This is a genomic window from Methylobacterium fujisawaense (assembly GCF_014138435.1).
GTDB classification, from domain to species: domain Bacteria; phylum Pseudomonadota; class Alphaproteobacteria; order Rhizobiales; family Beijerinckiaceae; genus Methylobacterium; species Methylobacterium fujisawaense.
In genome coordinates this window covers 55,324-111,145 of sequence record NZ_JACJIM010000009.1, presented here as the reverse complement: position 1 = coordinate 111,145, position 55,822 = coordinate 55,324, and the positions used below count along the sequence as shown (strand labels likewise).

General features: G+C 70.9%; 50 protein-coding genes and 1 pseudogene (2 of these 51 running past the window's edge). 24 read left to right on the top strand and 27 right to left on the bottom strand.

The window, feature by feature from the left end:
* Positions 1-57, bottom strand: partial view of a LacI family DNA-binding transcriptional regulator gene (locus tag GGQ91_RS24640; RefSeq protein ID WP_043347788.1) — the beginning only. Its footprint begins 951 nt before the window's first position; 57 of the gene's 1,008 nt are visible here — the first part of the coding sequence; its start codon is at positions 55-57; its stop codon lies off the left edge, out of view.
* Between the two features lie 354 nt (positions 58-411).
* Here GGQ91_RS24640 and GGQ91_RS24635 point away from each other — a divergent pair, with 354 nt between their 5' ends.
* From GGQ91_RS24635 to denD, 5 genes are all read left to right on the top strand, one after another.
* Entirely contained in the window at positions 412-1,734 is a 1,323-nt protein-coding gene (locus GGQ91_RS24635) for an MFS transporter (protein ID WP_043389484.1), read from the top strand.
* A gap of 270 nt (positions 1,735-2,004) precedes the next feature.
* Complete coding sequence (ltnD, locus tag GGQ91_RS24630; RefSeq protein ID WP_043383555.1) at positions 2,005-2,913, top strand: L-threonate dehydrogenase; 909 nt, start codon at positions 2,005-2,007, stop codon at positions 2,911-2,913.
* A gap of 167 nt (positions 2,914-3,080) precedes the next feature.
* The gene (gene otnI / locus GGQ91_RS24625) at positions 3,081-3,863 is read left to right on the top strand and encodes a 2-oxo-tetronate isomerase (protein WP_043756211.1); all 783 of its coding nucleotides are present in this window, start codon (positions 3,081-3,083) and stop codon (positions 3,861-3,863) included.
* Positions 3,860-5,134 carry a 3-oxo-tetronate kinase gene (gene otnK / locus GGQ91_RS24620; protein ID WP_182593051.1) on the top strand — a complete coding sequence of 425 codons (1,275 nt, stop codon included), beginning with the start codon at positions 3,860-3,862 and terminating at the stop codon, positions 5,132-5,134. The genes otnI and otnK overlap by 4 nt, the downstream gene beginning before the upstream one ends.
* A gap of 28 nt (positions 5,135-5,162) precedes the next feature.
* Entirely contained in the window at positions 5,163-6,140 is a 978-nt protein-coding gene (gene denD / locus GGQ91_RS24615; RefSeq protein ID WP_043383522.1) for a D-erythronate dehydrogenase, read from the top strand.
* A 4-nt stretch (positions 6,141-6,144) separates the two neighbouring features.
* On the opposite strand, the gene GGQ91_RS24610 is transcribed toward denD, so the two are convergent.
* Both GGQ91_RS24610 and GGQ91_RS24605 read right to left on the bottom strand, forming a co-directional pair.
* On the bottom strand, positions 6,145-6,546 hold the full coding sequence (locus GGQ91_RS24610; protein WP_182593050.1) for a type II toxin-antitoxin system VapC family toxin: 402 nt from the start codon (positions 6,544-6,546) through the stop codon (positions 6,145-6,147).
* On the bottom strand, positions 6,546-6,785 hold the full coding sequence (locus GGQ91_RS24605; protein WP_182593049.1) for a type II toxin-antitoxin system VapB family antitoxin: 240 nt from the start codon (positions 6,783-6,785) through the stop codon (positions 6,546-6,548). Before GGQ91_RS24605 ends, GGQ91_RS24610 begins: the two co-directional genes overlap by 1 nt.
* An 83-nt stretch (positions 6,786-6,868) precedes the next feature.
* Between GGQ91_RS24605 and recQ the strand changes: the two genes are divergently transcribed.
* The 5 genes from recQ (at position 6,869) to grxD (ending at position 12,266) form a co-directional block, all read left to right on the top strand.
* The gene (gene recQ, locus GGQ91_RS24600; protein ID WP_043347801.1) at positions 6,869-8,710 is read left to right on the top strand and encodes a DNA helicase RecQ; all 1,842 of its coding nucleotides are present in this window, start codon (positions 6,869-6,871) and stop codon (positions 8,708-8,710) included.
* A gap of 155 nt (positions 8,711-8,865) precedes the next feature.
* Positions 8,866-11,091 carry a phosphoribosylformylglycinamidine synthase subunit PurL gene (purL, locus tag GGQ91_RS24595; protein ID WP_182593048.1) on the top strand — a complete coding sequence of 742 codons (2,226 nt, stop codon included), beginning with the start codon at positions 8,866-8,868 and terminating at the stop codon, positions 11,089-11,091.
* A 26-nt stretch (positions 11,092-11,117) separates the two neighbouring features.
* Positions 11,118-11,354: a BolA family protein gene (locus GGQ91_RS24590; RefSeq protein ID WP_007568343.1), complete on the top strand. Its 237-nt coding sequence runs from the start codon at positions 11,118-11,120 to the stop codon at positions 11,352-11,354.
* 23 nt (positions 11,355-11,377) lie between these two features.
* Positions 11,378-11,881, top strand: a complete 504-nt coding sequence (locus tag GGQ91_RS24585; RefSeq protein WP_075379831.1) for a DUF29 domain-containing protein — start codon at positions 11,378-11,380, stop codon at positions 11,879-11,881.
* Positions 11,882-11,927: 46 nt separating this feature from the next.
* Positions 11,928-12,266, top strand: a complete 339-nt coding sequence (grxD, locus tag GGQ91_RS24580) for a Grx4 family monothiol glutaredoxin (protein ID WP_043347809.1) — start codon at positions 11,928-11,930, stop codon at positions 12,264-12,266.
* Positions 12,267-12,338: 72 nt separating this feature from the next.
* On the opposite strand, the gene GGQ91_RS24575 is transcribed toward grxD, so the two are convergent.
* Positions 12,339-12,995, bottom strand: a complete 657-nt coding sequence (locus GGQ91_RS24575) for a class I SAM-dependent methyltransferase (protein WP_043383510.1) — start codon at positions 12,993-12,995, stop codon at positions 12,339-12,341.
* Positions 12,996-13,094: 99 nt separating this feature from the next.
* On the opposite strand from GGQ91_RS24575, the gene rlmN reads away from it, so the two are divergent.
* A complete protein-coding gene (rlmN, locus tag GGQ91_RS24570; protein WP_043347814.1) occupies positions 13,095-14,369 on the top strand; it encodes a dual-specificity RNA methyltransferase RlmN in 1,275 nt (424 codons plus the stop codon).
* Between the two features lie 181 nt (positions 14,370-14,550).
* Here the strand turns inward: rlmN and GGQ91_RS24565 are convergent, their stop codons facing one another.
* The 4 genes and pseudogenes from GGQ91_RS24565 to GGQ91_RS24550 all read right to left on the bottom strand — a co-directional run.
* Positions 14,551-15,675, bottom strand: a complete 1,125-nt coding sequence (locus GGQ91_RS24565; protein WP_075379830.1) for a mechanosensitive ion channel family protein — start codon at positions 15,673-15,675, stop codon at positions 14,551-14,553.
* A 279-nt stretch (positions 15,676-15,954) separates the two neighbouring features.
* On the bottom strand, positions 15,955-21,243 hold the full coding sequence (locus GGQ91_RS24560) for an alpha-2-macroglobulin family protein (protein WP_182593047.1): 5,289 nt from the start codon (positions 21,241-21,243) through the stop codon (positions 15,955-15,957).
* Positions 21,244-21,389: 146 nt separating this feature from the next.
* Positions 21,390-21,689, bottom strand: coding sequence for an antibiotic biosynthesis monooxygenase family protein (locus GGQ91_RS24555; protein WP_043347845.1), 300 nt, complete (start codon positions 21,687-21,689; stop codon positions 21,390-21,392).
* A gap of 17 nt (positions 21,690-21,706) precedes the next feature.
* A pseudogene (locus GGQ91_RS24550) lies at positions 21,707-22,108 on the bottom strand (Kdo hydroxylase family protein); the annotation flags it as partial.
* Positions 22,109-22,385: 277 nt separating this feature from the next.
* Here GGQ91_RS24550 and GGQ91_RS24545 point away from each other — a divergent pair.
* Complete coding sequence (locus tag GGQ91_RS24545) at positions 22,386-22,835, top strand: DNA-directed RNA polymerase sigma-70 factor (RefSeq protein WP_043347847.1); 450 nt, start codon at positions 22,386-22,388, stop codon at positions 22,833-22,835.
* A 188-nt stretch (positions 22,836-23,023) separates the two neighbouring features.
* On the opposite strand, the gene GGQ91_RS24540 is transcribed toward GGQ91_RS24545, so the two are convergent.
* Positions 23,024-24,022, bottom strand: coding sequence for a l-ornithine N(alpha)-acyltransferase (locus GGQ91_RS24540; protein WP_043347850.1), 999 nt, complete (start codon positions 24,020-24,022; stop codon positions 23,024-23,026).
* Between the two features lie 150 nt (positions 24,023-24,172).
* Complete coding sequence (locus tag GGQ91_RS24535) at positions 24,173-24,655, bottom strand: Hsp20 family protein (RefSeq protein ID WP_043347852.1); 483 nt, start codon at positions 24,653-24,655, stop codon at positions 24,173-24,175.
* 205 nt (positions 24,656-24,860) lie between these two features.
* On the opposite strand from GGQ91_RS24535, the gene GGQ91_RS24530 reads away from it, so the two are divergent.
* Positions 24,861-25,895: an alpha/beta fold hydrolase gene (locus GGQ91_RS24530; RefSeq protein ID WP_182593046.1), complete on the top strand. Its 1,035-nt coding sequence runs from the start codon at positions 24,861-24,863 to the stop codon at positions 25,893-25,895.
* Between the two features lie 4 nt (positions 25,896-25,899).
* On the opposite strand, the gene GGQ91_RS24525 is transcribed toward GGQ91_RS24530, so the two are convergent.
* Positions 25,900-26,424, bottom strand: a complete 525-nt coding sequence (locus tag GGQ91_RS24525; protein WP_075379828.1) for a SixA phosphatase family protein — start codon at positions 26,422-26,424, stop codon at positions 25,900-25,902.
* 222 nt (positions 26,425-26,646) lie between these two features.
* Between GGQ91_RS24525 and GGQ91_RS24520 the strand changes: the two genes are divergently transcribed.
* Positions 26,647-27,570, top strand: a complete 924-nt coding sequence (locus tag GGQ91_RS24520; RefSeq protein WP_182593045.1) for a class I fructose-bisphosphate aldolase — start codon at positions 26,647-26,649, stop codon at positions 27,568-27,570.
* Between the two features lie 15 nt (positions 27,571-27,585).
* Here GGQ91_RS24520 and GGQ91_RS24515 read toward each other — a convergent pair whose 3' ends face one another.
* From GGQ91_RS24515 to GGQ91_RS24500, 4 genes are all read right to left on the bottom strand, one after another.
* Complete coding sequence (locus GGQ91_RS24515) at positions 27,586-28,521, bottom strand: NAD-dependent epimerase/dehydratase family protein (RefSeq protein WP_043347858.1); 936 nt, start codon at positions 28,519-28,521, stop codon at positions 27,586-27,588.
* Complete coding sequence (locus tag GGQ91_RS24510; protein ID WP_111474093.1) at positions 28,518-29,555, bottom strand: MraY family glycosyltransferase; 1,038 nt, start codon at positions 29,553-29,555, stop codon at positions 28,518-28,520. The genes GGQ91_RS24515 and GGQ91_RS24510 overlap by 4 nt, the downstream gene beginning before the upstream one ends.
* Positions 29,556-29,625: 70 nt before the next feature.
* Positions 29,626-31,311 carry a methyl-accepting chemotaxis protein gene (locus GGQ91_RS24505; RefSeq protein WP_182593044.1) on the bottom strand — a complete coding sequence of 562 codons (1,686 nt, stop codon included), beginning with the start codon at positions 31,309-31,311 and terminating at the stop codon, positions 29,626-29,628.
* A 109-nt stretch (positions 31,312-31,420) separates the two neighbouring features.
* The gene (locus GGQ91_RS24500; protein WP_043383488.1) at positions 31,421-33,463 is read right to left on the bottom strand and encodes a protein meaA; all 2,043 of its coding nucleotides are present in this window, start codon (positions 33,461-33,463) and stop codon (positions 31,421-31,423) included.
* Between the two features lie 612 nt (positions 33,464-34,075).
* Here GGQ91_RS24500 and ccrA point away from each other — a divergent pair.
* Positions 34,076-35,362 carry a crotonyl-CoA carboxylase/reductase gene (gene ccrA / locus GGQ91_RS24495; protein ID WP_043347875.1) on the top strand — a complete coding sequence of 429 codons (1,287 nt, stop codon included), beginning with the start codon at positions 34,076-34,078 and terminating at the stop codon, positions 35,360-35,362.
* A gap of 171 nt (positions 35,363-35,533) precedes the next feature.
* Entirely contained in the window at positions 35,534-35,830 is a 297-nt protein-coding gene (locus GGQ91_RS24490) for an alkylphosphonate utilization protein (protein ID WP_043347877.1), read from the top strand.
* Positions 35,831-35,957: 127 nt separating this feature from the next.
* Here the strand turns inward: GGQ91_RS24490 and GGQ91_RS24485 are convergent, their stop codons facing one another.
* Positions 35,958-36,134: a hypothetical protein gene (locus GGQ91_RS24485; protein ID WP_167380409.1), complete on the bottom strand. Its 177-nt coding sequence runs from the start codon at positions 36,132-36,134 to the stop codon at positions 35,958-35,960.
* Positions 36,135-36,328: 194 nt separating this feature from the next.
* Between GGQ91_RS24485 and GGQ91_RS24480 the strand changes: the two genes are divergently transcribed.
* Positions 36,329-37,810: a S1 family peptidase gene (locus GGQ91_RS24480; RefSeq protein ID WP_182593043.1), complete on the top strand. Its 1,482-nt coding sequence runs from the start codon at positions 36,329-36,331 to the stop codon at positions 37,808-37,810.
* 117 nt (positions 37,811-37,927) lie between these two features.
* Here the strand turns inward: GGQ91_RS24480 and GGQ91_RS24475 are convergent, their stop codons facing one another.
* From GGQ91_RS24475 to GGQ91_RS24445, 7 genes are all read right to left on the bottom strand, one after another.
* Positions 37,928-38,083, bottom strand: coding sequence for a DUF3309 domain-containing protein (locus tag GGQ91_RS24475; protein WP_085987623.1), 156 nt, complete (start codon positions 38,081-38,083; stop codon positions 37,928-37,930).
* Between the two features lie 122 nt (positions 38,084-38,205).
* Positions 38,206-39,255, bottom strand: coding sequence for a cysteine synthase A (locus GGQ91_RS24470; protein ID WP_182593042.1), 1,050 nt, complete (start codon positions 39,253-39,255; stop codon positions 38,206-38,208).
* A gap of 39 nt (positions 39,256-39,294) precedes the next feature.
* Complete coding sequence (locus GGQ91_RS24465) at positions 39,295-40,278, bottom strand: sulfate/molybdate ABC transporter ATP-binding protein (protein ID WP_043347886.1); 984 nt, start codon at positions 40,276-40,278, stop codon at positions 39,295-39,297.
* 58 nt (positions 40,279-40,336) lie between these two features.
* Positions 40,337-41,218: a sulfate ABC transporter permease subunit CysW gene (cysW, locus tag GGQ91_RS24460; RefSeq protein WP_179698404.1), complete on the bottom strand. Its 882-nt coding sequence runs from the start codon at positions 41,216-41,218 to the stop codon at positions 40,337-40,339.
* A complete protein-coding gene (cysT, locus tag GGQ91_RS24455; protein ID WP_182593041.1) occupies positions 41,211-42,065 on the bottom strand; it encodes a sulfate ABC transporter permease subunit CysT in 855 nt (284 codons plus the stop codon). Before cysT ends, cysW begins: the two co-directional genes overlap by 8 nt.
* Positions 42,066-42,075: 10 nt before the next feature.
* The gene (locus GGQ91_RS24450; protein WP_043347916.1) at positions 42,076-43,113 is read right to left on the bottom strand and encodes a sulfate ABC transporter substrate-binding protein; all 1,038 of its coding nucleotides are present in this window, start codon (positions 43,111-43,113) and stop codon (positions 42,076-42,078) included.
* Between the two features lie 383 nt (positions 43,114-43,496).
* Positions 43,497-43,682, bottom strand: a complete 186-nt coding sequence (locus GGQ91_RS24445; RefSeq protein WP_043347894.1) for a NepR family anti-sigma factor — start codon at positions 43,680-43,682, stop codon at positions 43,497-43,499.
* Between the two features lie 191 nt (positions 43,683-43,873).
* Between GGQ91_RS24445 and GGQ91_RS24440 the strand changes: the two genes are divergently transcribed.
* The 5 genes from GGQ91_RS24440 (at position 43,874) to fdhE (ending at position 50,438) form a co-directional block, all read left to right on the top strand.
* Entirely contained in the window at positions 43,874-44,215 is a 342-nt protein-coding gene (locus GGQ91_RS24440) for a hypothetical protein (protein ID WP_043347895.1), read from the top strand.
* Positions 44,216-44,371: 156 nt separating this feature from the next.
* Entirely contained in the window at positions 44,372-47,452 is a 3,081-nt protein-coding gene (fdnG, locus tag GGQ91_RS24435; protein WP_078947084.1) for a formate dehydrogenase-N subunit alpha, read from the top strand.
* Positions 47,453-47,465: 13 nt separating this feature from the next.
* Complete coding sequence (fdxH, locus tag GGQ91_RS24430; protein WP_043756175.1) at positions 47,466-48,401, top strand: formate dehydrogenase subunit beta; 936 nt, start codon at positions 47,466-47,468, stop codon at positions 48,399-48,401.
* A 315-nt stretch (positions 48,402-48,716) separates the two neighbouring features.
* Positions 48,717-49,439: a formate dehydrogenase subunit gamma gene (locus GGQ91_RS24425; RefSeq protein ID WP_075379820.1), complete on the top strand. Its 723-nt coding sequence runs from the start codon at positions 48,717-48,719 to the stop codon at positions 49,437-49,439.
* A 3-nt stretch (positions 49,440-49,442) separates the two neighbouring features.
* Entirely contained in the window at positions 49,443-50,438 is a 996-nt protein-coding gene (fdhE, locus tag GGQ91_RS24420) for a formate dehydrogenase accessory protein FdhE (protein WP_053609176.1), read from the top strand.
* 258 nt (positions 50,439-50,696) lie between these two features.
* Here the strand turns inward: fdhE and GGQ91_RS24415 are convergent, their stop codons facing one another.
* The 4 genes from GGQ91_RS24415 to GGQ91_RS24400 all read right to left on the bottom strand — a co-directional run bounded on the left by GGQ91_RS24415 (position 50,697) and on the right by GGQ91_RS24400 (position 53,606).
* Positions 50,697-51,041, bottom strand: a complete 345-nt coding sequence (locus GGQ91_RS24415; protein WP_081948680.1) for a hypothetical protein — start codon at positions 51,039-51,041, stop codon at positions 50,697-50,699.
* Between the two features lie 197 nt (positions 51,042-51,238).
* Positions 51,239-51,724 (bottom strand): SRPBCC family protein, encoded by a 486-nt coding sequence (locus tag GGQ91_RS24410; RefSeq protein WP_043347923.1) that lies wholly within the window; start codon positions 51,722-51,724, stop codon positions 51,239-51,241.
* Positions 51,725-51,876: 152 nt separating this feature from the next.
* A complete protein-coding gene (locus GGQ91_RS24405) occupies positions 51,877-52,512 on the bottom strand; it encodes a L,D-transpeptidase (protein WP_043383475.1) in 636 nt (211 codons plus the stop codon).
* Positions 52,513-52,622: 110 nt separating this feature from the next.
* Positions 52,623-53,606: an NAD(P)H-dependent flavin oxidoreductase gene (locus GGQ91_RS24400; protein WP_075379819.1), complete on the bottom strand. Its 984-nt coding sequence runs from the start codon at positions 53,604-53,606 to the stop codon at positions 52,623-52,625.
* A 136-nt stretch (positions 53,607-53,742) separates the two neighbouring features.
* Between GGQ91_RS24400 and GGQ91_RS24395 the strand changes: the two genes are divergently transcribed.
* Positions 53,743-54,627, top strand: coding sequence for a LysR family transcriptional regulator (locus tag GGQ91_RS24395; RefSeq protein ID WP_182593040.1), 885 nt, complete (start codon positions 53,743-53,745; stop codon positions 54,625-54,627).
* Between the two features lie 86 nt (positions 54,628-54,713).
* On the top strand, positions 54,714-55,822 hold the 5' portion of the coding sequence (locus GGQ91_RS24390) for an ArgE/DapE family deacylase (protein ID WP_182593039.1). 184 nt of this gene lie beyond the right edge of the window; only the first 1,109 of its 1,293 coding nucleotides appear in the window; it begins with the start codon at positions 54,714-54,716; its stop codon lies beyond the right edge, outside the window.

Here is a 55,822-nt window from a genome sequence, read left to right as displayed (position 1 = left end):
CTCACGGGCCACGTCGGTGAGCGTCACGAGCCGCCCCGGCGGCTGGAATTCGTCCATGGCCCCGCTTCTCCCGGCGCGGTCTCTGATGACGTCCGTCGCATCGCCCATCCGCACCCTCATCGCGCGATGCCCGCGCGACCGGGCCCCGAAGGAGAAGGTCCTTAGAGGGCGCGGCGCTCCCTGGAGGGCTCCTTCGAGGCCTCCGCTGCGCTGCGCCACCGCGGGATGAGGGTGCAATTGGGAAGACCGTCCTCAGCGATCCGGCCCCTGACATAGCGGCCTGCATTATGTCGCACAACCGGATTGGCAGCGCTGCCAAAAGGCGATATGGCACCGCCCCAGCGCCGCCCGACGAGCGGTGAAGACCATGATCCGCCCATCCGCGCGAGCGTATGGGCGAGGGAGAACGCCATGCCGGTCCAAGCCGCTCCGCTGGGGGGCGCCACCGCGCCCGCGGACGAAAAGTCCTTCGCCGACCGCACCTACGCGAAGGTGTTCTGGCGCCTCGTGCCGTTCCTGATGCTCTGCTACGTGGTGGCGTATCTCGACCGGGTGAATGTCGGCTTCGCCAAGCTCCAGATGTCCCAGGAGCTGAAGTTCTCCGAGACGGTCTATGGCCTCGGTGCCGGGATCTTCTTCCTCGGCTACTTCCTGTTCGAGGTGCCCTCGAACGTGATCCTGCACCGGGTCGGCGCGCGGGTGTGGATCGCCCGGATCATGATCACCTGGGGAATCATCTCCGGCGCGTTCCTGTTCGTGAACTCCGAGTGGAGCTTCTACGGGATGCGCTTCCTGCTCGGGCTGGCCGAGGCCGGCTTCTATCCGGGCGTGATCCTCTACACGACGTCGTGGTTCCCGGCCCATCGCCGCGCCAAGGTGATCGCGGTGTTCATGGCGGCGATCCCGATCTCGGGGATCTTCGGCAACCCGCTCTCCGGCTGGATCATGGACGCGTTCAACGGCGCCCAGGGCCTGTCCGGCTGGCAGTGGATGTTCCTGATCGAGGCGGTGCCGGCGGTGCTCATCGGACTCGCCGTGTTCTTCTACCTCGACAACCGCCCGGCCGAGGCGAAGTGGCTGAGCGACGCCGAGAAGGAGCTCCTGGAGCGCGACATCGCCGCCGACAACCGGGGCAAGGAATCGAGCCCGCACTCCATCGCCACCGTGTTCCGCAACGGCCGCGTGTGGTTCATGAGCCTCATCTACTTCGCCTTCGTGACCGGGCAGTACGGCCTCACCTTCTGGATGCCCACGATCGTCAAGGCGTCGGGCGTGCAGGGCAATCTCAACATCGGCCTGATCAGCGCGATCCCGTTCCTGTGCGCGGCCATCGTGATGGTCCTGTTCGGGCTCAGCGCCGACCGGATGCGCGAGCGCCGCTGGCACCTGATCGTCCCGGCCCTGCTCGGCGCCGTCGGCTTCGTGGTCTCGGCGAGCGCGGGCTCGACCACCATCGCGGTGGCGGCCCTCTCGGTGGCGGCGGCCGGCGTGCTGACCTGCTCGCCCCTGTTCTGGTCGTTGCCCACGGCGTTCCTCAGCGGCGCCGGCGCGGCGGCCGGCATCGCCCTGATCAACTCGGTGGGCAATCTTGCCGGCTTCGTCAGCCCCTACGTGATCGGGGCGCTGCGCGACGCCACCGGCAGCACCGCCGCCGGCATGTACGCGCTCGCCGCGATGCTGGTGGTCGGCTCGGTCTGCGTGTTCGTCACGCCGGCCCGGATGGTCAACCGCTGAGGCTTCGAGCCGAGCGCGCCGGTCTCCCTCCCCCCTCTGCGGGGGAGGGTGGCCCCTGCGTCAGCAGGGGTCGGGAGAGGGGAACCCGGTTTCAGGAAAGGGTGCGACCTTCACGGAGGCTGACGCTCCCTTCTGCACCGTCGCTCCCCTCTCCCGACCCCCTTCGGGGGCCACCCTCCCCCGCAGAGGGGGGAGGGAGACGCGCGGCTCCGGATGCACCCTACGCGACGTAACGAACCCCCTTCCCAGTCCATGCAGGAGCCGCCCCCGATGACCAAAGCAACACACCGCGCCGCGGTGATCGGCCTGGGCTCCATGGGCTCCGGCATGGCCGGCTCGCTCCTGCGGGCGGGCTTCTCGGTTGCCGCTTGCGACGTGAACCCGGAGGCGGTGGCGCGCTTCGCGGCGGCCGGCGGCCGGGGCGCCGCGAATCCCGCGGAGGCGGCCCGGGATGCCGACGTGGTGGTGAGCGTGGTGGTCAACGCCGCCCAGACCGAGGCGGTGCTGTTCGGCGAGAACGGGGCTGCCGCCGCGATGCCGGAGGGCGCGGTGTTCGTCTCCTCCGCCACCATGGATCCGGCCGTCGCGCGCGCGCTCGCCGCCCGGCTGGAGGCCACCGGCCGCCACTATCTCGACGCCCCGATGAGCGGCGGCGCCGCCCGCGCGGCCGAGGGCGGCCTGACCTTCCTGGCCTCGGGCTCGGCGGCGGCCTTCGCCAAGGCGCGGCCCGCCCTCGATGCCATGGCGGGCACGCTCTACGAGCTCGGCGACGCGGCCGGCCAGGGCGCGGCCTTCAAGATGATCAACCAGCTGCTGGCCGGGGTGCATATCGCCGCCGCCTGCGAGGCGATGGCCTTCGCGGCCAAGCAGGGGCTCGATCTCCGGCGCGTCTACGAGGTGATCACCAAGTCGGCCGGCAATTCCTGGATGTTCGAGAACCGGGTGCCCCACATCCTAGACGCGGATTACAGCCCGAAGAGCGCGGTCGACATCTTCGTCAAGGATCTCGGCATCGTGCAGGACATGGCCCGGGCGGAGAAGTATCCGGTCCCGGTGGCGGCCGCAGCGCTCCAAATGTTCCTGATGGCGTCCGGCGCCGGCATGGGCCGCGACGACGACGCCTCCGTGGCGCGGCTCTACGCGCAGGTCTCGGGGGCGAAGCTGCCGGGGACGGCCTGAGGAGGCCTGATCCCACCCGCTTCCTCATCCTGAGGTGCCCGCGCCAGCGGGCCGCCTTCGCGGCCTCCGCTGCGCTCCGGCACCTCAGGATGCGGGGATTGGGTTGGATCGTGGTCCGCTGAGCGGATCGTCGCGTTTCTAAGGATCGGGCAGGGAGTCCCAAAAGAATGCCGCGCTTTGCCGCCAACCTCAGCCTGATGTTCAACGAGGTGCCGTTCCTCGACCGGTTCGAGGCTGCGGCCCGCGCCGGGTTCGACGCCGTGGAGTTCCTGTTCCCCTACGAGCATCCGCCCGAGGCCATCGGCGCGCGGCTCCGGGCGAACGGCCTGACCCAGGCGCTGTTCAACCTGCCGCCGGGCGACTTCGCCGGGGGCGAGCGCGGGATCGCCGCCTTCCCCGAGCGGTTCGACGAGCTGAAGGCGGGTGTCGACACGGCGCTCCGCTACGCCGAGGCGACCGGCGTGGGCCGGCTTCACCTCATGGCGGGCCTCGCCCCCTGGGACGATCCCAAGGCCGCCGAATCCTACCGTCGGGCCGTGACCTGGACGGCCGAGCGGCTCGCCCACGCCGGCCTCGACCTCGTCCTGGAGCCGATCAACGGCCGGAACATGCCGGGCTACTTCCTCAACGATTTCGGCCGCGCCGCGGACCTGATCCGTGAGCTGGCTTTGCCGAACCTGAAGCTGCAGTTCGACCTCTACCATTGCCAGATCCTGCACGGCGACGTGACCATGCGGCTGCGCGCCCTGATGCCGATCATCGGCCACGTCCAGACGGCGAGCGTGCCCGAGCGCCACGAGCCCGGAACCGGCGAGATGAACGACTTCTTCCTGTTCGACGAGCTGGACCGGCTCGGCTACCGCGGCTTCGTCGGCTGCGAGTACATCCCGGCCGCCGACACCGTCGCGGGCCTCGGCTGGCTCGCCGCCTACAAGGGGAGCGCCCGATGAGCCTCGCGCTGGGATGCGTCGCCGACGACTATACGGGCGCCTCGGACCTCGCCAACACCCTGACCAAGGCGGGCCTGCGCACGATCCAGACCATCGGGGTGCCTGAGGAGGGCCGCGCCCTGCCGGAGGCCGACGCGGTGGTGGTGGCGCTGAAAAGCCGCTCGATCCCGGCCGGCCAGGCCGTGGCCCGCTCCCGCGAGGCGGAAGCCTGGCTGCGGGCCCGGGGCGCGGCCCACGTGATGTTCAAGGTCTGCTCGACCTTCGATTCGACGGATGCGGGCAATATCGGCCCGGTGATGGACGCCCTGCGGGCCGAGGCCGGCGCGGCCATCGCGCTCGTGACCCCGGCGTTCCCGGAGACCGGGCGCAGCGTCTACCAGGGCAACCTGTTCGTCGGATCCGTGCCGCTGAACGAGAGTCCTCTGAAGGACCATCCGCTCAACCCCATGCGCGACGCCAACCTCGTGCGCGTGCTGGGGCGCCAGAGCGCCAGCCCGGTCGGATTGATCGACACCGCCACGGTGGCCCGGGGTGCGGAGGCCGTGGCGGCCCGCCTCCAGGCCCTGGCGGCCGAGGGCAAGGGCGCCGCCATCGCGGACGCGATCTTCGACAGCGACCTCGAAACCCTCGGGCGGGCGATCATCGCCGAGAAATTCTCCGTGGGGGCGTCCGGCCTCGGGCTCGGGCTCGCCCGGGCGCTGGTGGCCGACGGGCGCGGCACGCAGGATGCCGCCGGGGCCGCCGTGGGCGAGCCGGTGGGCGGGGCCGCTGCCTGCCTCGCCGGCAGCTGCTCGCAGGCGACCCTCCAGCAGGTCGCCGCAGCGGAGAAGATCATGCCGGTGATGCGCCTCGACCCGGCCCGGCTGCTCGCCGGCGCCGACGTGGTGGCCGAGGCCCTGGCCTTCGCGGCGGAACGGCTCGCCGCAGGCCCGGTGCTGATCGCGTCCTCGGCGCCCCCCGAGGCGGTGCGCGCCCTCCAGGCCGAACACGGGGTCGACGCGGCCGGCCACGCCATCGAGGCGGCGCTGGCCGCCATCGCCGAGGGCCTCGTCGCCCGCGGCGTGCGCCGGCTCGTGGTCGCCGGCGGCGAAACCTCGGGGTCGGTGGTCGACCGGCTGGGCCTCACCGCCTTCCTGCTCGGGCCGGAGATCGCCGCGGGCGTGCCGGTGCTGCGGACCGCAGGGCGACCGGAGCCGATGCTGCTCGCCCTCAAATCCGGCAATTTCGGCGGCCCGGACTTCTTCGGCCGCGCCCTCGACATGATGGCCTGAGGCCGCATACTCCGACGAGAGGTTTCCCATGCACGCCCTGATTCTCGGTGCCGCCGGCATGATCGGCCGCCGCCTCGTGGACGCCCTGGTGAAGGACGGCCAGGTCGGCGGGCAGACGCTCAGCGCCCTCACCCTGCTCGACGTGGTTCCGCCCGCGGCGCCGGAAGGCTTCTCCGGCCCGGTGCGGGCCGAGGCCGCCGACCTGACGGCCCCGGGTGCCGCCGAGGCCGCCATCGCCGGGCGGCCGGGGGTGATCTTCCACCTCGCCGCGGTGGTCTCCGGCGAGGCCGAGGCCAACCTGGAACTCGGCTATCGGGTCAATCTCGACGGCACCCGCCTGCTCCTCGACGCGATCCGGGCGGCCAACGCGGCGGACGGCTACCGTCCGAAGCTCGTCTTCACCTCCTCCCTCGCGGTGTTCGGGCCGCCCTTCCCCAAGGTGATCCCGGACGACCACATCCTGCGCCCAGCCTCCTCGTACGGGGTGCAGAAGGCCATGGGCGAGCTGATGCTCGCCGACTACGCGCGCCGCGGCTTCCTCGACGGGATCGGTCTGCGCCTGCCGACCATCTGCGTGCGGCCGGGCAAGCCCAACAAGGCTGCCTCGGGCTTCTTCTCCGGCATCATCCGCGAGCCGCTGGCCGGCCAGGAGGCGATCCTGCCGGTGCCCGACACGGTGCGGCACTGGTTCGCCAGCCCCGCCGCGGCGGTCGGCTTCCTCGTCCACGCCGCCGGGCTCGACCTCGCGGCGATCGGGCCCCGGATCAGCCTGACCATGCCGGGCGTCTCCGCCACGGTCGCCGAGGAGATCGAGGCCCTGCGCCGCGCGGCGGGCGACAAGGCCGTGGCGCTGATCCGGCGCGCGCCGGACGCGACCATCGCGCGGATCGTCGGCTCCTGGCCGGAGGCCTTCGAGCCGGAGGCGGCCCTGGCTCTGGGCTTCCGGGCGGATGAATCCTTCGACGCGATCGTGGCCCAGCACGTGGCCGAGTTCCACGGCGGCTGAGGCGTCAGGCCAGGGCGGAGCGGATGTCGGTCTGCGGAAAGGCGTCGCCGACGTAGAGCAGCGGCACGCCGTGCATCCGCGCGCAGGCACAGGCGAAGCAGTCGCCGAGATTCAGGCGCGCCGGGTGGCGGCCCTTGCCGTGGCGGGCGTGGGCCGCGAGGGCGAGGCGCGTCTCCGCTTCGGCGATCGGGACCCGCGTGACGCCTGTGGCGGCCAGAAAATCGTCCACGATCTCTTCGGCGACTTCGGGCGGGACGGCCTGGAGCCGGGTGATGGCGAGCACCGCCTCATACACGGCAACGCCGCTCGTGAGCCGCACGGGACTGTCGCGCAACCGATCCATCAGCGCAGAATGTCCCGGCTCGCCGGCGACGATCGCCATGCTGGCGGACGCGTCGACGAACATCACGCGTCGTTCAGGCTGTCGTAGAAGGCCTCATCCGCCTTGAGGCCCGTCGACGGGTTGGATGCCAACCTGTCCTGGATCGGCTTGACCGGCTCCAGGAAAGTCTCGCGCTCCGCGTTCTGCCGCGCCAGTCCGTTCTTGAGCGCGGGTCGCACCGCCTCGGTCTTGCTCACGCCCGTCCGCGATGCCAGCTTCTCGGCGCGCTGATTCACCTCTTCGCTGCGGATGTTGAGCGGCATGGCAGCCCCCGTGTAGACGCACGGAGGCCAGTGTCTACACACCCCTGCCGCAAGGGCGGCCAGAACCCCGATCAAGGATCCCGATGACCCGCCTCGACGAGGCCCGCGCCGCGCTCAAGAAGACCTTCGGCTACGAGGATTTCCGGCCCGGGCAGGACGAGGTGATCGGCGCGGTGCTGGACGGCGCCGACGTGTTCGCCGTGATGCCCACCGGCTCCGGCAAGTCGATGACCTACCAGCTCCCCGCCCTGGTCGAGCCCGGTCTGACCGTCGTGGTCTCGCCGCTGATCGCGCTGATGCACGATCAGGTGCAGCAGATGAAGAGCGTCGGCATCGAGGCCGCCACCCTCAACTCGACGGTGGCGGAGACGGAGTCCCGCGAGACCTGGCGGTCCCTGCGCTCGGGCGACCTCCGTCTCCTGTTCGTGTCCCCCGAGCGCCTGCTGATGGAGGGCTGCATCGAAGCCCTGCGCGGGGCCGGGGTCCGGCGGCTCGCGGTGGACGAGGCGCATTGCGTCTCGCAATGGGGCCACGATTTCCGGCCCGAGTACCGGGAGATCGCCCGGGCCCGGGTGGCGCTGGGCAACATCCAGACCCTGGCGCTCACCGCCACCGCCGATGCCGCGACCCGCGCGGAGATCGCCGAGCGGCTGTTCCCGCAGGACCGGCCCCCGAAGATCTTCGTCCACTCCTTCGACCGGCCGAACATCCGGCTGACCTTCCAGCCCAAGGACAACCCGGCCCGGCAGATCGAGCGGTTCCTGAAGCACCGGCGGGCGGAGAGCGGGATCATCTACTGCTCCTCGCGCAAGCGCGTCGAGCAACTGGCCGAGACCCTCAAGAAGGACGGGTTCGACGCCCTGCCCTACCATGCCGGCCTCGACCAGGGCACGCGCATGCGCAACCAGGACCGGTTCCTGCAGGAGGACGGGGTGGTGATGACCGCCACCATCGCCTTCGGCATGGGCATCAACAAGCCCGACGTGCGCTTCGTCTGCCACGCCGACATGCCCAACAACGTCGAGGGCTACTACCAGGAGATCGGCCGCGCCGGCCGCGACGGGCTGCCCGCCGACACGCTGACCCTCTACGGCCTCGACGACATGGCGCTGCGCCGCCGCCAGATCGACGAGAAGGAGATCTCCGACGAGCGCCGCCGGGTCGAGCGGCGCAAGCTCGAGGCGATGATCACCCTGTGCGAGGGCGCCACCTGCCGCCGCCAGTCGCTGCTCGCCTATTTCGGCGAGGCGAGCGGCCCTTGCGGCCGCTGCGACCTGTGCCGCGGCGGCGTCACCCTCGTGGACGGGACGGTCTCGGCGCAGAAGATCCTCTCGGCCGTCGTGCGCACCGGCCAGCGCTTCGGCGCGGCCTATATCTGCGACGTGGTCCACGGGAAGGAGAGCGAGCAGATCCGCCGCAACGGCCACGCGAGCCTCAAGACCTTCGGGGTCGGCGCCGACAAGCCGGTGGCCGCGTGGCGGGCGATCTTGCGCCAGCTCTTCGCGGCCGGAGCGATCGCCGAGAACGCCGACGGCTTCGGCGGCCTGTCCATGACCGAGAAGGGCGAGGCGATCCTGTTCGGCCGGGAGCCGGTCCAGCTCCGCCCGGATCCGGAGCCGAAGGCCGAATCCCGCGAGCGACGCCGGCCTGCATCCCGCGAGGACGGCGAGATCGCCCTCTCGGAGGCCGACGAGGCGCTGTTCCAGCACCTGCGCGGCCTGCGCGCCACGCTGGCCCGGGCCGAGGGCATCGCGGCCTTCATGGTCTTCCCCGATCGAACGCTGATCGAGATGGCCCGCCAGAAGCCCGTCGACCTCTGGGCTCTGCGCACGGTCCACGGGGTCGGCGAGCGCAAGCGCGAGGCCTACGGCGACAAGTTCGTGGCGGCGATCGCCGATTTCCTGGCCCATCCGCCGGCCGCGTGACCGGGCTTCATCCACGGTGGCGTCAGACGGCGTATTGCAACGCGGTGGGAGAACGCACTAATCCGTCACCGTCGCCGCACGCTGCCCGGTTCGGGTCGCTTATCGGGTCGGGGGTCCTGTCGGGGTTCCCGGACCGCCCTCGTCGAGGCTGCCCCATGTTCCGCAACGACGTTCCGATCACCCCCGAGCTCGTGGCCCAGCACGGCCTGACGCCGGACGAGTACGAGCGCTTTCGCGGCCTGATCGGGCGCGACCCGACGCTGACCGAACTCGGCATCGTCTCGGCCATGTGGAACGAGCACTGTTCCTACAAGTCCTCCCGCAAGCACCTGCGCGGGCTGCCGACCTCGGCGCCGTGGGTGATCCAGGGACCGGGCGAGAACGCCGGCGTGATCGACATCGGCGACGGGCTCGCCTGTGTTTTCAAGATGGAGAGCCACAACCACCCGAGCTACATCGAGCCCTATCAGGGCGCGGCGACCGGTGTCGGCGGCATCCTGCGCGACGTGTTCACCATGGGCGCTCGGCCGATCGCGGCGCTCAACGCCCTGCGCTTCGGCTCCCCCGACCATCCGCGCACCCGCAGCCTCGTCTCCGGCGTGGTCGCGGGCGTGGGCGGCTACGGCAACTCCTTCGGCGTGCCCACCGTCGGCGGTCTGACCGGTTTCCACAAGCGCTACGACGGCAACATCCTGGTCAACGCCATGGCGGTGGGCCTCGCCCGCACCGACGGGATCTTCTACGCGGCCGCCGCCGGAATCGGGAACCCGATCGTCTATCTCGGCTCCAAGACTGGCCGCGACGGCATCCACGGCGCCACCATGGCCTCGGCCGAGTTCGACGAGGCCTCCGAGTCGAAGCGTCCGACCGTGCAGGTTGGCGATCCCTTCGCCGAGAAGCTGCTGCTCGAAGCCTGCCTGGAGCTGATGGCCTCGGGGGCGGTGATCGCCATCCAGGACATGGGCGCCGCCGGCCTCACCTGCTCGGCCGTTGAGATGGGCGCCAAGGGCGACCTCGGCGTCGAACTCGACATCGACAAGGTGCCGGCCCGCGAAGAGGGTATGACCCCCTACGAGATGATGCTCTCCGAGAGCCAGGAGCGCATGCTCATGGTGCTCAAGCCCGGCATGGAGGCGGAGGCGGAAGCCATCTTCGTGAAGTGGGGGCTCGACTTCGCGGTGATCGGCCGGACCACCGACACGCTGCGCTTCGTGATCAAGTGGCACGGGGAGACCGTGGCCGACCTGCCGATCAAGGAGCTCGGCGACGAGGCGCCGCTCTACGACCGGCCGCACCTCGCCAACACGCACCTGCCGGTGCTCGCGGCCTCCGAGGTTCCGGCCCCGGCCTCGCTCACCGACGCGCTCAAGCGCCTCGTCGGCTCCCCGGACCTCTCGTCCAAGCGGTGGGTCTTCGAGCAGTACGACCACTTCATCCTGGGCAACACCGTCCAGAAGCCCGGCGGCGACGCCGCCATCGTGCGGGTCGAGGACGGGCCGAAGGGGCTGGCGCTCACCTGCGACGTCACCCCGCGCTATTGCGAGGCCGACCCGGTCGAGGGCGGCCGGCAGGCCGTGGCCGAGGCGTGGCGCAACATCACGGCGGTCGGGGCCAAGCCGCTCGCCATCACCGACAACCTGAACTTCGGCAATCCCGAGAAGCCCGAGGTGATGGGCCAGCTCGTCGGCTGCCTGCAGGGCATCGGCGAGGCCTGCCGGGCGCTGGACTTCCCGGTCGTGTCCGGCAACGTCTCGCTCTACAACGAGACCAACGGCGTCGGCATCCTGCCGACCCCGACCATCGGCGGCGTCGGCGTGCTCGACGACGTGGCGCGCCACGCCACCATCGCCCTCAAGCGCGAGGGCGACGTGCTGGTGCTGATCGGCTCCGGCGAGGGCTGGCTTGGCCAATCCGCCTACCTGTCGGTGATCGAGGGCCGCGAGGAGGGCGCGCCGCCGCCGGTGGATCTCGCCCTGGAGCGCCGCAACGGCGACTTCGTCCGCACCCTGATCCAGTCGGGCGCCGTCGACACGGTCCACGACCTTTCCGACGGTGGCCTCGCGGTCGCCCTCGCCGAGATGGCGATGGCCGGCGGCATCGGCGCTGCTCTGCCCGAGGTGCCGGTGGATCTCGCCCCCCACGCCTACCTGTTCGGCGAGGACCAGGGCCGCTACCTGCTGGCGATCGATCCGGAAGCTGCCAGCGACCTCCTCTACAGCGCCTCGGCGCAGGGGATCGACGCGGCGGTGGTCGGCGTCACCGGCTCCGACCGTTTGACCCTGCCGGGCGGCGAGACCATATCGCTGGCCGACCTGTCCACGGCGCACGAGGGCTGGCTGCCCGCCTACATGGCGAGCCAGCCGGCCGCTCCCGCCGCCTGAACCCCCTTACGCCCAGGAGTTTGCCGATGCCGATGGATGCGGGCGAGATCGAGCGCATGATCCGCGAAGCGTTGCCGGACGCGCAGGTGGAGATCCGCGACCTCGCGGGCGATGGCGACCACTACGCCGCCACCGTCCTGTCGGCGGCCTTCAAGGGCAAGACACGGGTGGCGCAGCACCAGATGGTCTACGGCGCCCTTCAGGGCCGGATGGGCGGCGTCCTCCACGCCCTTGCGCTGACCACGGGTGTCCCGCAGGATTAGGCGTTCTCGCGGTAGCTCTCCCGATGGATCGACCGAGTCTCTACGATGACGACATCGTGACCTGGGCCGAGGAGCAGGTTGCGGCTCTGCGCGCGCTCGGAGCCCGCAGCGACCTGTCGAATGCGGTCGACTGGGAGAATGTCGCCGAGGAGATCGAGAGCGTAGGACGGTCTCAACTTCGAGCCGTTGAGGGTTTGCTGGTCCAGGCTCTCGCCCATATGCTGAAGCGCCTATCGGCGCCGGATCTGCCCGTCACCCGCCCCTGGCGTGAGGAGACGCTGACGTTCCAAATCGCCGCGCGCAACAGGTTCGAGCGATCGATGCGGCAGCGTTTGGATTGGGACCGGATCTGGAAATCCGCACGCGAAACCGCCAACTTGGGTCTTACGCCATACGGTGATGGCCTTCTGCCCAACCTGCCGGATAGCTGTCCGGTTGATCCGGACGAGCTTCTTTCGGCACGCTTTGATATGGACGCGATACTGCTGCAAATCGCGGAATCAAGGAAGCATACGCCAAGCTTATAAGCTTGCTGCACGATAAACCGTCACAGGACGAACAAGGACTAACTCGATGACCGACGCCAACACGACCATCCAGAACGAGATCGCCTCCCAGGACGTGGTGGTGTTCATGAAGGGCACGCCGCAGATGCCGCAATGCGGCTTCTCGGGACAGGTGGTGCAGATCCTCAACTACCTCGGCGTGCCGTTCAAGGGCGTGAACGTGCTGGCCGATCAGGGCATCCGCGAGGGCATCAAGGCCTTCTCGAACTGGCCGACCATCCCGCAGATCTACGTGAAGGGCGAGTTCGTCGGCGGCTGCGACATCACCCGCGAGATGTTCCAGTCGGGCGAGCTGCAGACCTTCCTGGCCGAGAAGGGTGTGCCGGTGAAGACCGCAGCCGCCTGATTTTTTGGGACTGGCCGAACGGATCAGGGCGCCTGCGGGCGCCCTTTTTCGTGTGCGCGGACCGTGGCCGGGTCAGCGGGGCTCCCGCGCCACGAACAGGGCGACGCAGCCGACGACCGTGATCTCCACCGACCGGAACCGCTGATCGAGGGCCGCGCGCAGGGCCGGCAGCGTGTCGGCGCCGTTCGAGAACACCCCTTTTCGGTTGTAGACTCGCATCAGCGCGCGCGCCGCAGCCGTGGTCGGGACGCCCCCCGACAGGATCGTGGCGCCGAACACCACCCCGTCGTCCCGCAGGCACGGCCGCACCGTGTCGAAGGCCTTCGCCTTGGCGGCGATGTCGCCCGGCAGGCAGTGGAGCAGGTAGGTCATCCCGATCGAGTCGAACGGCGCGATGCCGGTGGCCGGGGCGCCGAGCACGTCGACCCGGTAGGTCTCGGGCCGGTAGCGCGCGATCCGGTCGGCCGCGAAGGCGAGGCTGTCGGCGTTGAGGTCCATCAGGCCGATGCGCGGCGCAGGTGCTGGGAAGCGGCACCGGTCGAGATACCAGCCGGTCCCGACCCCGACGTCGCAATGCGCCAAGCCCGCGTGCCGGTCGTAGAGATCCAGGATCCGCGCCGTGGGGCAGCGCCAGATCAGCGGGTTCGACAGGCGCAGCACGACGAGGTCGTAGATCTGCAGCGTCCGCGGATTGTAGATCGCCTGCCCGGCCTGCGTGTCGGTCGTCATGGCTCTCCGTGGGGTCAGCCGTCGCCAGCGCGCATTCGCATTCGCCGGCGCGATCGCCTATATCAGACCCTTTCCAATCGTATGGATTGTTTGAACGCCATGGCGACGCCGTCGCTCGACAGCGCCCGCGCGGCCGATGCCGCGATCGAGAAGGCGCCCGATCTCCTCCCCGAGGCGCTGCCCGGCCGCCGCCCATCGCTGGTCGGCCTGACCCGCGACGCCCTCAAGGCGCAGCTCGTCGGCATGGGCGTGCCCGAGCGCGAGAGCCGGATGCGCGCCGGCCAGGTCTGGCACTGGGTCAATTTCCGCGGAGCGTCCGACTTCGCCGAGATGACCAATGTCGGCAAGGCCTTGAAGGCGCAGCTCGCCGAGCACTTCACCCTGGAGCGGCCCGAGGTGGCCAGCCGGCAGGTCTCCCGGGACGGCACCCGCAAATGGCTGCTCCGCATGGCGCCGACCAACCGGCAGGAGCACAATCGCGGCGCCGAGATCGAGTGCGTCTACATTCCCGGCCCGGACCGGGGCACGCTCTGCGTGTCCTCCCAGGTCGGCTGCACCCTGACCTGCTCGTTCTGCCACACCGGCACGCAGCGCCTCGTGCGCAACCTCTCGGCCGCCGAGATCGTGCAGCAGCTCGTCACCGCCCGGGACGAGCTCGGCGACTGGCCCGGCCAGATGCCGAGCCGCGACGCCGGCGGCTCCGGCGAGGTCGGCCGGCTCGTGACCAACATCGTGTTCATGGGCATGGGCGAGCCCCTCTACAATCTCGACGCCGTGGTGGACGCGGTGGGGGTGATGTCGGACCAGGAGGGGCTCGGCCTGTCCCGGCGGCGCATCACGGTCTCGACCTCGGGGGTCGTGCCGCAGATCCCGCGCCTCGGCGAGCAGGCCAACGCCATGCTGGCGATCTCGCTCCACGCCGTGCGCGACGACCTGCGCGACGAGCTGGTGCCGCTCAACCGGAAATACCCGATCGCCGAGCTGCTCGCCGCCTGCCGGGCCTATCCGGGCCTGAGCAACGCCCGCCGGATCACCTTCGAGTACGTGATGCTGAAGGGCGTCAACGATTCGGACGCGGACGCGCGGGAGCTGGTCCGCCTGCTCAAGGGCATCCCGGCCAAGATCAACCTGATCCCGTTCAATCCCTGGCCGGGCAGCCGCTACGAATGCTCCGACTGGGACCGGATCGAGCGCTTCTCCGAGATCGTGTTCAACGCCGGCTACGCCTCGCCGGTGCGCACGCCCCGGGGCCGGGACATCCTGGCGGCCTGCGGCCAGCTCAAGAGCGAGACCGAGAAGCTGCGCGCCCGCGCCCGGCTGATGCAGGAGGAGGGCATCGGCGTGGAGAGTTTTTACGCCGGCGCCGACGACTGAGCGACGGTCCATCGGAAGACATCCGACCCGCGCCCTCATCCTGAGGTGCGGCGAAGCCGCCTCGAAGGAGCCCTCCAGAAGCCGCTGCGATTCCTGGAGCCCTCCTTCGAGGCCTCCGTTGCGCTTCGGCACCTCAGGATGAGGGCGTGGCTGGGAATCCCGCAACACTGAACGCTGTGCCTCACGCCGCGAACCGCCGCGCCTCCGCCCGGCGCAGGGCCGGCTCCTCGGCGCCGACCCATTCCGTCCGGTGCCGCGGCAGGGCCTCCGGGTGCTCGGCCTGGAGCCACGTGATCATCGCCTCGCGGACCACGCAGCGCAGGTCCCAGGCCTGGGGCGCGTTGCGGGCGCTCACCAGCATCCGGATCTCGATCGTCGATTCCTTCGCGTCCGAGACCTGGAGGTTCACGACCTTGCCGTCCCACAGGGGCGTGGCCCTGGCGATCTCGGCGAGCTTCTCGCGCATCGCCGCGACGGGCGCCCGGTGGTCGACGTAGACGAACACGCTGCCGATCAGCGAGGCGCCGTCGCGGGTCCAGTTCTGAAACGGCTTCTGGATGAAGTAGGTCAGCGGCAGGACCAGCCGGCGCCAGTCCCAGAGGCGGACCACCACGTAGGTGGCGGTGATCTCCTCCACCCAGCCCCACTCGTTCTCGACGATGATCGCGTCCTCGATCCGGATCGGCTGGGTGATGGCGATCTGGATGCCGGCCACGAGGTTCGACAGGACCGGCTGCATGGCCAGCCCGAGGACGAGGCCCGCCGCGCCCGCCGAGGCCAGCAGGCTGACCCCGTACTGGCGCACCGGCTCGAAGGTCATCAGCGCCACCGAGAGGGTGATCAGCGCCACCAGCGTCACGCCGGCCCGCTCCAGAATGCGCATCTGGGTGAAGTGCTTGCGCGCCAGCAGGTTGTCCTCGGCGTCGAGCTTGAACCGTCGGAGGTAGATGACAGTGGCGATGTGGAGCGCGGTGGCGCAGCACCAGCCGGTCAGCGTCACGAAGGCCACCAGCAGGATCTGGTTGAGGGCGATCCGCACCTCCCAGGACAGATGCACCGTGGTCGAGGCGAGGCTGATCGCCACCACGATCAGGCCGAGGCGGCTCGGCCCACGGGTGCGCGAGACCAGCGAGCGCCAGAACAGGCTCTTGCCCGCGACCGCCCGCTTCATCGCCCGGTAGACGACACCGTGCAGGGGCATCACCACGGCGCAGCAGGCGACGATGAGGATCAGGCTCTCGGCCCACCACGGCAGGTAGGCCAGCGCGCGGGCTGCGGAGCCGGCGAGCGCGTCGAGGTCCGGCATCGGGCATCGCTCCACGGGTTCCGAACGGGACCTGTGAGAATGGACGGGCGATTACGGGGGTTCCGCGACGCACCATGTGCCCGCCGCAACGCAGCGGCCCGGCCCGGCGGGTTGCGCCGTCGCGTCCGAGGCGGGTCCGGACGAGGGCTTCAGCACCGACGTCCTTGCGAGCGCAGCGAAGCCATCCAGGGCAGCGCCACGCGCACCGATGGCGCGCTGCCCCGGGTCGCTTCGCTGCGCTCGCGATGACCGCAGCGCAGTGCTCGAACGCCGCTCGCCCTACTTCGCCGTCCCGACCGTCACGCTGCCCGAGGCGGTCCGGCCGAACCGGGCGGGCCGGTACATGTCCTCCACGGTGGCGCCCGGATGGACGTAGGTCCCGGGGGAGACCGCCCGCACCGTGTAGGCCACGGTGAAGAAGGCCGACTGGCTCGGGTCGCGGTCGTAGGCGGCCACGAACCGGTCGTCTCGGAACTCGGTGTGGACCGGCTGCACGTCCGACTTGGCGAAGGCGAGCCCCTGGAGCGCGTCGGCGTCCAGCAGCTTCGGATTGTCGATCTCCAGCCCCGCCGGCAGCGGATCGACCAGCAGGAGCCGCGCCGCCTCCGCCTTGGCCTCCGTGACCTTGAGCACCACCACGAGCCGGTCGTTCTGGCGCAGGCCGCTCGCCGGATCGATGGTGCTGCCGTCGAGGCGGCGGAAGCTGCGCTCGATCGTGTAGCCCTGCTGCGCCGCCGGCTCCGGCACCAGGGGGCTGCCGTTGACGGTCACGGCCACCTGCACAGGCGCGCGGCCGGTATTGGTGAGCTGAACGCCCCGGTCGGCCAGGGCCGCCTCCCGGTAGACCCGGGCCAGCATTCCGGTCTGCGGGGCGCCGTCCACGGTGAACGACAGGGCGCCCGCCTCGTTCGACAGGCTCTCGGCGGCGAGCACCATCCAGGCATTCTCCTGCGTGCTCGTCGACCGCTCGGCCTGCTGCTCCTCGCCGAGCACGGAAGCGGCGGGGCCCAACGCCCCCTGCGCCAGCCCGCTCTCGGCGGCGAGCGTGATCAGCCCGGCCCCGTCGCGCAGGCGGGAGCCGTAATCGGCGCGATAGACTCCCTTGTCGCGGTCGGCGCGCAGTAGGGTGAGCGCCGAGTCCATCGTCTTGGCGGCCCGTCCGCGGTCGCCCAGCAGAGCCAGGGCGGCGGCGAGTTGCGCCCGCCCGAGGGCGGAGGAGAAGTCGCCGATCTTGGTGTCGGCGAGGTAGCGCAGGTCGCCCATCACCGGTCGGCCGTTCCGGGCGAGCACGTAGGCCGCGTAGGCGAGGTCGGCGCCGCCGTTGCGCACCTCGGTGGCATTGGCCACGGCGTTGCGCAGGTAGTCCAGCGCCTGGGCGAAGGCCTTCTGCGGCACCGCGAAGCCGCGCTCCCGGGCGCGGGTGAGGAAGTCGGTCACGTAGGCGTCGAGCCAGAGGTCGCTCGATCCCTGCGCCGACCAGAGGCCGAAATCGCCGCTCGAATCCTGGCGGGCGAGCAGGCGCTCGATCGATTCGCGCACCCGATCGTCGGCGCCGTTGTCGAGGGCGAGCTTCTCCAGGGCCGCGAGCTTGTTGACGTAGAGCAGCGGCATCGCCCGGCTCACCACCTGCTCGGAGCAGCCGTAGGGGTAGCGGTCGAGCGCCCGGAGCAGGGCCGCCACATCGACCCCCGGCAGGGGTGTGGCCGAGAGCGAGACGCTGCCGGTCCCCGGCTGCAGGTCGGCGAGGAGATCCGACGTCAGCGTCAGGTTCGCCCCGGGGGCGAGGCTGCGCACCGAGCGGCGCAGCAGCGCGCCGGTTCCCGGCGAGATCCCCAGGGCGAAGCTTTGGTTCAGGGTGGACGGGAGCCCGGGCCCCGACAAGGCGAGGTCGAGGCGAGCCGTGCCCGGTCCGGCGGCGGTGAGCGGGATCGCGAACTGGCCCTTGGCGCCGGCCTCCAGCCGCAGCGTCTGGCGCAGCGCACTGGCGCCGATCACCACCGGGCCGGTCGGGCTCAGGTCGACCGTGTACTCGCCCCCCTGCCCCTCGACATTGTCGAGGGCCACGAACAGGCGCGAGCGGTCGCCGGTGTCGAGGAAGCGCGGCAGCGTGGCGCTGAGCACGACCGGGTCGCGGATGATCACGTCGGCCTGGGCCTGCCCGACCCGGTCGCCGCTCCAGGCGGTGACCATGACGCGGCCGGTGCCGTTGAAGGCCGGGATCGGGAAGGTGACGCTGGCCGCGCCGTCCGGCCCCACGGTCACGACGCCGGAATAGAGCGCCAGCGGCGCCTGGGTCGGCGGGGAATCGGCGAGCTCGCCGCCGCCCGCGTCGCCGCCGGAGCGGATCGCCCCGGCCGAGCCCTGCATGCCGTCGATCAAGTAGCCGTAGAGGTCCCGGACCTCCGGCCCGAGCGCCTTCTGGCCGAGGAAGTACTGGGTCGGGTCCGGCGCCGCGTAGCGGGTCAGGTTGAGGATGCCGACATCGACGAGGGCCACGGTGATCCGCGCCGGCGCGCCGGATTTCAGGCCCGTGAGCTGGACCGGCAGGGTCAGGTCCTGGCGCGGGCGCGCCCGCTCCGGCGCCTTCAGGGCGACCCCGAGGCTGCGCCGCTCCCGGTCCACCGAGAACCACGCCAGACCCAGCGCCCGGCCCGGAAGGCGCTTGGCCGCCTGGTCGAGGGGCCGGTAGGCGGTGGCCACCAGGTAGGCGCCGGCGCCCCACTCGGCCTTCACCGGGATGCTGACCGTGGTGCCGCCCTCCGGCACGCTGACCTCCAGGGTCTGGTGCACGCGGTCGCTGACGACCATCAGGCTGGCCTGACCCTTGAACGTCGGGCTGAGCTTGGCCCGCAGCGTGTCGCCGGCCGCGTAGGCGGCCTTGTCGAGGGTCAGGTCGAGGAGGTCGGGCGCCTCCGCGGTCTCGGAGCCGCCCCAGCCCACCTCGAAGCCGAGGCTCGCGGTCGCCTCCGGGGCACCCGCGGTCGAGACCTCCAGCCGATAGCGGCCGAGGCCGACCGGCGCCTCGATCCGGCTCGGGCCGGCGGCCGTGAGATCGACGGTGCCGCTGGCGACGCGCCGGGCGGACTTGACCGCCTCGAACGACCAGCGCCCGTCCGCCCGGTACCACTGGTAGGAGGAATCGATCCGCGACAGGGTCCAGCTCACGCCCGGCCGGGAGAGGAGCGCCCCGTCGGGCCGCGCGAACACCACGTCGAAGCCCGCGACCCCGCCCTCCTTCAGGTCGGTGAAGCCCTTGCGCAGGGCGAGGACCGGGCCGGCCGGGAGGATCGGCAGGGTCAGGCTGCGCGACAGGGCCCGGCCGCCGGGCTCGCCGACCGCCAGCGTGATCTTCGCCTCCAGAGCCCGTGGCGCCGCGACCTGGGGCACCGGCACCGTGACGGTGGCGCCGCCCTGCGCGTTCGTGGTGGCGTGGTCCTGCAGTTCCTGCGTCGCCGGCTCCACGGCCTCGTCGTCGAGACCGATGGCGTAGGCCTCGAGCCCCTTGATGCCGCTGGTGGCGGCCGCCTGCACGGTCACGCTGCCCGACACGTCGAGGTCCGCCCCCGGGGCGCCGTAGAGGTAGCGGGCGGCGACGTCGACCTGCGCGGCCTCGCCCCGGTTCAGGGCCGCCTGCCGGGCCTTGAGGGTCACCTCCAGCCGCTCGGGGACGTAATCCTCCACGAGGAAGCTGGTCTCGCCGATCGCGGGCGCCTTCGGGTCCGTGTAAGCCGAAACCCGCCACGTCCCGTGCATCGCCCCCGACAGGAGCGGCAGCGGCAGGGCGCGGCCGCCGAGCCCCTGGTCGGGCACCGAGACGCGCCGGTACTCGACGCCGTCCGGCCGCTTGACCACCAGGGTCAGCGGCAGGTCCGGCACGGCGGCGCCGCGGGGATCGCGCAGCAGGGCGGTGAGCTGGACGGTCTCGCCCGTGCGGTAGACCCCGCGCTCCGGGAACAGGTAGGCGTCGAGGCCGCCGGTCTCGGGCCGCCCCTTCACACCGCGGTCGGTAAGGTCGAAGGCACCGAGGTTGAGGTCGAGGAAGCCGTAATCGCCGCCCGCCTGGGCGACCACGAGGCTCGGTGCCAGGCCGCCCTCCCCGCGGGCGAGACCCGGATCGAAGGCGACATGCCCCTGCGAATCCGTGGTCCGTGTGCCCAGCACCTCGTTGTTGCGGGCGATCAGCCGGATCTCGGCGCCCGCCATCACCTGCGCGGAGGCCAGCGAGCGCAGGACCACGGTGACCCCGTCCCGGCCCTTGGTGGCGGTGAGTCCCAGGTCGGAGACCACGAACCATTGCGTGGCCTGGGTGTCGTATTCCTCGTCGGAAGCGGCCGTGCCCGAGGGGCGGGCCAGCATCACGTAGAGGCCGGGCTCCAGCTTGCCCACGGCCTGCAGCACCGGGAAGGCGGTGACGGCCTCCTGATTGATCTCGGCCTTGGCGGTGTCGAGGGTGCCCTTCCAGACGCGCTGGCCCTTCTCGGAGGCGATCGTCCGGGCGGTCGAGCCGCTGAGCTGGCCCAGGAAGTCCTCCGACCGCAGGGTCGGCAGCAGGCTGCGGTCGCCGATGCGCAGCACCTCGACGTCGAGCTTCGGCGCGTTCACCGAGACCAGGGGCACGCCCGCCTGCCCCGTGCGCGGCAGGACGTAGTTGCGCCCGGTGAAGCGCACCTGCGGGGCGCGGTCGCGGACGTAGATCTCGTAATCGGCGGCCTTGAGCAGGCTCTCGCCGACGGCCGACGGCAGGCCGGGGCGGACCACGATGGCGTAGCGGCCGCCGTGCTTGAGCCCGTCGACGCAGACCTGGGAGCCCTCCCCGGTCACCGCGGCCGCGCTGCTACCCGAGACGGCGACGAAGGGGGCGTAGTCGGTCTTGGGCTTGATCGCCTCCGAGAAGGTGAAGCAGGCCCGCGGGGCGGCCGCGTCGGAATCGACCTTGTAGTCGAGGATGCGGAAGCCGTGCTGCGCCCGCAGGGTCTCGTAGGTCTCCCGGACCGAACCGGTCTCGGCCAGGGCGAGGCTCGCCGCGTAGGCGTCCAGCGCCGGGCGCCAGGATTCCTGCTCGGCCTCTGCCGCCCCCAGGGCCGCCAGCGACGCCGCGGCGTCGGCGGCCGTGCCGGCGCGCTCGTAGGCGCGGTAGGCGGCGGCCGTCACCCGACCGCGCAGGCGCGACCGGCCCTGATAGTCGTTGTCCTCGAGCGCGCCCAGGGCCGCCGCGGCCCCGCGGGCATAGGCCTGCCAGTTGCGCGCGTCGGCCGGGTCGGCCGCCACCGCGGCGGCGAGCGGCGCCACCGCCTCGTCCGGCTTGTCGGCGGTGAGCAGGGCCAGCCCGGCGGCGCGGGACTGGCCGGCCGGCCGCAGCGGTCCGCCGGCTTCCGCCTTCAGCGCGGTCTCCAGGCGGACCGCCGCGCTGGCGAGGTCGGCCCGGACGAAGCTCTTCGCGAACGACGCCGATGCGGCCGACACCGGCCGTGCGGTCGTGCGGGCCGCCGGCGCGGTCTGGGCAAGGGCCGGCCCCGCGATCCATCCGAGGAGCGCCAGGGCACCCGCGAGCTGTCCGAGCCGCGCCATCAGCCTGTTCCCCAGCCTGGTTCCCGCCTGCCGCGCCCCCGATGATTCGCTTCGGGTTCGCTCATGCGGGAGCCTAGCACCGGAGGCGCGCGCCGCAACGCGTCGCCCCTCTGGCGGGCGCCGTCCGGGGCGCAGCGCGGCGGCGCTCAGAACGCCTTCAGAACCTGCTCGGTATGCTCGACGGCCACCGGTCCGGCGAAGCAGTGGGAGACCAGGGCGCGATACTCCTGCCAGGGCTGCGAGCCGGTGAAGTCCTTGGTGTGGGCCTCCAGCGTGTCCCAGTGGATCAGCAGCCGGTAGCGCTGCGGATGCTCGACGGAGCGCCGCACCTCGAAGGCCCGGCAGCCCTTGGCCGCCTTGAAGATCGCCGAGGCTTCGGTGATGCCTGCCTCGAACTCGGCCTCCATGCCGGGCTTGATCTCGATCTGCGCGATCTCGAGGATCATGGTCTGATGTCCTTGTCTCAGGTGCGGAGGACGCGGCCGAGCTTGGCCGCCAGGAAGCGATGCGGGCTTGAAGAGGGGTCGGCCTGCGCCGAGACCGGCAGATAGACGGTCTGCTCCAGCATGGAACGGCCGCCCATGGCCCCGTGCATCACGAGGTCCGAGAAAGTGCCCCAGGTCTCGCCGGGTTGGAAGTCCACGTCGGCCTGGGGCGACTCGGCCTGAGAGGTCTCGTCCCGCTTCAGTGCGTCGTGCAGGTGCCGCATTAGGTGGTCGTATTCCGAGCGCTTGGCCTTGGTGGCGCGCAGGGCCGCGAGCAGCCGCGCCTTGAGCGGCGCGTAGCCCGGCAGCCGCGGCATAAGCCCCTCCGCCAGCGACCTGAAATCCTCGCCGATCCGCCAGCGCCGCGGCTCGCCCGTCGCCCCGCCTCCAGCGCCCGGACGAGGAAGCCGGGCGCCTCGCCGGAGGCGATCCTGAGGATCGGGGTGATCATCGTCGGCGGACTGACGGCCGTCCTGACCCCCGGCCCCTGGCGCCGAGCCGCCGGGGGAGGCCAGGGCCGCGCATTTCCGGTGGATGACACCCGCCGTCCACCGACACGGTGCGGCCCCCCTCGCCCCTCGGCTTGCGCAACCGCTTCGTTCCCGGCACGTTCCCCCGCGAGTAACCGGCCCGAGAGCCCGGCGGAGGTTGGCGCCGATGGCGACGTTGAAGGAATTCGAAGAGGCCCTGCGCGAGCACGGCATGAACATGGCGTTGGCGCTTCTGGAGCGCCTGCGCGAGCGCGACCGCGCGACCCGGACGGTGAAGCCCGCCCGGCGCCTGACGGGTCAGAAGATGACCCCGGAGCTCGCCCGGGCGATCCTCGACCTGCACGCCACGACCGGCATGACCCAGCAGGAGATCGCCTTCAAGGTCGGGGTCAACCAGGGCCGCGTGAACGAGGTGATCAAGCGCGGCAAGTGGCTGACCGACGATCCCACGGCCCCGGAGGCCGTGGCCCGCGACAAGGCGGTCGCCCGGATGCGCGGCGACCCGAAGCCCAAGAAGCCGCCCGTTGCCCGCGCCGCCTCCGCACGGGCCAAGGAGCGTAAGGCCGCGCCGCCGAAGGCACGCAACCAGGGTCAGCTGGCGCTGGGGGATCTGTAGGGACGGGGCCGAAGGGTTCGTTGCTCCCGACAGGTCCTCTGATCCTGACGTGACTGCGAAGCGGGCCCGAAGGCGGGCTCCAGGGATCGCGCGGCTGGCTGGACGTCTCCTTCGAGGCGGCCGCTGCGCGCCCGCACCTCAGGATGAGGAGGGATGGCTGGATGACGGCCTCGGGCCGCGCCGGCCCCTCACCCGGCCGGCGCGAAATGGCCCCGGTAGCGCGCGCCGATCACCTCCACCGGCAGCGTCACGAACACGTCCGTCGTGCCGAACTGGTGGTCGATCACCGCGCCGTCGCCGAAGGTCGCGCCGAGGCGCAGGTAGCCCTTGATCAGCGGCGGCAGGGCGTGAAGCGCGGCCTTCGTGTCCACGGCCTCCTTCGGCATCCGGTCCATCGCCACGGCACGCTTCGGCAGTGCCCGGGCCCGCCAGCCCTCCGGTGCGCGGGCATGGTGGTGCAGGAAGGCGAGCGGCAGGGCCAGCCGGTCCGGATCGGTGCCCTCCAGGCTGGCGCAGCCGATCAGCGCGTCGATCTTATGGTGCAGGACGTAGGCGTAGATCCCCTGCCAGAGCAGCTCGACGGTGCGCTTGCTCCGGTACGGCTTGAGCACGCAGGAACGGCCGAGTTCCAGGAGCCGCCGATGCCCCTGGGCGGCCAGCAGCGGCGCGAGGTCGTACTCGCTCTCGGAATAGAAGCCGGTATGCCGCTCGGCCACCGCGCCGCGCAGCAACCGGTAGGTGCCGACGACCTTCGGACGCGGCTCGACGAAGGGCTTCTTCCGCTTCGGGGCGGCATGGTCGAGGACGAGGAGGTGATCGCAGACCGCGTCGTAGCTGTCGACGTCGCGCCGGGACAGGGCGGCGAGCCCGGAGGGCACCGCCGACATCTCCTCGTAGAAGACCTTGTAGCGCAGCCGCTGCGCCCGCCGGATCTCGGATTTCCGCGTCGCCAGCCGCACCTCCAGGCTGCCGATGCGGCCGAGGCTGCGCCCCTCGAACGGCTCCGGCAGGCGGATAGCCCGCTCGGCCGAGAGGAGATCGGCGATTCCGTTCGCCCCCTCGACGCCCGGGAGCGGCATCGACCGGCGGCGCAGCTTCGCGATCGGCGCGCCGACTCCCCATTGCACGCCCTTGTGCCAGCCGGCTCCGAGCGCGCTGTAGGCTCCGCGGGCGAGATTGGCGACCATGGTCGGGTTCACTCCGGGTGCGCGTCCGTGCACCGTCGAATCCGACACAGAGCACGAAGGGCACACGCCATTATGACAGCCCGCGCAAGAAAGCGCCCCGGCCGGGGCCGGGGCGCTCCATCAACCTGACGGTTCCGCGCGGGCGCGGGATCAGGCGGCCTGCGGGACCGCGTCCTTGCGGACATCGCCCTCGATCACCGGGGCGCTGGGGCGCGCCGCCGTGGCGATCTCGATGCGGCGGGGCTTCTTCGCCTCCGGAACCTCGCGGACGAGGTCGATGTGGAGGAGGCCGTTCTCGAGCGCCGCACCTGTCACCTGGACGTGGTCAGCGAGCTGGAACCGGCGCTCGAAGGCGCGGGCCGCGATGCCCTGGTGCAGGAACTCCGCCTTACCTTCGGCCTTGCGCTCGCCCTTCAGCGTGAGGGCGTTCTCCCGCACCTCGATCGACAGGTCGGACTCGGTGAAGCCGGCGACCGCGACGGTGATGCGGTAGGCGTTCTCGCCGGTCCGCTCGATGTTGTAGGGCGGATAGGTCGGGGCCGCCTCGGCGCTCGCGAACTGGTCGAGGGCGGAGAACAGGCGGTCGAAGCCGACGGTGGAACGGTACAGGGGAGCGAGATCGAACTGACGCATGACATATCCTCGTGTGAGCAACATGCAATTCCGGTCCGCCCGATGGGCCGGACCCGTCTTTCGTGCCGCCTGACGGCCGGCACAGACGAGATATCGGAGGGGGAAAATCGCCCTTCAAGACCCCGGGCGATGGCAGGAATCGCAATTTTTTCGCTACGGTCCGCGGGTGCAGCGGGCGGTGCACGGACGCGCTGAGGTGAGGCCAGTGAGACGCTTCGACGGTGGTACCGGGCGCGAGCCGCCGCTCCTGACCCTGCGCAGCACGCCCGACAATCCGGTCCCGCCGGGCGGCACGCTGATCGCGGTCGGCACGCGCGACGATTGCACCCTGCGGGCGGCCTACTGGCAGACGACGGCGCGCACCTGCCGGGGTACGGTTTGCCTGCTCCAGGGCCGGGCCGAGTTCATCGAGAAGTACTACGAGACGATCCACGAGCTGCGGGCGCGGGGCTTCGCGGTCGTCGCCTTCGACTGGCGCGGCCAGGGCGAATCGGACCGGCGGGTGGACAATCCCCACAAGGGCCACGTCGCCCGGTTCGACGATTACCGCCTCGACCTGCGGGCCGTGGCCGAGACCGTCCTGGTGCCCCTGATGCCCGAGCCCCATGTCGGCCTCGCGCATTCCATGGGCGGATGCGTCGCTCTCCTGGGCGCCCTGGACGGCTGGCTGCCGTTCCGGCGGCTGGTGACCGTGGCCCCGATGCTGTCAATCCGGATGATCCCCTGGCCGGCCGGCGCCGCGCTGCTGTCGCAGGGCCTGCACCGTCTGGGCCTCGGGAGCCGGTACATCCCGCTCGGCAAGCCGGTCTCGATCGCCACCAACCCCTTCGCCGGCAACAGGCTGTCGCGGGATCCGGTCCGCTACGCCCGCAATGCCGCGGCGGCCCGGGAGGTCGGCGCCGGCGCGGTCGGCGATCCGACGATCGCGTGGCTCGCCGAGGCGTTCCGCGCGATGGCGCGCCTGCGCGACCCGCGGGCGGCGCCGCGGATCACGCTGCCGACCCTGATCGTCGCGGCGGGGGCCGACCCGGTTTGCGGCACGCCGGACACCGAGCGCTTCGCGGCCCGTTTGAAGGCCGGCCATATCCTGGTCCTGCCGGATTCCCGGCACGAGATCCTCACCGAGCGGGACGCGATCCGGCAGGATTTCTGGGCGGCCTTCGAGGCCTTCGTGCCGGGCTCGCCCCTGCCGAGCCACGCCGAGGTCGAGGCGCACGCCGTCGCGGTGCCGGTCGCCTGAGGCGTCAGCCGGCCAGATCCGGGTCGATGTCCCGCGGGCGCACGAACCGCTCCAGGCGTCCCCGGCCCGGCGCGACCTCGGCCCAGAGGTCGCCCGCGAAGTCGATCACCGCGTAGGCCGCGGTCGGGAATTCCAGGGCGAGGCGGTCCCGCGCCGCCCGCGGCCCCGCCCCCGCCAGCCCCGCCGCGAGGTCGCCGAGTCCCGGATTGTGGCCGACGACGATCACCGTGCCGGCGGTGTCGGGCGCCTCCCGGATCACCGCGAGGATCCGCTGCGCCGGCGCCTCGTAGATCTCGGGCCGCCAGCGCGTCTCGGGATTGCCGAGCGTGGCCGCCATCGTCTCCCAGGTCTCGCGCGTCCGTGCAGCGGTCGAGACCAGGGCGAGATCCGGGCAGAGGCCTTCCCGCGCGAGGTGGGCGCCCACCGCCGGGGCCGCCCGCCGGCCGCGGGCATTGAGCGGGCGCTCGTGGTCCGCCACGCCCGGCGGACGGTCGGACTTCGCGTGCCGCAACAGGATCAGCCTGCGCATGAGCGAACCTCTGATGCGAATCTCTGGGCCGATCCCGGGGCTTTGAGCCACCGGATTCCTGGCGCCCATCTCCCCATCCGGTTAGCCGAAAGCGCCGCGTGCGGGAACCTCGGTTTTCCCCGCCCCGTTCCGAAGGCGGGCCGTCCGCGCACGGCACGGCATGGCACGGCATGCGGCGCGACGGTCTCCGACCAGGAGTCTGCCCGACCAGGAGTCTGCCCGATGGACCGATCCCACCGCGTCACCGAGATCCTGTCGTGGTACGGGGCCGACAGCCCCGGGACGCTCGCCAACCTCGCCCGGATGCTGGAGCACGGAAAGCTCGGCGGCACCGGCAAGATGCTGATCCTGCCGGTGGACCAGGGTTTCGAGCACGGCCCCGCCCGGAGCTTCGGCCCGAATCCGCCGGCCTACGACCCGCTGTACCATTTCGAGCTGGCCCTGGCGGCGGGGTGCAACGCCTACGCGGCGCCGCTCGGCTTCCTGGAGGCAGGGGCGCGGGACTATGCGGGGCGCATCCCCTTGATCCTCAAGCTCAACGACCACGACCTCCTGGCCGACGAGGACGATCCCGAGCAGGCGATCACCGGCTCGGTGGCGGACGCCCTGCGGCTCGGCGCCTGCGCCGTCGGCTTCACGATCTATCCGGGCTCCGCCCACCGCAACGCCATGTACGGCCAGATTCGGGCGATCGCCGAAGAGGCCAAGAGCGTCGGGCTCGCCGTGGTGATCTGGTCCTACGCCCGCGGCTCGGCCCTGTCGAAGGCGGGCGAGACCGCCATCGACGTCATCGGCTACGCGGCGCAGATCGCCGCGCAGCTCGGCGCGCACATCATCAAGGTGAAGCTGCCCACCGCCCATATCGAGCAACCGGCGGCCAAACAGGTCTACGAAGCCACCGGCATCCCGATCGGCACCGCGGCCGAGCGCGTCCGCCACGTGGTGCAATGCGCCTTCAACGGCCGGCGGATCGTGATCTTCTCCGGCGGTGCCCACGCCGAGGAGGCCCCCTTCCTCGACGAGATCCGCGCCATCCAGGCGGGCGGCGGCTTCGGCTCGATCGTGGGCCGCAACGCCTTCCAGCGCTCGAAGGCGGACGCCTTGTCGCTGCTCGGCACGATCACCGACATCTACGCGGGCGGCTGAGCTTGGCCCGCGCCGTCAGCCGCCGTCGCGGGCCAGCCGGGCGAGTCCGTCGCGGGTCGGCCCGGCCGGCCTCCAGCCGAGGGCCGCGAGGCCGTCGGCGCGGGCGACGAGCCCCTCGGCGACGCGGGCGAACTGCGCGTCCCGGCCGGTCAGCCGGCAGGCCAGCTTGATGAGCCCGGCCGGCACCGGGACGAGGCCCGGGCCGCGGCCGAGGCCCTGGCGGAGGGACGCGATCATCTCGGGCAGGCTGAGCGGATCCGGGTCGGCGGCGATGAGGGCGCGATTCAGCGGGCCGGGCGCCGCCAGCGCCGCGTCCACGGCGCCCGACAGGCTCTCCAGGGAGATCAGCGAGCGCCGCGCCGCGAGGCCGCCCAGCGGGAGCGGATAGGGGCTGCGCGCCAGCCGCAGCAGGGCGGCCATGTTGCCCTTCACGCCCGCCCCGTAGACGAGGACCGGGCGCAGGGCGACCCAGTCCAGCCCGGTCTCGGCGAGCGCCCGCTCGGCCTCCAGCTTGGAGCGGCCGTAGGCGTCGGTGGGCCGGGGCGGATCGCCCTCCCCGACCACGCCCGGTGCGCTCGCCCCGACCTGGGCGCGGATCGAGGACAGGAACACGAAGCGGCGCACCTTCGCGCGCGCCGCCGCCTCCGCGAGCTTGCGCGTCGCCTCGGTGTTGAGCGTCCGGTAATCGTCCTCCGGGGCGCCCGACGGCGTCGGGCCGAGGTTGGCGTGGGCGAGGCCCGCCGAGTGCACCACCGCGTCGACGCCGCTGAGGGCCGCCGCCATGTTGATCGGGCGCGTCAGGTCGCCGACCACCGCGCTCGCGGCGCCCTCCGGCACGCTCGTCGGCCGGCGCAGCAGCACGCGGACCCGGTAGCCGCGCGCGGTGAGGTCGGCGAGCAGATGCCGGCCGATGAAGCCGGTCGCCCCGGTGAGCGCGATGAGTCCGGTCACGGCTGAGCGGCACCTTCGGCTGGGGCCGGCGCCGGGGCGCGGGCGAAGCGGCGGAGCAGGGCGGCGACCAGGGCGAGCCCGGCTGCCAGGGCGGCGAGCGTGACCGGCCAGGACGGCCAAAGCAAGGTCGCGGCGGCGAGCGCCGCCAGGGCGAGATTGGCCGCAAACACACGGCCCACCACGCCGGGGACGCTGAGCCCGTTGACGGTGGCCCGCTGGTAATGGTGACCGCGATGGGCTTCCCAGACCCGCTCGCCCCGCGCCGCCCGGGCGCTGAGGGTCAGGCTGGCATCGGCGAGATAGACGAGCGGCAGCAGCAGGGCCGCGGCGAGGCCGCCCGCCAGGGCCAGCTGGCACAGCAGCCAGGCGGTGACGAGCCCGATCGGCAGCGAGCCGACATCCCCGAGGAAGAGCTTTGCGACCGGCCGGTTGAACGGCGCGAAGCCGAGCACCGCCCCCAGGAGGCTCGCCGCAACCAGCGTCGGCAGCGGCGGCAGGCGCCCGGCGAGGCCGAACAGTAGGAGCGCGCCCGCCACCGGGACGATCTCCGCCACCGTCATCCAGTCGAGCCCGTCCATGAAATTCGTCAGATTGACGAACCACAGGCCCGCCAGCAGCGCGAGGCCGCGCTCCAGCCAGAGCGGCAGACCGGGCAGCAAGCGCCCGTCCACGTGCCAGACCAGCAGGCCGACCACCAGAGCCTGCACGGCGAGCCGCAGCGCGGCCGGCAGCGGCCGGATGTCGTCCACCGCACCGAGGAGCGCCAGGGCCAGGGCGCAGCCGGAAAGCCAGATCCAGTCCGGACGGCCTCCGATCTCCGGCGCCGCGATCAGCAGGCCCGAGATCGTGACGAACGCCGTGACCACGGCGATTCCGCCCCCCTGCGGGGTCGGCACGGTGTGGCTCGAGCGGGCATTCGGCCGGGCCAGGGCGTAGCGCTGCAGCAGCGGGCGCAGGCGCAGGATCAGGCCCGCCGAGAGGGCAGCGGCGAGGGGCACCGCCAGCAGCAGGATCGTGGGCAGGGCGGACGGCATCGCGGACGGTATCTCGGACGGCAATGGCGCCGTCCTACGCGATCTGCCGCCCGACCGTCAGGGGGGCGCCCTAGGCCGCCCGCACCGTGGCGAGGAAGCGCGCGACCTCGGCCCCCAGATGCTCAGACTGACGCGACATCTCGCTTGCGGCCCCGAGAACCTGGGCGGCGGCCGCACCGGTCTCTTCGGCGGAGTGGGCAAGGCTCGCGATCGTCCCGGTCACCGCGCCGGTGCCGACCGCTGCCTCGGCGACGTTGCGGACGATCTCCTGGGTGGCCGCACCCTGCTGCTCCACGGCTGCCGCGATGCTCGAGGCCACGTCGTCGATCTCGCGGATCCGTCGGCCGATCCCGTCGATCGCCGACGCGGCCTGCCCGGTGGAGGACTGGATCCGCCCGATCTGGCCGGTGATCTCCTCGGTGGCCCGGGCGGTCTGTTCGGCGAGCGCCTTCACCTCGGACGCCACCACCGCGAAGCCGCGTCCGGCGGTACCGGCCCGGGCGGCCTCGATCGTGGCGTTGAGCGCCAGAAGGTTGGTCTGGGCGGCGATCCCGGAGATCAGCGCCACCACGTCGCCGACCTTCGCGGCCGCCGCGCTGAGATCGTGCACCAGCGCCACCGTGCTGGTCGCCTCCGCGACGGCGACCCGCGCCAGTTCCGCCGAGCCGCTGACCTGACGGCCGATCTCCTGCACGGACGAGCCCAGTTCCTCGGCGGCCGCCGCGACGGTGTTGACGTTGGCGGCGGCCTCGCTGGCGGCGACCGCGACGGTGCCGGACTGCCCGGCGGCATCCGACGCGCTACCGGTCAGCGACCGGGCGGTGGCCTCCAGCTCGGTGGCCGCCGCCGACACGCCGCCGACGATGCCGCCCACCGCCTGCTCGAAGGCGTCGGCCATGGCACGGGTCGCGGTCCGGCGCTGTGTCTCGGCATCCGCGCGGGCCAGCGCCGTCTCCGCCTCCAGGGCGCGCGAGCGGACGAGGTTGTCGCGGAACACCAGCACGGAGCCGGCCAGGGCTCCGATCTCGTCCCGCCGGCCCTGGCCCGGGATCCCCACTTCCGCGTCGCCCGCGGCGAGGCGCTGAGTCGCCGCCGCGATCGCCCGCAGCGGCCGGCTGACGCCGCGCAGCACCAGCACCATGGCGCCCAGCGCGACGAACAGCGCCAGCGCGGCGAGCACCAGCATGTTCCGGTTGGCGGCCGCGTAGGTCGCCTCGATCCGCGCGCCGCTCGCCTGCGAGCCGGCGGCGTTCAGGTCGACCAGCCGGTCCCATTCGGCCAGAACCCCATTGATGCCGGTCGACATCGTGGTGTTGTAGATCCGCTGGCCACCGGCGACGTCGCCGGAGGCAGCCTTGTCCAAGGCTTCCGTCTGCAACGCCCTGTAGGCGTTCAGCTGGCGCCGGAGGGCCGCGTAGGCGTCGCGCTCAGTCTGCGTGAGCGGCTGCGCCTCGTAGCGGGCGAACTGCGCGGCGAGCTGTCCGTCGCGTTTGGCGATCGTGGCCGCGACCTCGGTCCGCAACTCCGGCGTGTCGGCGGTGATCAACCGCCCGCCGTTGACCCGCTGCCGCATGATGATGACGCCGATCCGGCCGAGCGCGTCGGTCGCCGGCACGCGCACGTCGCGGAGTTCCGCCGCGGTGGCGTTGACGCTGCGCAGTTCCGTCAGGGAGAGGCCGCTCGTCGCGGCGATCAGGACAGCCAGTGCGGCGAGGCAGAATCCGAGCTTGGCCGCGATCGAGATGCCAGGGCGCATGTCGCTTCTTCCTCGGTCCCGAAAGGGGACCGAGGACATCATGATGCGGAAACGGTTAAACTTGTTTGAGATATGGCAGCTATTGATTCAACTTTAATGCCGCCGCGTCTCAGTAGACTTGAGCCTCCGCACGCGGCTGGTCCGATGGGCCGTCCCGGCGCTCCAGACCCTTCTCCACGACCTTGGCGAGCCCGACCATGATCTGGTCGATGGCGTAGTCCTTGGGCGTGTAGACGGCGCGGACGCCCATGTTCTTGAGAACCAGCTCATCCTCGGGCGAGATGATGCCGCCGACCACCACCGGGATGTGGTCGAGCCCTGCCTCGCGCATCTTGGCACGGACCTCCCGCACCAGCGGCACGTGGGAGCCCGACAGGATCGACAGGCCGACCACGTGGGCACCGGTCTCCTTGGCCTTCGCGACGATCTCGGCCGGTGTCTGGCGGATGCCGTCATAGGTGACGTCGAAGCCGACATCCCGCGCGCGGAGCGCGATCTGCTCGGCGCCGTTGGAGTGCCCGTCGAGGCCGGGCTTGCCGACGACGAGCTTGGGCGTCTCGCCGAGGCGCTCGCCGAGATCGGCGATCAGGAGCTTGGCGTCCTCGGCCGCGCCGCTGGACACCGTCTCGAGGGTGACGCCGGTGGGCGCCCGGTACTCGCCGAAGACGTCCCGCAGGCGCGCGCCCCATTCGCCGGTGGTCACGCCGGCCTTCGCGGCCTCGATGGAGGGGGGCATGATGTTGGCGCCGGAGCGCGCCGCCTGCTCCAGGGCGTCGAGGGCCTGACCGACCGCGTTCGCGTCGCGGCGACCGCGCCATTCGCGGATGCGGGTCTGGGCCTCCATCTCCACGGTCTCGGAGACGGAGAAGATCGCCCCCTCCCCGGCGGTGAGCGGCGAGGGCTCGCCCTGCTGCCACTTGTTGACGCCGACCACGATCTGCTCGCCGGCCTCGATGGCCGAGATCCGCCGGGCGTTCGATTCGACCAGCGCGCGCTTGAGCGCCCCGGTTTCCACCGCGGCGACGGCGCCGCCGATGCCGCCGATCCGCTCCAGCTCGGCCCGGGTCTGCGCCTTCAGCGCCTCGACCTTGGCCTCGATCACGTGGCTGCCGTCGAAGATGTCGTCGTATTCCAGCAGGTCGGTCTCGAAGGCCAGGATCTGCTGCATGCGCATCGACCATTGCTGGTCCCAGGGCCGCGGCAGGCCGAGCGCCTCGTTCCAGGCCGGGAGCTGCACCGCGCGGGCGCGGGCGCGCTTGGAGAGCGTCACCGCCAGCATCTCGATCAGGATGCGGTGGACGTTGTTCTCCGGCTGCTGCTCGGTGAGCCCGAGGGAGTTCACCTGTACGCCGTAGCGGAAGATGCGCTTCTTCGGGTCGTCGATGCCGTAGCGCTCCTGGGCGATCTCGTCCCAGAGTTCCGAGAACGCCCGCATCTTGCAGATCTCGGTGACGAACCGGAGCCCTGCATTCACGAAGAACGAGATCCGTCCGAAGACGTCGGAGAAACTCGCGGCGTCGAATTCGGGATCGTCCCGCACGGTGTCGAGCACGGCGATGGCGATGGCCAGCGCGTAGGACAGCTCCTGGACCGGCGTCGCCCCCGCCTCCTGCAGGTGGTAGGAGCAGACGTTCATCGGGTTCCACTTCGGCACGTTCTTGGTCGTGAACAGGATCACGTCCTTGGTGAGCCGGAGGGACGGTGCGGGCGGGAACACGTAGGTCCCGCGCGACAGGTATTCCTTGATGATGTCGTTCTGGGTCGTGCCCTGGAGAGCGGCGAGCGGCGCCCCCTGCTCCTCGGCCACCGCGAGGTAGAGCGCCAGCAGCCACGGGGCCGTGGCGTTGATGGTCATCGAGGTGTTCATCTGGGCGAGCGGGATGTCCTGGAACAGGGTCCGCATGTCGCCGAGATGCGCGATCGAGACGCCGACCTTGCCGACCTCGCCGCGGGAGAGTTCGTGGTCGGGGTCGTAGCCGGTCTGGGTCGGCAGGTCGAAGGCCACCGACAGGCCGGTCTGGCCCTTGGCGAGGTTGCCCCGATAGAGCTTGTTGGACTCCGCCGCGGTCGAGTGCCCCGCATAGGTGCGGATGATCCAGGGCTTGTCGCGGCTCGACTTGTCGCTCTTGGTCTCGGCGACGCTCGCGCCCATTCCTCGCCTCCGTGTCATCTTTGTATCCGCGCTGGGCGCGGCCTTGCGGACACCGTAGCGAAGGCTTGGGCACGCGTCATCCGGGACGGAAGTGCAAGACGCCCCCCGCGGGCCTCCGCGGCCCATGAAAAAACTTGCCCGCCGGAGCAGCGGGATTTGAAGGCGGCGACGCGGGATCTCCCCGCAGGACCCTGTCCCATCCGGTCACGGATGGCGTCCCGCGCCGATCCCGATCAGCATCGTCGCTGCTGGTATAAAGTCTACCTGAACTGTTCTTCGCAGGAGCGGCCTTTGGTCTGGCGCGAGAGAACGCGTCAGAACAATGACTTAGAGCTGGCGAGGCTTGCGGGCGCCCGGGAGCAGCACAGGCCCGCGGTGGCGCTGCCGCGCAAGGTCTCGGAACCGGCGCCGTCATGGCGAGGGGCGAATAATACTTGGTCTGCCGGAAAGCCGATTTTGAATACGTGGCTGCCCGCCCTGTGCCGACGCCTTTTTCGTGTCGGAAACCATCGGGTTTCGACTTTCGGCCCACTTGGACGCCTCCGGCATCACCGCTATAGCGCGATGGAGAACCGCGGCCGTGAGAAACACGCGGGACGAGAGGAGAGCGAGATGGCGGCGAGCGCTGCGATCAGTCCGACGGGCGGGGAGGTCAAGGACCTCTACGAGATGGGTGAAATCCCGCCGCTGGGTCATGTGCCGGCCAAGATGTATGCCTGGGCGATCCGGCGCGAGCGGCACGGGCCGCCGGAACAGTCCCACCAGCTCGAAGTGCTGCCGGTCTGGGAGATCGGCGACGACGAGGTGCTGGTCTACGTCATGGCCGCAGGCGTGAACTACAACGGCGTCTGGGCCGGCCTCGGCGAGCCGATCTCGCCCTTCGACGTGCACAAGGGCGAGTACCACATCGCCGGTTCGGACGCCTCCGGCATCGTCTGGAAGGTCGGCGCCAAGGTGAAGCGCTGGAAGGTCGGCGACGAGGTCATCGTCCACTGCAACCAGGACGACGGCGACGACGAGGAGTGCAACGGCGGCGACCCGATGTTCTCGCCGACCCAGCGGATCTGGGGCTACGAGACCGGGGACGGCTCCTTCGCGCAGTTCTGCCGGGTGCAGTCGCGCCAGCTGATGCACCGGCCGAAGCACCTCACCTGGGAGGAGGCGGCCTGCTACACGCTCACGCTGGCCACCGCCTACCGCATGCTGTTCGGCCACGCGCCGCACACGGTCCGGCCGGGCCAGAACGTGCTGATCTGGGGCGCCTCGGGCGGCCTGGGCGTGTTCGGCGTGCAGCTCTGCGCGGCGTCGGGCGCCAACGCCATCGCGGTGATCTCGGACGAGTCGAAGCGCGACTACGTGATGAGCCTCGGCGCCAAGGGCGTCATCAACCGCAAGGACTTCGACTGCTGGGGGCAGCTCCCGAAGGTGAACAGCCCCGAGTTCCACGCCTGGACCAAGGAGGCGCGGAAGTTCGGCAAGGCGATCTGGGACATCACCGGCAAGCAGGATGTCGACATCGTGTTCGAGCATCCCGGCGAGGCGACCTTCCCGGTCTCGGCGCTGGTGGTGAAGCGCGGCGGCATGGTGGTGTTCTGCGCCGGCACGACCGGCTTCAACATCACCTTCGACGCCCGCTACGTCTGGATGCGGCAGAAGCGCATCCAGGGCTCGCACTTCGCCCACCTCAAGCAGGCTTCGGCGGCGAACCAGTTCGTGCTCGACCAGCGGATCGACCCGTGCATGAGCGAGGTCTTCCCCTGGGACAAGATCCCCCAGGCCCACACCAAGATGTGGAAGAACCAGCACCCGCCGGGCAACATGGCCTGCCTCGTCAACTCCCCGCGCGCCGGCTTGCGCACGGTCGAGGACGTGATCGAGGCCGGCCCGCTGAAGCGGTAAGGCACTCCGTCGGGCCGGCCCGCCGCTCTCGCGCGGGGCCGGCCCGATCGGCTAAGCTCGCGGCGTCCCGCGCCGATTCGGCGACCGGTTCGGTGTGCCGGGACGCGCGCGGATGACGGGCCCACGAGATCCTGACAGGACCCGGCCCCGATCCGAACCCGGGGTACGGCTGTGAACGACGACGAGGCCTACGTCTACGACGCGGCGACGGGCGAATGGCTCCCGCCCGGGTCCGCGGCCGCGCCCCCCGAGAAGGCGGCGGTCCGCGACGCGGCCGGCAACGCCCTCGCCGACGGCGATTCGGTCACGCTGATCAAGGATCTGAAGGTCAAGGGCGCGAACCAGACCCTCAAGCAGGGCACGGTCATCCGGTCGATCCGGCTCACGGACGATCCGCACGAGATCGATTGCCGCCACGACACCATCAAGGGCTTGGTCCTGCGCACCGAATTCGTGCGCAAGCGCTGAATGGACGGCCTTACCGGGTCGGTCGGCGGCTGCCGGTGCGGCCTGGATCCGGCGTCTGAACCGGACGCCCCGCTATCGCCCGCCCGGACGAATCGCGGCGACGCCGCATTCCTGGGCCGGCCTCCGGCTACCGGCGGCGCGTCTCATCCTGCGGCAGGTGGCGGCCATAGACTTCCTGTTTCTCCGCGCGCTCCTGGATCAGGTCGGCATAGGCCTGCCGCATCTCCGGAGAGACGCTGATGCTCTTGCCCTTGGCGGCCTTGCGCTTGGGCGCCTTCTTGAAGGTGGTGTTCGTGTCGCTCATGCCGGGCTCCGCGTCGAACCGTGACGGCATCGCATGGCCGGACGACCGATCCGGGAATCCGGCCGCCGCCCAGGACCGGACATCTGCCCTTTAGCGCATCGTCGCCCCGGACGCACGGTGGCCGGAGACGGATTGGTCTGGCCTGCCGCTGCGGCCTCTGCCAGGATCGCGACGACGGGGGTCGGGGGGCGGCGATGGATTCGGGTGATGCGTCGCGGTGTCGGCTCCCGGGCGCCTCGCGCGGCCGCTCCCGGCGCGTGACACCGCTCGCGATCCTGATCGCCCTCGGCCTTGGGCCGGTTCAGGCTCAGGACCGGCCGGTCCCGGCCCGCACCGCGCCGAGGCCGGCGCCGGTTGCCGGGGCTCCGGCCGATCCCGCCTTCGAGGCGGCGAAGGCGACCTTCGAGGCCCTGCCGGAGGCCGACCGCAAGGCGGTCCAGGACGCCCTGGTCTGGACCGGCGACTTCAACGCCGTGGTGTCGGGAGCCTTCGGGCGCCGGACCTTCGAGGCGCTCAACGCCTACGGCGCCCGGACCGGGGGAGCCGATCCCCTCGATCCCCACGGCCGGTCCGCGCTGCTGGCCGCCGGTGCCGCCGCGCGGAACGCGGCGCGCTTCCGCGTCGCGGTCGATTCCGGGAGCGGCGCCCTGCTGGGGGTGCCGGAGCGCCTGCTGGCGAAGCGCACCGCCCTCCCCGCCGGAACCCGCTGGCAGAGCCAGGACGGGCGCGTGACCCTGGAATCCCGCACCTTCCCGCCCGGGACCGAGACCCTGGATTCCCTCTTCGAGAAGGCCACCGCGCCGCTCCCCGGCCGCAAGGTGACCTACAAGCTGCGGCGGCCGGACACCGTGGTGGTCACCGCCGAGACCGGGCCGGGATTGTCCTATATCCGCTATGCGTCCGGTCCGGAGGGAGTCCGCGGCTTCCTGTTCGGCTACGACCGCACCCTCGCGCCGGAGGTCGGCCGGCTCGTCATCGCCGTGGCGAATGCCTTCGTGCCGTTTCCGGACCCCGCCGCAGCGCCGGCCGCGCAGATGCCGGCAAGCCCCGGGACGCCAGCGGGGACCACCCGTGCCGCCGGCAATCCGGTGCCCCAGCCGCAGGCCCCCGCGCCCCTGAGGCCGACGAGCCTGTCGTCCGCTCCGGCTTCGGGCGCCGGCCTCGTGGTGGCGCCAGGACGCGTGCTGACCGCCGCTGCCGTGCTGGATGGGTGCGCACAGCCCCAGATCGGGTCGGCGCCGGCGCGTGTGCTCGCCACCGATCCGGCCGGCCTCGCGCTTCTCGAGGTACAAGGCGCCCCCGCCCCGTTCCGGCCCGCAATCCGGACCGAGTCCGTCGCCGGCGAGGACAACCTGATCGCCCTCGCGCCGAGTCCCGATGGGATCCTGGCCGCTCCCGGCGAGGCGCGCGGGGACGATGTGATCGCGGCGCTCCAGCCCGGCTCCGGCGGCGCGCCGGTGCTCGACCGCGCGGGCAGGCTCGTCGGCCTCGTGGCCCGCTATCCCTCGGCGCCGCGCCGCGTCGCCGGGGTGGTCCCGCCCGCGCGCCTGCCGCTGGTGCCGGCGCGGGCGGTGGCCGCCTTCCTGGCCGCGCAAGGTCTTCCCGCGGCCGCACCGCGGCCGGAGGGCGGACCGGCCGCGGCCGCGCCGGCGGTGGTGGCGATCACCTGCCGCTAGCCGGCGCGCTGCCGGGACGGCCGCCGTGCCGGCTGACGGACCTGCGCCCGCCCGATGGCCTGAGCGGACGGAGCGTCGGCAGGCCGGCGCGCGTCCGTCCAGGCGGAGAGGGCCGCCTTACAGCCGCCCGGTCGCCAGCAGGACGATCAGCACGATCAGGAGGATGCCGCCCAGGCCGAAGCCGGGTCCGCGATACGCACCGCCGCCGAGGAAGCCGCCGCCGCCGAAGGCCAGGATGATCAGGATGATGAGCAGAATGGTGACGAGGGACATCGGTCGCGTTCTCCGGACGGTCGCGCTGGTGCGAGCGTGACCGTTCAAACGCTGCGACATTCCGTTCCGTTCAACGCCAAGCTACGCTTTTATGCGGAAAAGTCCGGATGCGGTCCCCCGGCTCAGGCGTGCCAGTCCGGCAGGGGATCCTGCGGGGCGTCGAGCCAGCCCGGTACCGGCAGATTGCGCTCGGTGAGGAAGGCCGGGTTGAACAGCTTCGAGGCGTAACGGGCCGCCCCGTCGCACAGGATCGTCACGATGGTGTGGCCGGGCCCGAGTTCCCGGGCCAGCCGGACCGCCCCGGCGACGTTGATGCCCGACGAGCCGCCCAGCGACAGCCCCTCCTCCCGCATCAGCCCGAAGACGATGTCGAGGGCTTCGCGGTCCGGGATCCGGAAGGCGTGATCGGGGGTGAAGCCTTCGAGGTTCCGGGTGATGCGCCCCTGGCCGATCCCCTCGGTGATCGAGCTGCCCTCGGCCTTCAGGGTCCCGGTCGTGTAATGCGCGTAGAGGGCCGAACCCTCCGGATCGGACAGCGCGATCCGCACCTGCGGGTTGCGGGCGCGCAAAGCCTCCGCGGTACCGGCCAGCGTGCCGCCGGTCCCGGCCGCGCAGACGAAGCCGTCGACCCGGCCGCCGGTCTGCGCCCAGATTTCCGGGCCGGTGCCCGCCACATGGGCGTGCCGGTTGGCGACGTTGTCGAACTGGTCGGCGAAGAAGGCGCCCGCCGGCTCGGTGGCGGCGAGCTTTTCGGCGAGCCTCCGGGCCACGTGGACGTAATTGTTCGGATTGGCGAAGGGTACGGCCGGGACTTCCACCAGCCGGGCACCCGCGAGCCGCAGGGTCTGCTTCTTCTCCTCGGACTGCGTAACCGGGATGACGATCAGGGTCCGATAGCCGCGCACGGAAGCCACCAGGGCGAGGCCGATGCCGGTATTGCCGGCGGTGCCCTCCACGATGGTGCCGCCCGGCCGGATCAGGCCCTTCGCCTCCGCGTCCTGCACGATGGAGAGCGCCGCGCGGTCCTTCACCGACAGGCCGGGATTGAGGAACTCGGCCTTGCCGTAGATGTCGCAGCCGGTCGCCTCGGAGGCCCGGCGCAGGCGGATCAGCGGTGTCTGGCCGATGGCGGCCAGGACATCGGGTGCGGGTTCGCGACTCGGTACGGTCATGGTCGGGAGCCTAGGATGCTGCGTTGCCGCTGGCGAGCGTCACCCGAACACGTGGCCGCCGTTGATCCGCAGGCCCACCGGGTGCCCAGCCGCGTAGCGGACCCCGTCGAAATCCTCCACCGCGAGCACGCGCCCCTCGGCATCGACCACCTCGATCCGCTGACGCCCTTGCGTCCTGTACGAGCTGCGCACGGTGCCGGAGAGATGCGCGGCCTCGGGCTCGGCGAGCTGCAACTGCCAGGGCCGGACGTAGAGCTTGACCGGACCGATGGTCCCGGCCGGCGCCGCAACCGGCGTCTCCCGGCCCCGGACCAGCACGCGGCCGCCCTCGGCGATGGCCTCCACCTCGACGGAATCGCCGAGGAACTTCATCACGGTGGCGGAGGCCGGGTTCTCCTGCACCTCGTCGGGAGTGCCCACCTGCTCCAGCCGCCCGCGGTCGAGCACCGCCACGCGGTCCGACAGCTCCAGGGCCTCGTCCTGGTCGTGGGTGACGAAGATCGTGGTCTGGCCGGTGCGGTCGTGGATCTCGCGCAGCCAGCGGCGCAGGTCCTTGCGGACCTGGGCATCCAGGGCGCCGAAGGGCTCGTCCAGCAGGAGGACCCGCGGCTCGACGGCGAGCGCCCGGGCGAGCGCCACCCGCTGGCGCTGGCCGCCGGAGAGCTGCGACGGGTAGCGGTCGCCGAAGCCCGAGAGCCGGATCAGGTCGAGGAGGTCGCCGACCCGGCGCTTGATCTCGGCCTTGGCCGGCCGGTCGGCCCGGCGGCGCGCGTTCAGGCCGTAGGCGATGTTGTCGGCCACGCTCATGTGCTTGAACAGGGCGTAGTGCTGGAACACGAAGCCCACCGCGCGCTCCTGCACGGCGAGCCCGGTCGCGTCGTCGTCCCCGAACAGGATGCGTCCTCTGTCCGGCGCGTCGAGGCCGGCGATGATCCGCAGCAGCGTCGTCTTGCCCGAGCCCGAGGGGCCCAGCAATCCGATCAGTTCGCCCGCCCGCACGTCGAGGGAGAGGTCGTGCAGCACCGCCGCGGTGTCGAAGGTCTTCGAGACGTTCTCGACCCGGATGGCCGTGGAGGGCCGGTCAATGAGACCGGCCGCCCGCGAGCTCCCCCGCGAAGCGCCATTCGAGGACGGATTTGAGGACGAGGGTGATGAGGGCAAGGACGGCGAGGAGCGAAGCGACGGCGAATGCGGCGACGAAGTTGTACTCATTATAGAGGATCTCCACGTGGAGTGGGATGGTGTTGGTCAGGCCGCGGATGTGGCCCGACACCACCGACACCGCGCCGAATTCGCCCATCGCCCGGGCATTGCAGAGGAGCACGCTGTAGAGCAGGCCCCAGCGGATATTGGGCAGCGTCACCGTGCGGAACGCGTGCAGGCCCGAGGCGCCGAGCGTCAGCGCCGCCTCTTCCTCGGCGGTGCCCTGCTCCTGCATCAGCGGGATCAGCTCGCGGGCGACGAACGGGAAGGTCACGAACACCGTGGCGAGCACGATCCCCGGCAGCGCGAACAGGATCTGGATGCCGTGGTTGATGAGCCAGGAGCCGAACAGGCCCTGGGATCCGAACAGCAGCACGTAGATCAGGCCCGAGACCACCGGCGAGACCGAGAACGGCAGGTCGATCAGGGTGATCAGCAGCGACTTGCCGCGGAACTCGAACTTGGCGATCGCCCAGGAGGCCGCCAGCCCGAACACCACGTTGAATGGCACCGCGATTGCCGCCACCGTGAGCGTCAGGCGGATCGCGCTCCAGGCGTCGGGCTCGCGGAACGCGTCCAGGAAGGCGCCGAGCCCCTTCGAGAAGGCCTGGATGAAGACCGCGAACAGCGGCAGAACCAGGAACAGCGCCAGGAACGCCACCGCGATCCCGATCAGGATCGTGCGGGTCGCGGCTCCCTCGGAGGCGACCGGACCCTGCTTGGTGGCCGGCACGAAGGCGGGCGAGAAGATCTCAGACATAGCCGAACCGCCTCCGTGACCAGGCCTGGATCAGGTTGATGGCCAGCAGCGTCAGGAACGAGATCCCGAGCATGATCGTGGCGATGGCCGCCGCGCCCCCGTAATCGAACTCGGAGAGCTTGATGACGATCAGCAGCGGCGCGATCTCCGACACGTAGGGCAGGTTGCCGGCGATGAAGATGATCGAGCCGTACTCGCCGACGCCCCGGGCGAAGGCCAGGGCGAAGCCGGTGAGCACGGCGGGAATCAGCGGCGGCAGCACGACTCTGGTCAGGGTGGCGAACCGCGTCGCCCCGAGGGTCGCGGAGGCCTCTTCGATCTCCTTGTCGATTTCGGCGATCAGCGGCTGGACGGTCCGCACGGCGAAGGGCAGGCCGATGAACACCATGGCGATGAAGATGCCCAACGGCGTGTAGGCCGCCTGGATGCCGAGGCGTGCGAGGGGCGCGCCGAGCAGCCCGTCCGGCGCGTAGAGCGAGGCGAGCGCGATACCGGCGACCGCGGTCGGCAGCGCGAAGGGCAGGTCGACCGCCGCGTCGACCAGCTTGCGGCCGGGGAAGCGGTAGCGGGTCAGAACCCAGGCCACGAGGAAGCCGAAGGTCGAGGCCACAAGGGCCGCGAGCGCCGAGGCGCCGAAGCTGATCCGCAGGGCGCTCGCCACCCGCGGGTCGGTGGCGACGTCCCAGATACCGGACAGGCCCAGCCCCGACGCCTTCACCACCAGCCCGGCGAGCGGCAGGAGCACGATCAGCCCAAGGCAGGTCAGGGTGTAGCCGAAGCTGATCCCGAAGCCCGGGATCACGCTCGGCCGACGGAATGTCCATCGGGGGCGGTGCGTCTCGACCATGATGCGCCCTTCAGCGGCCGGCCCGGCTCAGCCGATCGAACAGACCTCCGGCATCGAAGTTCCGCTTCTGGATCTCGTCCCAGGAGCCCTGGAGATCCTCGATCTTGAACAGCTTGATGTCGGGCAGCTGGGCGAGGTCGGCCTGGGCGGCCGCCTCCCGGCGGATCGGCCGGTAATGGTGCTTGGCGAAGATCGCCTGGGCGCGGTCGGTGTAGAGGAAGTCGAGATAGGCCTGCGCGGCCTTGGTGGTGCCCTTCCGCTCGGCGTTGACCGCCACGAGGGCCACCGGCGGCTCGGCGTAGATCGAGCTCGGCGGCGAGACGATGTCGAACTTGTCGGCCCCGAATTCCTGGAGCACGAGGTAGGCCTCGTTCTCCCAGGTGGGGAGCACGTCGCCGAGCCCGCGCTGGGCGAAGGTCACGGTCGAGCCGCGGGCGCCGGTGTCGAGCACCGGGACGTTCTTGTAGACCTGCCCGACGAAGGCGTCGGCCTTGGCGGCGTCCTTGTCGGTCCCGTAGGCGTAGCCCCAGGCGGCGAGGAAGTTCCAGCGCCCGCCGGCGGACGTCTTCGGGTTCGGGGTGATCACCTTGACGTCGGGCTTGATCAGGTCGGCCCAGTCCTTGATGCCCTTCGGGTTGCCCTTGCGGACGAGGAACACCACCGTCGAGGTGTAGGGCGTGGCGGTGTTGGGCAGCTTGCTGCGCCAATCCTCCGGGATCTTGTGCGTGAGCTTGGCGATCGCGTCGATGTCGGACGGGATGCCGAGGGTGACCACGTCGGCGTCGACGCCGTCGATCACCGTGCGCGCCTGCGCCCCCGACCCGCCATGCGAGGCCCGTATCGTGATCGCTTCGCCGGTCTTCGCCTTCCACTCCTCCGCGAAGGCGGCGTTGATCTCCCGATAGAGCTCGCGGGTCGGATCGTACGAGACGTTGAGGAGCGCGGTCTCGGCCGCGGCCGGCAGCACGCAGGCCCACAGGCCGGCACCCGCCAGCAGGGAGAACCCGATCGCCCGGGCCATCCGGCCGCGACCTGCAGCGTTCTTCATCACGTCCGATCCCCCGCCATGCGCGATTGCGATCCAGGGGACCTGCATCCCCAGAGGCCGGAAATCGTTCTTTTTACCGAACGAAGTCAAGCCTCGGACGCGGACACGCGGGATGGCATCGCTCGCTCAGGAACGGCGTCGTCGGCCGGAATGCAAGGCGGATCAGCGCAGTAGGCCGCCAGAACGCATGGATCTTCTCCGGATCTCCGCGACAGGAGAAGAATCGCAATGCCGGATCGGGTTTCTCAGAACGAACAATCTTATGTGCGCTGGCGCACTTGAGTGGGCCTCGGCCCGGGAGGCGTGAGGCGCGGGCGGTGCGGCGCGATTTTACCGCCCTGCCCCATCCGGATATCCGGCGATCGCGCCGGTGGCGGGCCGCGTCAGCGCTTCGGCTTGCTGAGCTGGGCGATCAGGGCCTTGAGGCGCTCGTCGACGGGGGCCGAGAGCGTATCGGTATAGAGCGTGCGCAGCGTCTGGCCGAGATGGCGGCGGACGCCGGGGGGGAGCGGCGCTGCGTCTGGAATCTGTTCGAGTTCGGAGGCGCGCTCCGGATGCGGCTTCGACATGATGGGGCGATCCTCGCACCTGCCAGCACGCAGCGTTGCAGGGCGTGGTTAAGGAGCCGTCACCGACGCCGGCGCATCGACGGGTCGTCCGATCCGGGGGCCTCTCGGAGGGGCGGTGTCGCAGGCCGGAACTGGGGCGGTGCAGGGCACGTTGCCCGCGCATCCCCTTGCCCGTTCCCCGGAGACGTCCCTTGCCTCGCTCGATTCCCCTGATGATGCTGGTGCTCCTCGGGGCGGTGACGGTCGGCACCCCGTGCCTCGCGCAGACCAAGCCGGGCGAGATCAAGGGGGTCGACGCGATGGGCGACAAATCCCGCAGCGCCCAGGACGGCTGGAGCCAGGCGCCGGTTCCCCGCGAGCAATCGGCCGCCAAGGATGCGCCCGACCCGGGCGGCCAATCGACCAAGGAAAACGCCAACCGCCCGGTTCCGCAGGCCAATCCCGGCGGCTCGTCCGCCACGGAGCCGCAGGCTCCCCTGGAGCACCGCACGGCGAGCCCCTCGGGGATGAATCCGGCGATCCCCAGCAAGTAAAGAAATCGTTCCTCGGCAGGATGATACCGGCTCGGACGAACGTGGTGCTTCGTCCGAGACACAGGGACTTGCTGTGTCACGCAACCGCACTTGCCTCGCGCGGGCTTTTTTGGGACACCCTGGAATTATACCAGATCGCTTTTCTGTGAGGCGGAGATGACTGTCCAGGTCTCAAGGCGTGGCCTGCTCAAGGGGGCCGGCGCCGGCCTCGCGGGCGGCTCGCTGGGTGCCCTCGGGTTCGGGGGACTCGAGCCCGCTATGGCCGCCGCGGTGCGGCCCTTCAAGCTCGCGCAGATGCGCGAGACCCGCAACACGTGCCCGTATTGCTCGGTCGCGTGTGGCGTCATCCTGTACAGCCTGGGCGATCGCTCCAAGAACGCGCGCTCCTCGGTGATGCACATCGAGGGTGACCCCGATCATCCGATCAACCGCGGCACGCTCTGCCCCAAGGGCTCGGCGCTCCTCGACTTCGTGCACGCCGAGACCCGGACCAAGTACCCGCTTCATCGCGCCCCGGGCTCCTCGGAGTTCAAGCGCGTCTCCTGGGACTTCGCCCTCGACCGGATCGCGAAGCTTATGAAGGAGGATCGCGACAAGAACTTCGTGGCCAAGAACGGCGATCTCACGGTCAACCGCTGGACCACGACCGGATTCCTGGCGGCCTCGGCCACGACCAACGAGACGGCGTGGCTGACCTACAAGACCGTCCGAAGCATGGGGGCCCTGGTCTTCGACAATCAGGCCAGGGTTTGACACGGTCCGTCGGTCGCCAGTTTGGCGCCCTCCTTCGGACGCGGTGCGATGACCAACCTCTGGATGGACATCAAGCACGCGGACGTGATCACCGTGATGGGCGGCAATGCCGCCGAGGCTCACCCCTGCGGCTTCAAGTGGGTCGTCGAGGCGAAGGCCCATAACAACGCCAAGCTGATCGTCGTCGATCCGCGCTTCACCCGCACGGCGTCGGTGGCCGATCTCTACTGCCCGATCCGGCAGGGGACCGACATCGCGTTCCTGTCGGGCGTGGCCAAGTACCTGCTCGACAACGACAAGCTGCAGCACCGCTACGTCTCCGCCTACACCAACGCCGGGTACGTGGTCCGCGAGGGCTACGACTTCAGCGAGGGTCTGTTCGCGGGCTACGACGCGGACAAGCGCGACTACGACAAGACCACCTGGGACTACGAGATCGGTCCCGACGGCTACGCTGTGGTCGACGAGACGCTGCAGCACCCGCGCTGCGTCATGCAGCTGCTGAAGAAGCACGTGGCGCTCTACACGCCCGAGATGGTGGAGAAGATCTGCGGCTCGCCCAAGGAGACCTTCCTCAAGGTCTGCGAGCTGATCGCCACGACGGCCGCGCCCGACCGGGTGATGACGTCGCTCTACGCGCTCGGCTGGACGCACCATTCCAAGGGCTCGCAGAACATCCGCTCGATGTGCATCGTGCAGACGCTGCTGGGCAACATCGGCATGCTGGGCGGTGGCATGAACGCCCTGCGCGGCCACTCCAACATCCAGGGGCTGACCGATATCGGGCTGATGAGCAATCTCATCCCCGGCTATCTGAACATCCCCGTGGAGAAGGAGCCCGACTACGCGAGCTACATCGCCAAGCGGCAGTTCAAGCCGCTGCGCCCGGGGCAGACGAGCTACTGGCAGAACTACAACAAGTTCTTCGTCTCGTTCCAGAAGGCGATGTGGGGCGACAAGGCCCAGAAGGAGAACGACTGGGCCTACGACTACCTGCCCAAGCTCGACGTGCCGACCTACGACGTGCTGCGTGGGTTCGAGCTCGCCAAGCAGGGCAAGATGACCGGCTACGTCATCCAGGGCTTCAACCCCCTGCTGTCGTTCCCGAACCGCGCCAAGATGACGGAAGCCTTCTCCAAGATGAAATTCTTGGTGGTGATGGATCCGCTCAAGACCGAGACGGCGCGGTTCTGGGAGAACCACGGCGAGTACAACGACGTCGATCCGACCAAGATCCAGACCGAGGTGTTCGAACTGCCGACCACCCTGTTCGTGGAGGAGGAAGGCTCGCTGTCGAACTCCAGCCGGTGGCTGCAATGGCACTGGCAGGCCCAGGACGCGCCGGGTGAGTGCCGCTCCGACATCGAGATCATGTCGGAGATCTTCCTACGCATCCGCGGAGCCTACAAGAAGGACGGCGGGGCCTTCTCCGACCCGATCGTCAATCTGAAGTGGGACTACGCGATCGCCGAGTCGCCGACGCCCACGGAGCTCGCCCGCGAGCTCAACGGCTACACGCTCGCGCCGACGCCGGATCTCAACGGGACCGTCATCCCGGCGGGCAAGCAGGTCGACGGCTTCGCCCAGCTCAAGGACGACGGCACCACGGCCTGCGGCTGCTGGATCTACTCGGGCTGCTACACCGAGAAGGGCAACATGATGGCCCGCCGGGACAACACCGATCCCGGCGATCGCGGCATCGCGCCCAACTGGGCCTTCGCGTGGCCGGCCAACCGGCGCGTGCTCTACAACCGCGCCTCGTGCGACCCCGAGGGTCGTCCGTGGTCGGAGAAGAAGAAGCTCATCGAGTGGAACGGCAAGCAGTGGATCGGCTTCGACGTGCCGGATTACGGCGTCACCGTCGCCCCCGATAAGGGCGTCGGTCCGTTCATCCTCAACCAGGAGGGCGTCGCCCGCCTGTGGACCCGCGGACTCATGCGCGACGGGCCGTTCCCGACGCACTACGAGCCCTTCGAGTCCCCGGTGCAGAACGTCGCCTTCCCGAAGATCAAGGGCGCGCCCGCGGCCCGCATCTTCAAGGACGACCTGGCCGATCTCGGCGACGCGAAGGACTTCCCCTACGCGGCGACGAGCTACCGCCTGACTGAGCACTTCCACGGCTGGACCAAGCACGCCCGGATCAACGCGATCCTCCAGCCGGAGGCCTTCGTGGAGATCTCGGAGGAACTCGCCAAGGAGAAGGGCATCGCCAAGGGCGGCTGGGTCCGCGTCTGGTCGAAGCGCGGCTCCCTGAAGGCGAAGGCCGTGGTGACGAAGCGCATCAAGCCGCTGATCTGCGACGGCAAGCCGGTCCACGTCGTCGGCATCCCGCAGCACTGGGGCTTCATGGGCCACACCAAGAAAGGATGGCACCCGAACTCGCTCACGCCGGTCGTGGGCGACGCGAACACCGAGACGCCGGAGTTCAAGGCCTGGCTCGTGAATATCGAGCCGACCACGCCTCCGTCCGATGCCGTCGCGTAAGGGGAGCTGAATCATGGCTGACTACAGCTCCCTCGACATCCGCCAGCGTTCCGCCTCCACGGAGACGCCGCCGGAGATCCGCCGCCAGGTGGAGGTCGCCAAGCTCATCGACGTGTCGAAGTGCATCGGCTGCAAGGCCTGCCAATCGGCCTGCGAGGAGTGGAACGACCTCCGCGACGATATCGGCGTCAACACGGGCACGTATCAGAATCCCCACGACCTCACCCCGAAGTCGTGGACCCTGATGCGGTTCACCGAGTACGAGAACCCCGAGACCCAGAACCTCGAATGGCTGATCCGCAAGGACGGCTGCATGCACTGCACCGAGCCGGGCTGCCTGAAGGCCTGCCCGTCCCCCGGCGCCATCGTGCAGTACTCCAACGGCATCGTCGACTTCATCGAGGAGAACTGCATCGGCTGCGGCTATTGCGTGAAGGGTTGCCCCTTCAACATCCCGCGCATCAGCCAGACCGACCACAAGGCGTACAAGTGCACCCTGTGCTCGGACCGGGTGGCGGTGGGTCAGGCTCCGGCCTGCGCCAAGGCCTGCCCGACCGGCTCGATCATGTTCGGCACCAAGCAGGCCATGATCGACCAGGCGCATGACCGCGTCGAGGATCTGAAGTCGCGCGGCTTCGCGCATGCCGGCCTCTACGACCCGGCCGGCGTCGGCGGCACGCACGTCATGTACGTGCTGCACCACGCCGACCAGCCGAGCCTCTACGCCGGTCTGCCGAACGATCCGAAGATCTCGCCGCTCGTCGCCTTCTGGAAGGGCGGAGCGAAGGTGTTCGGTCTCGCCGCCATGGGCTTCGCCGCGGTGGCGGGCTTCTTCCACTACGTGACGGCCGGCCCCAACGAGGTCGTGCCCGAAGAGGAGGAAGAGGCGGTCGAATACGACGAGGCCAAGCGCCGGGAGACCGGCGGCGGCGAGGCCCGGCCGCATTGATCGGCATCCCGGGCTGCCAATGCAGCCCGGGAGACGCGACGCGCCCCCTCTCCCGTGCGGGAGAGGGTTGGGGTGAGGGTCGAGAAGGTTCAGGATCGAGCACGTCGTCGACGTGGGATCGGGTTGCGCCTTCTCCGGATCGTCCTCATCCCTCACCCTGTCCCTCTCCCGCACGGGAGAGGGGACCCGCGATCCCTTCGGAAACGGGCGGGATCGGATAACCGAAGACGGCGGGGCCCAGAGGCCCTATCCTGAATTTCAGAGCCCCCTCCGCCGAGGCGCAGGGCCGGCGCCGCATCAGGCGAGTGAAGGTCGATGACGATCCACCGCGACATCCGGGACGGCGATCCCCGCCCCCTGCACCACGCCAAGTCCGAGGCGACGGAGGTGCTGTACGTCCCGCGCTACACCGGCGTGCAGCGCGTGAACCACTGGATCACCGCGATCCTGTTCACGCTGCTGACCCTGTCGGGCCTGGCGATGTTCACGCCCTACCTGTTCTCGCTCACCGGCCTGTTCGGCGGCGGGCAGGCGACCCGGGCGATCCATCCCTGGTTCGGCGTGGCGCTGGCGGTCAGCTTCTTCTTCCTGTTCGTGCGGTTCTGGAAGCTCAACATCCCCAACAAGGACGATGTCGAGTGGACGAAGCATATCGGCGACGTGGTCACCAACCGTGAGGACCGGCTCCCGGAGCTCGGCAAGTACAATGCCGGACAGAAGGGTGTGTTCTGGGGGCAGACCGCGCTGATCGGCGTGATGTTCGTCACCGGGCTCGTGATCTGGAACACCTATTTCGGCGGCCTCACCTCCATCGAGACCCAGCGCTGGGCGCTCCTGGCCCACTCCCTCGCCGCGGTGATCGCCATCGCGATCATCGTGGTGCACATCTACGCCGGCATCTGGGTCCGCGGCACCGGCCGGGCGATGGTCCGCGGCACGGTCACGGGCGGCTGGGCCTACCGCCATCATCGCAAGTGGTTCCGTCAGATGGCCGGCGGCACGGGCCGCCGGGGTTCGGTGGACAAGCGCGGATCCTGAGCCTTGGCCCGTTTCTTCAAGCGGAAATCCGCGGCTCCGGCCGCGGACGAGACGCCGACCGCAGCACCCGCGACGAGCCCCCGCCGCCGGGATTTCAGCGAGCTGAAGCCCGATCCCGACAAGATCGGGATTTCCGGGTCGGTGCCCTTCGTCCGCTTGCCCGATCCCGCACGGCTGTTCGCCGACCGGTCCGCACGCCTTCTCGAGGCGGCCCCCGGGCATCCGATGGAGGCCTATCTCCGGTTCGTCGCCGAGGTCGCCCGGGCTCAGGCCGTGATCCAGGCGAAGGGGCCGCCGGCATCGCTTCCGGAGGCCTCCGATCTGGCGCTGCGGAGCGAGCACGGCATGCCGCCCCTGTCGCGGCACAGCCTCGAGGCGGACCGGGGGTTCGACGACGGGCTCCTGGCGCTGCTCGCCGAACTCGACCTCACGACGGCGCCTGAGGCCTCGGTCGCGGCGCGCGAGAGCCTGCGCGCGGCGTCCCGGGAGGATCGCCTCGATCTGGCCCTCCAGGTCTTCGAGGGGGCGCTGCCGGTGGACCGGATCGCCGAATGCGTGTTCGTCTCGGCGGCCCTGCAGGTCCGTCTTGCCGAGCAGGCTGCGCGGCTCGACACGAAGACCCTGAAGCCCGTGGCCGACGGGGTCTGCCCCTGCTGCGGCGGCGCGCCTGTGGCGAGCGTCATCGTCGCCTGGACCCCGGCCGACAAGGCGCGTTACCTGAGTTGCTCGCTCTGCGGCACGTATTGGAATCACGTCCGGATCCGCTGCACCGCCTGCGGCGACGGCGAGGGCGTCAGCTATTACGGCCTCGACGAGGTCTCGAAGGACGTCCAGGTCGAGACCTGCACGACCTGCCACAGTTACATCAAGCACCTGCACCAGCACCGGGCGCCGACCCTCGACCCGGTCGCGGACGACATCGCGTCCTATGGGCTCGATCTGAAGATCGCCGAGGAAGGATTTCGGCGCGCCGGACTGAACCTGCTGTTCGTGATCTAGCCGGACCCTGGCATCCGCTCCGGCGCGGTTTACGTCCCGGATCGCACCCCCGTGCGAACACACCCGCATCCACGGCCGCGGCGGCGGCCTGCAGAAAGCAGCGGCGCGGCCGGCTGGACGGCCCTTCGTGCAGGCTCGGCAACGCTCCACCGCTTCCGGATGGGGGCGGGTCGGAACCGCTCGTGATGCCGCAAAGCTCAGCCCGCCAAGGGGATGCGGCCGATCCTGCGCGAGCGGGTCGGACCGGCCGCGGTCCGATCAGCGATAGCCATACCGGCTCTTGGCGGCGGCGAGCAGGTGCAGGGCTTCGCCGGACTTGCCGGCCGCGCATTCCGCCGCGGCCTGGGCGAGGTCGGCGCCGAAGCGGTCGCCCACGGGCTTGTTGAGATTGCCGGTGGCCACGTCGCTGTCGACGATCGCCTTGGTCCGGGCGATCTCAGGGCCGCAGCCGCTGCCCGTCGGCAGGACGATCGGGGCCGGAATGACGGGCGAGGGCTCGGAGACCGCAGGCGCAGCGCGCTGCTGACAGGCGCCCAACGCCGCGACGGCGAGGGCGGCGAGGCTGAGACGCATCGATCGACGGGACGCGGGCACGGCTGTCATCCTGTTGGGGCGCACGGGCTGCGCCGCCGGGGTTGTGAGCCGAGCTTGGCAGTGGGTCAATCGCCCCGGCCGCAGGCCGATCGGGCGCGGCCGGCGGGCGTTCAGGGTCGAGACCGCGAAACAGGCTGTCTTCAGAAGAGGTTGGCGCGCGCTACCGCCGACCGGGTCCGGCAGCGCGCTCCGAATCGTGACGGAGCCTACTTCGCTTTCTCGGAGATCGCCTTCAGGCCGGAATCGTAGATGCCCTGGATCGCGTCCTTGGCGACCGTGTCCGGCGCGCCCTTGGCGTTGAAGGTCCCGGTCCAGGTCACTTTTGAGCCGGATTCCGCGGGGGCGACCGAGAGCGTGGACTTGTAGTCCGAGACCGGCAGCGGGCTCTCCAGGATCGTGTAGGTGTAGCTCATCACCTTGTCGTCCCGGGAGACCTGCTCCTCCTTGATGGTGCCGCCGCCCTTCAGGCTGAGGGTGCGGACCTTCATGCCGTCCTTGTCGGACAGGACGCACTTCTCGATGGCGGGATGCCAGTCGCCGATGCCGCAGAACTCGCCGATGGTCTGCCAGACCTTGGCCGGGGGCGCGGCGATGTCGGCCGAGCGCGTCACCTCAAGGGCGTAACCCGGCACGGTGGCCGCCGCGAGCGCCAGGGCGGCAAAGGGGAGGGAGCGGCAGAAAGCGAAGGGCATCTTGGGGGTGTCTCCGTCCGTCTGAAATCGCAGCATCGGCCGCGAGGGGCTCTGATGGCCGCGCAGGAGCTAGGCCGGCATCACGCTCTCGGCAATGGGTCGCGGCGGCCGCGCATGACGATCGTGCCTGGACGATGCCGTCCGAGGCCGGGCTACCAGCCGTCCATCCCGTCGGTCTCGGCCGGGTATCCGTAGACGGTCGCGGGCGCGTAGCCGGACCCGGCGGGACGATAATACGCCGGCAGCGACCGGCGGCCCATCTGATCGTTGTCCGCCAGCAGATCGTCCGGCTGATAGGGGTTGCGGCGCCGGGCGACGCGCGTCCCCCGCTGGCCCCGATCCGCCATCGGGACGTCCGCGCCCTCGATCACGACCCGCGTCCGGCCGACGCCCTCGGCCTTGACGAGGTTGAACAGGGTCGCGGCGTTGCGCACCGACAGGCGCACGCAGCCATGCGAGGCCGCACGCCCCAGGCTGCGGACATGATTGGTGCCGTGAATGGCGTGGCCCTGGGTGGTGAAGAACATCGCGAAGGGCATGGGGGCGTCGTCCCACTCCTTCGAGAAATGCGTCCGCTCCATCCGGAAGGGCCGGTAGGAGCCGGACGGGGTGTCGTAGCTCGCGACGCCGGTGGAAACGGGCCAGGAATAACGCGGCTGGCCGTTGACCGAAACCTCCATGCGCTGGGTGGTCTTGTCGACGTTCACGACCACATCCGCGCGGGCTGCGCCTGGGGTCGCGCTCCACAGGAGCAGGCCGGACAGGACCGAGATCAGACCGATACGCATGGACGACTCCGGCGTGAACAACCGCGGCGGTTTGCCGTCACGCTAAGCCGTTGGCAACGCCGAGGTTCCGGCCGGCTCCGGCCCTGCGTAGTCACGCTTTGCCGAGGCCGTCACGGCGCCGCCATGTGGCCGGCGCTGCGGCGGATCGCGGCCTCCGCCTCGTCGGCGATCCGCCGCACCACGTCGCCGGCCCCGGGCAGATCCTCGATCAGCCCGACGGCCTCCCCGACCGTGACGTTGGCGACATCGTAATCGCCCGCCGCGTCGGCCTCCTCCACGTCCCGTCGCCGCTCGGCGGCGGCCGCGTGAAGCGCGTCCTCGCGGCCGTGCCAGGTGTCGATGAAGGCGTTGCGCAGGAGCCGGCCGGTATAGGATGCCGGCCAGGGCCGCTGCCGGGCGATGTCGTAGACCCGCGTGCGCACCGTGTCGTCGCCGGTCGCGGCGAGCACCCGCTGCTTCGCGGCCGGGTGGATCAGGGCTTCCCGGGTCGCCCAGAACCGCGTGCCCACGAGCACGCCGTCGGCCCCGAGGGCCAGGGCCGCGGCGAGACCGCGGCCATCGGCGATGCCGCCCGCCGCCAGCAGCAGGGTCTCCGGGTGCTCCCGGGCGATCAGATCGGCGACGACGGGCACGAAGGCCATCGTCCCGCGCGCGGCGAGCCCGTGGCCGCCAGCCTCCGTCCCCTGGGCGACCACGACGGCCGCACCGACCTCCAGGGCGCGCCGGGCATGCGCGAGGGTGTGAACCTGGCAGATCAGGGGCACGCCGGCCGCCCGGATCCGCGCGGCGAAGGGGGCGGGATCGGCGAAGGAGAGCATCAGGGCGGCGGGGGCGCGGGCGAGCACCGCGTCGAGGAGCGACGGGTCCCGGGCCATGGACCACGTGATGAAGCCGCAGCCGACCCGTTGGTTGCCGGCGGCGGCGAACTCCCGCTGGAGCCGGTCGTGATCGCCGTAGCCGCCGCCGATCAGCCCGAGTCCGCCGGCCGCGCTCACGGCCGCAGCCAGGGCCCCGCCCGATGCCGGGTCCATGGGGGCCAGCACGACCGGATGGCGCAGCCCGAACGCCTCGGTGAGTCGTGTCCTCAGAGCCATGGTCCCTCCCCGCTTCGCATCCGGCTCGACCCTCGGTCGCGCACGCGGCGCCGCCGACGGGATCTCAGGCTTATCGACCCGCTTGACGCAGAAAAAATGATTCCTTCAGAAGGATGTCATCGCGAAAGCAGATGGCATGAACAGCACCGACCTGATGTTCTTCGCCGCCGTCGCCGAGACCGGCGGCATCGGGCGCGCGGCGGCCCGGCTCAACACCGTGCAGTCGAACGTCACCGGGCGGATCCGGGCGCTGGAGCAGGCCCTGCAGGTGCCGCTCTTCCACCGCGGCAGCCGTGGGGTGACGCTGACCCGGGCCGGAGAGCGGCTCCTGCCCTACGCGATCCAGGTCGGGCGGCTGCTGTCGGAGGCGCGGCATGCGCTGCTCTCCGAGGGCGAGCCGCGCGGACCGCTGCGGATCGGCGCCATGGAGACGACCGCGGCCCTGCGCCTGCCTGGTCCGCTCGCCGCCTTCGCCGCCCGCCACCCGGAGGTGGACATCGAGTTGGAGACCGGCCCGACGGAGCAGCTGATCGCCCGGGTTCTCGACAGGGTCCTCGAAGGGGCTTTCGTCGCCGGTCCGGTCATGCAGGCCGACCTCGTCGCGATCCCGGTGCTCACGGAGGACCTGGTGCTGGTGGCGCATCCGGCCGTCGGCGACCCGGCGGCGCTGCTCGACCGGCTGGGCCGCGCGCGGGAGGCGAAGGTGCTCGTGTTCCGGGCCGGCTGCACGTACCGGAGGCGCCTGGAGGACTTTCTGGCCCGGCAGGGCCTCGTGCATGTCCGCCGCATGGAATTCGGGACCCTCGACGGCATCCTCGGCTGCGTGGCCGCCGGATTGGGCGTGACGTTGATCCCGCGCGTCGTCGCGGAGCCCGCCCGCCGCGCCGGGCGCGTATCGGTCCATCCGCTTCCGGATGGCGACGGACATGCCCAGACCCTGCTGGTCCACCGCAGGGACAGCCAGCCGAGCGCGGCGTTCGTGCGGTTTGCCGAGCAGATCCGCGCGGCCTTCCCGGCCTGACGGCACGGACCATGCCTCACCGACCGCCGGTTGACAGCGGCCCGAGCCCGGGGGCCTCCTTCGGCCACAGACGGTTCGGAGTTCCCATGGCCCTCGACCCCACCCTCGCCGCCGAGATCGAAGCGTCCGTGGCGGAGGGCTTTGCCGATCAGGTCGCCCACACGCAGGCTCTGGTCCGGTTCGCCTCCCTGCGGGGCGCGGAGCATGCCTGCCAGGATTACGTCTTCGCGCAATTCCGCGCCCGGGGCTACGCGACCGAGCGCTTCGCCATGGACCGCGCCGCCATCGCGGCGCACCCGGGGGGCTCCAAGATCGATGACGCCCTCCATTCGGACGCGCCGATCGTCGTCTGCCACCACCGCCCGAACACCGAGACCGGGCGCTCGCTGATCCTGCAGGCGCATGTCGACGTGGTGCCGACCGGCCCGCTCGATCTCTGGACCCATCGGCCCTTCGAACCGGTCGTCGAGGGCGACTGGTTATACGGCCGCGGGGCCGGCGACATGAAGGCGGGACACGCCGCGAACCTGTTCGCCCTCGACGCCCTGGCCCGCCTCGGCCTGCAGCCGGCGGCCTCCGTGACGGTGCAGTCGGTGGTCGAGGAGGAATCGACCGGCAACGGCGCGCTGATGACCCATCTGCGCGGCTACCGGGCCGACGCCGTGCTGATCCCCGAGCCCGAGGACGAGAAGCTCGTGCGCGCCAATACCGGCGTGCTCTGGTTCGCCGTGGAGGTCCGGGGCGTACCGGTCCACGTCCGCGAGATGGGGGCGGGCGCCAACGCCATCGACGCCACCTACCGGGTGATCGGCGCGCTCCGGGAGGTCGAGGCCCGCTGGAACGCCGAGACGAGCGCGCACCCGCATTTCGAGAACGAGGACCACCCGATCAATCTCAATATCGGCAAGATCGAGGGCGGCGACTGGGCCTCCTCGGTCCCGGCCTGGTGCCGGATCCACTGCCGCATCGCGCTCTATCCGGGCGTGACCGCCGCCCAGGCCGCCGCCGAGATCGAGGCGGCGGTGTCGCGCTTCGCCCGTAGCGACCCGTTCCTGGCCAACAATCCGCCGCGCGTGGTCTTCAACGGCTTCTTCGTCGAGGGCTACGTGCTGGAGGCGGGCTCCGAGGCCGAGGCCGTGCTCGGCCGCGCCCACGCGCGGGCGATCGGTTCGCCGCTGCAGAGCTTCACGTCGCC

Excerpts from the sequence above, each read along its gene's own strand:
- rlmN (WP_043347814.1), top strand. The coding sequence starts at position 13,095 with ATGGCGACGCCGTCGCTCGACAGCGCCCGCGCGGCCGATGCCGCGATC.
- GGQ91_RS24395 (WP_182593040.1), top strand. The coding sequence starts at position 53,743 with ATGAACAGCACCGACCTGATGTTCTTCGCCGCCGTCGCCGAGACCGGC.
- GGQ91_RS24555 (WP_043347845.1), bottom strand. The coding sequence starts at position 21,689 with ATGATCCTCGAGATCGCGCAGATCGAGATCAAGCCCGGCATGGAGGCC.
- GGQ91_RS24475 (WP_085987623.1), bottom strand. The coding sequence starts at position 38,083 with ATGTCCCTCGTCACCATTCTGCTCATCATCCTGATCATCCTGGCCTTC.
- recQ (WP_043347801.1), top strand. The coding sequence starts at position 6,869 with ATGACCCGCCTCGACGAGGCCCGCGCCGCGCTCAAGAAGACCTTCGGC.
- GGQ91_RS24470 (WP_182593042.1), bottom strand. The coding sequence starts at position 39,255 with ATGACCGTACCGAGTCGCGAACCCGCACCCGATGTCCTGGCCGCCATC.
- GGQ91_RS24610 (WP_182593050.1), bottom strand. The coding sequence starts at position 6,546 with ATGTTCGTCGACGCGTCCGCCAGCATGGCGATCGTCGCCGGCGAGCCG.
- GGQ91_RS24410 (WP_043347923.1), bottom strand. The coding sequence starts at position 51,724 with ATGCCCTTCGCTTTCTGCCGCTCCCTCCCCTTTGCCGCCCTGGCGCTC.
- GGQ91_RS24505 (WP_182593044.1), bottom strand. The coding sequence starts at position 31,311 with ATGCGCCCTGGCATCTCGATCGCGGCCAAGCTCGGATTCTGCCTCGCC.
- purL (WP_182593048.1), top strand. The coding sequence starts at position 8,866 with ATGTTCCGCAACGACGTTCCGATCACCCCCGAGCTCGTGGCCCAGCAC.
- ltnD (WP_043383555.1), top strand. The coding sequence starts at position 2,005 with ATGACCAAAGCAACACACCGCGCCGCGGTGATCGGCCTGGGCTCCATG.
- otnK (WP_182593051.1), top strand. The coding sequence starts at position 3,860 with ATGAGCCTCGCGCTGGGATGCGTCGCCGACGACTATACGGGCGCCTCG.
- cysT (WP_182593041.1), bottom strand. The coding sequence starts at position 42,065 with ATGGTCGAGACGCACCGCCCCCGATGGACATTCCGTCGGCCGAGCGTG.
- GGQ91_RS24415 (WP_081948680.1), bottom strand. The coding sequence starts at position 51,041 with ATGACAGCCGTGCCCGCGTCCCGTCGATCGATGCGTCTCAGCCTCGCC.
- GGQ91_RS24510 (WP_111474093.1), bottom strand. The coding sequence starts at position 29,555 with ATGCCGTCCGCCCTGCCCACGATCCTGCTGCTGGCGGTGCCCCTCGCC.
- GGQ91_RS24545 (WP_043347847.1), top strand. The coding sequence starts at position 22,386 with ATGGCGACGTTGAAGGAATTCGAAGAGGCCCTGCGCGAGCACGGCATG.
- GGQ91_RS24485 (WP_167380409.1), bottom strand. The coding sequence starts at position 36,134 with ATGAGCGACACGAACACCACCTTCAAGAAGGCGCCCAAGCGCAAGGCC.
- GGQ91_RS24575 (WP_043383510.1), bottom strand. The coding sequence starts at position 12,995 with ATGACGACCGACACGCAGGCCGGGCAGGCGATCTACAATCCGCGGACG.
- GGQ91_RS24525 (WP_075379828.1), bottom strand. The coding sequence starts at position 26,424 with ATGCGCAGGCTGATCCTGTTGCGGCACGCGAAGTCCGACCGTCCGCCG.
- GGQ91_RS24590 (WP_007568343.1), top strand. The coding sequence starts at position 11,118 with ATGCCGATGGATGCGGGCGAGATCGAGCGCATGATCCGCGAAGCGTTG.
- GGQ91_RS24540 (WP_043347850.1), bottom strand. The coding sequence starts at position 24,022 with ATGGTCGCCAATCTCGCCCGCGGAGCCTACAGCGCGCTCGGAGCCGGC.
- ccrA (WP_043347875.1), top strand. The coding sequence starts at position 34,076 with ATGGCGGCGAGCGCTGCGATCAGTCCGACGGGCGGGGAGGTCAAGGAC.
- GGQ91_RS24565 (WP_075379830.1), bottom strand. The coding sequence starts at position 15,675 with ATGCCGGACCTCGACGCGCTCGCCGGCTCCGCAGCCCGCGCGCTGGCC.
- cysW (WP_179698404.1), bottom strand. The coding sequence starts at position 41,218 with ATGTCTGAGATCTTCTCGCCCGCCTTCGTGCCGGCCACCAAGCAGGGT.
- GGQ91_RS24635 (WP_043389484.1), top strand. The coding sequence starts at position 412 with ATGCCGGTCCAAGCCGCTCCGCTGGGGGGCGCCACCGCGCCCGCGGAC.
- GGQ91_RS24480 (WP_182593043.1), top strand. The coding sequence starts at position 36,329 with ATGGATTCGGGTGATGCGTCGCGGTGTCGGCTCCCGGGCGCCTCGCGC.
- otnI (WP_043756211.1), top strand. The coding sequence starts at position 3,081 with ATGCCGCGCTTTGCCGCCAACCTCAGCCTGATGTTCAACGAGGTGCCG.
- denD (WP_043383522.1), top strand. The coding sequence starts at position 5,163 with ATGCACGCCCTGATTCTCGGTGCCGCCGGCATGATCGGCCGCCGCCTC.
- GGQ91_RS24425 (WP_075379820.1), top strand. The coding sequence starts at position 48,717 with ATGACGATCCACCGCGACATCCGGGACGGCGATCCCCGCCCCCTGCAC.
- GGQ91_RS24520 (WP_182593045.1), top strand. The coding sequence starts at position 26,647 with ATGGACCGATCCCACCGCGTCACCGAGATCCTGTCGTGGTACGGGGCC.
- fdxH (WP_043756175.1), top strand. The coding sequence starts at position 47,466 with ATGGCTGACTACAGCTCCCTCGACATCCGCCAGCGTTCCGCCTCCACG.
- GGQ91_RS24445 (WP_043347894.1), bottom strand. The coding sequence starts at position 43,682 with ATGTCGAAGCCGCATCCGGAGCGCGCCTCCGAACTCGAACAGATTCCA.
- GGQ91_RS24400 (WP_075379819.1), bottom strand. The coding sequence starts at position 53,606 with ATGGCTCTGAGGACACGACTCACCGAGGCGTTCGGGCTGCGCCATCCG.
- GGQ91_RS24605 (WP_182593049.1), bottom strand. The coding sequence starts at position 6,785 with ATGCCGCTCAACATCCGCAGCGAAGAGGTGAATCAGCGCGCCGAGAAG.
- GGQ91_RS24535 (WP_043347852.1), bottom strand. The coding sequence starts at position 24,655 with ATGCGTCAGTTCGATCTCGCTCCCCTGTACCGTTCCACCGTCGGCTTC.
- GGQ91_RS24500 (WP_043383488.1), bottom strand. The coding sequence starts at position 33,463 with ATGGGCGCGAGCGTCGCCGAGACCAAGAGCGACAAGTCGAGCCGCGAC.
- GGQ91_RS24450 (WP_043347916.1), bottom strand. The coding sequence starts at position 43,113 with ATGAAGAACGCTGCAGGTCGCGGCCGGATGGCCCGGGCGATCGGGTTC.
- grxD (WP_043347809.1), top strand. The coding sequence starts at position 11,928 with ATGACCGACGCCAACACGACCATCCAGAACGAGATCGCCTCCCAGGAC.
- GGQ91_RS24560 (WP_182593047.1), bottom strand. The coding sequence starts at position 21,243 with ATGGCGCGGCTCGGACAGCTCGCGGGTGCCCTGGCGCTCCTCGGATGG.
- GGQ91_RS24405 (WP_043383475.1), bottom strand. The coding sequence starts at position 52,512 with ATGCGTATCGGTCTGATCTCGGTCCTGTCCGGCCTGCTCCTGTGGAGC.
- GGQ91_RS24585 (WP_075379831.1), top strand. The coding sequence starts at position 11,378 with ATGGATCGACCGAGTCTCTACGATGACGACATCGTGACCTGGGCCGAG.